This is a genomic window from Streptomyces sp. NPDC025784, assembly GCF_055558435.1.
This window is the reverse complement of sequence record NZ_JBVHMN010000021.1, coordinates 57,302-113,622: the sequence shown is the minus strand read 5'-3', so window position 1 is coordinate 113,622 and position 56,321 is coordinate 57,302. Positions and strand designations below refer to the sequence as shown.

The following is a 56,321-nucleotide window of genomic DNA, read 5'->3' as shown; positions in this document are numbered from 1 at the left end:
TCGGCGGCTCCAGCTGGAGCACGTCGAGCAGCCGGCTGGCGCCCGGAAGCGCCGAGTCCTCGGTCTCGCCGCTGATGTCGCGCAGCGGGGACAGGGCACGCGACAGCCGAGCGCACCAGGCCGCCGAGACGAAGTCCGGCCGTACGTCGCGGACGCGGGCCACGCCCGTCTGCTGGACGCGCAGCCGCAGTTCGAGCGCCTGCTCCGTGCCCGCCGCGGAGTCGTCGGCGTCGGCGGCGTGCCAGGCGTGGAAGGAAGGGAAACCGCCGGGGGCCGCCGGGGCACCCGGTGCGACCCGCTGCTGCGGGACGGCGTACTCCTCGGGCTTCGGCTCCGCGATCACGATGGCCTGGCACTCGCCGGGCAGGAACCGCTCCTCGGCGTCCAGACAGATCGCGTACATCGACATGGCGGGCCCCTCGCGCAGCAGCCGCACCACACCCGGCATGGAACGCAGCCGGCGCGAACCGTCCCACACGACGACGATGTCGGGGTCGTTGAACGACGCCTTGTTGCCGTTCTGCTTCGCCGCCTTCTGCCGGGCGTCGAGCAGCTGCGTCAGCTCGCCGATACGGGCGCCGACGGTCTCCGCGTCCGTACCGATGAGGACGTTGGTGTCCTGTGCGCCCGAGGGCCGGCTGTGCGGCAGCCACCGCACCCAGTCCCAGCCCTCCCGGCCGCTGTTCTCCGTCAGTACGTAGAACTGCACGTCGAGCGGGCTGTGCAGCACGGCCGTCTGCGCGACGGCCCAACGCCCCAGCGCCTGCGCCGAATCACCGGGCCCCGCGATGCCGACGACCCCACGCTCACGCAGCGGGAGCGCGACCGGAGCGTCCTCGATGGTCCAGGTGACCTCACGCTTGTGGTCGTCCTGCTCCGGATCGTCGAGCACGACCTCGGAGGGCAGCCGGCCGGTCCCGACGCGCAGCAGCAAATGGTCCGCGTCGGTGCGCCGGCGCTCCCACAACCGGGTGCGCGGCCCGGTGCCCAGCGACAGGACGGCCGCCGGGTCGGGTATGGCCTGCCGCCGGTCGAGCCGTTCGGCGACCAGCGCCTCCTGGGCGTCCTTCTCGATCCGCTCCTTGTGCTCCTTGTACTCCTTGACCTGTTTCGCATGGGACTTGCGTCCCTGCTTCTTGTCCATGAAGAAGTTGCCGAACATGATCAGGGGGCTGAGCAGCGCCATGATCAGGTAGTACCAGCGCCCGAAGATCATCACCGAGACGACGGCGCCGACCAGCGGGGTCACGGCCATCAGCCAGGGCAGCGGCCGGGCCTCGTAGTCACGAACGGGGCTGGGCAGCCGGAACTTGGTCTCCCGCTCCGGCGGGTGCAGCCGGGGCGGCCGGTTGTAGTCGAGGCCCGCACCGTCGTCCGACCACTTCAGGGCGGCGTTCGGGGGCGTGTAACGGTCCAGTTCGAAAAGGGTGTTGCCGACGGCGATCTGGCTGCCGAGCGGCCACTCGTCACTGTCGCGCTCCTCGACGGCCGACCCGTCGAGGGTGACGCCCTCCTTGTCCTTCGCGTCCCCGTGCACGGCGACCTTGCAGGTCCCGTCCGTCGCCACGGACAGCGTCAGGGCGCGCTGCGGGAGCTCCGGGTCGTCGACGCGGATGTAGGAGGCGGGCCCGCTGCCGATGTCGTACCGGCCGATCCCGAGGCGGTGCACCGCACCGGCCGCAGGACCGCTCGCGACCCTCAGCTCCACCAGCCCGGACGGCTCGCCCGGCAGGCACCCGGCGGGGTCGTGCAGACTGACGACGGCGCCCTCGCGCAGCGGCGAAGTCCCTATCGTCGCGCCGGGATCGACGGGATACCCGTCGACGTACGTGACGGGCGCCCCGCCGCTCGCGGCCTGGTGCTGCCCGATCGGGATGATCTGCGCGCCGCCGCTGTACCCGACGTGCGCCGCCAGCTCCTTGGCGATGTCCCCCACCGAGGACTCGGGATCCGCATCAAGAACCACGTCGGCGGTGGCACCGCCGAGCGGATCGACGACGGTCAGAGTCAGGCGCACTCTCGTCCTCCCCAGCCACCTGAGGCCGCCTCCGGAACGCCGGCCACAGTGCCCACGACGATAGCCGCTCGCACCTTCCCGCAGGCAACGAGCGGTGTGAGGGCTCCTTGAAGACCCGCTGCCGGTCACGGGCCCTGCGGCGCCCGCCCGCACAAGGCCGGAGCGCGCCCGTGACAGAACCGGGGTGTGCTCCTGCAAGCGCCGTAAGTAAGCTGCTTGCTCAATGCGGAAGATCGCATCATCCGCATCAGGAGCCACGGGGGTTGGCCCTGCGGCGAGTTGAAGCATGGAGGACGCCACATGGCCGGCGGCAAAGACGCAGACATCACATACGAGAAGATGCGGCACGCTGCGAAGCGTCTGGGCCACGAGAAGGAGAAGATGGAGGACAAGCTCCACGGGCTCGACAGCTACATCGACGGCCTGGTCGCGGACGGCTACACGACCGCGAAGGGTTCGCAGGCCTTCGACGACTCCTTCAAGGAGTTCACCAAGGGCATGAAGGACACCCTGGAGGGCCTCAAGGGCATGGCCAAGTTCCTCGACGACGCCGCGAAGGCGTACGAGGACCTGGACGACCAGCTGGCCAAGGGCGTGAAGGGGAAGTAGCGTCCCGCGTCCGGCTCGATTCGTGGGCGCGACGGGGCACTTGGGGTGCCCCGGCGCGCCCGGGGTCCCACCGAAGGGCCCAGCCTCGGTGCGGCGGCCGTCGAGGACCTCTGCCCGGCCCGCACCGCGCATGTTGCGGATCGGCTTCAGAGGCGGCCCCCGCCCGGTCCTCACCACCGAAGAGAGAGACCGGTCGGCGACCGGGCCAAGGACGCCTGAGCGGCGGGCACTCGCCGAACAGGTGAGCAGGCGTGGATCGGGAGCGTGATGACGGGGCGGTCGACAGCGAGCAGGTCGCTTCGCGAACCGGCGGGACCGGTGGCGCGCCCACGGGGCATGCGCCCGCACAGCACGTCCATCGTGCGTCGGGCCCGGCTCTACGCAGACGGGAAGACTCTCGTCGTACGCGATCACAGACTGCGGGAGCGACGCTACGCCGTCGGCGCCGAAGGTATCCGGCGCGCTGTCTTCCACCCTCCCGGCGAACTCTGGGAGACCGTCGGGAAGCGTCCCGCCGAGCGTTGGGGTGTTCTCGTCTTCCAGGGCGAGGACGGACGCCACATTCTGCGGGTTCCTCTCGCGGACTGGCTGCCCGAGGCGTCGGTGGTCGGGGCACTGGATCTCCGTCCGTCGAAGTGTCTGAAGCGGACGGGGCTGAGGGAGCTCGTCACCTTCCTCGGGATCCCGCTGGAAGAGAGCACACGGACGGCTGATGTCGTCGGGCAGCCGGGCGACGGCCCTGACCACAGACCGGACCCGGCGTTCCACACCGAACTGCCCCACTGGCACAACTGGGTCAGAGGGATCGGCGCGTTCGGCTGGTTCATTGCTCTCATGATCGGCTTCGCCGCCGACCCCGACTGGGGCTTCCCCCTCGCGGCGGGGGCCCTCTTCCTCGTCCCGGCGGCCGACGGCGCGGTGCGGGTCGGCGCCTGGTGGCGCAACCGGCGGGACGTGTGGCCCGCCGAAACCACTGTGATCACGCCTTCCCCCGGGCCCGACGCGGGGGCGACCCGGCGGTTCTGCCGGACGGCGTGCGTGCGCGTACTGCCCCGGGAAGTGGTCCTGACCAACACGATCGGTGAGGAACGCCGACTCGGACGGTACGGCGCACATGGCGTCGCGAAGCTGGTGCGCCTGGTCGCTCCGGAGACCAGGGTGCCGCTGGGAGTCGAATTTCGGGACGGCCAGGGCGAGGCGCGAGTGCTGCTGCCCTGGAGGTGCTGGTTCGGTGGCCTCCAGGGCGATGAACGCTGGGCCGCGCTGAGATCGGCACTCGGGGTTCCCGTCGTGGACGAGGCGGTGCGGCGGCGCGGCCGAGGAAGCAAGCCGGACCCGGGAGGCGCCCAGCTCTGGTGGAAGAGCCACATTCTCGCGGGCGACGTCCGCCGCATGTCGCCGATGGACGCCAAGGACGCACGCGACCGGACCAGTTGGCACAAGGCGGTCATCGGCGGCGGAGAGTTGCTGATCGTACCGATCTTGAGTCTTCCGCTGTTGCTGGGCATCCTCGGCGATCGAGGTCCGGCGCTCCTGGCAGGCGTGCTTTCCGCGTTGACCATCCTCGGCGAGCTCGTTCCCGCGGCGGCCAGCGCGCTCATCAGCCGGTTGTCCAGCGACAGGCCACCTGCCGGGACAACCGCCCGGTCCGCGTCCCTCGAAGGGAACGAGCATGCCCGCACACGATGACCCTCCCGTTCTGGTCGAACCGTACGAGTGCGGCGTCGAGTTCCGGCCCGGCTGGGTCGACCTGACGCTCCGCGTGGGCACGAAGGCTGAGGCCCGGACATTGGCGACGGAGGTCGTGCGTCAGCTCGACCCGCACGCTCTGGAGATGGAGAGTGCCTCGGTCATCGATGACATGGTCGAACGTGCGATGGCCCTCGACGCGGACGCCCCCACGCTCGCGGCGGCCTACTACTCCGACACAGGGAAGGCCCTGGCCAACCTCACGGTCGACGGATACGGCGATGAGGGTGTGCCGCGTCCCGGTGGCGATGAAGTGATCCCGATGCTTCTGCAGTGGGTGAATGCCGAGGTCACCGGCGAACCTGAGATCAATCGCCTCGAACTGCCCGCCGGCCCCGCCGTGCGCGTGCAGTCCGCGCTCAAGGTGAAGCGCCTCTTCGGCTTCGGCCGGAAAACGACCGAGTTCATCAAGTATGCGATCTATCCGCCCGCCATGCAGACCCTCATCGTCGTCACCGTGGAATGGGAGGAGACCTCCCGCTCCGAGCGGATCGCGGAACTGGCCGACGAGGCGGTACGGACCCTGCACATCACACCCCTCGTAGGAGACGGCGGGTCCACGGCTGCCCCGGGCGCCGAGTGACCTCGGTCCGGTCTTCCGGGGTGCCGAGGGGCGGAGCGTCGGCCTGCCCACACTCCCGGTGTCGGCCGCACGCCGCTCCTGGAGGCTCCGCCTACCGGCCGGTCATGCCACGTCGCTGAGACGGAGGCTTCTGGCGAAATCGTCGACGGCGTCGAAGGAGGCTTCGAGGAGTGCGGGGTCGTCGTAGTGGCCCTTGAGGACCAGATCCACCCGGTGTTCCGGATCGTTCCATGCGTACGCGACCGAGAGCATCAGACCGCCGTCGGGACCCGCCCAACTGCACAGGCTGCGCAGACCCTCGCCGAAGTGAGGGGAGACGAAGGGGACCGTCTCCACGCGACGGTCTGCGGCGGCGGTCGCCGGATCGGGCTCGGCCAGCATGCTCAAGTGCAGGTCGCTGTGCTCCTCGTCGCAGGCGAACTGCTTGGTGAAGAAGACCAATGGTGCGGCCTGGGGTGGCATGGCGCCGAAGATGAACGCCTGGTCGGCCTGCACGCGGTCGCGCAGCATGGTGGCCGAGCCTTCCAGGAACTTCCTTGTCTGCCGCTTCTCACGCCAAGTGAGCTTGCGTCGATGGAGCAGGGCACTGGCATCGAGGTGGAGGTCCAGCCATTGCCCGAACTCGGATCTGCTGCCTCCCAGCGGCATGGGAAACCACAGGGCCGGATCGGCATCGGTCTCGACGATCATCATGCGTAGCTCCAACGGAAAGTCGTCATCACGGCGTCGAAGAGCTCGACCAGGATCTCGGCGAATTCGGTGCCCATGTCGGGGACGATCAGCGTGCTGAAGGAGAAGGTCAGCCACTGAGCGGGAACACTGTGCGGAACCGGCACGGTGTACTGCACCCGCCAGCTCGGAACCTCGACTCCGTTCTCCGGATCGGCGGGAAGCCGCCGCAGGGTCCGTACGGCCGCCGTCCCGTCGACCTCGCGCACGGAGGCGTCCTCGGCGTCACGTGCGAGATCTCTGAGTACGGCTTCGGGCGCGACGTCGCCCGTCGGTGCCGCCAGCGGCTCCGAGGCGACGAACGAAGCCGGGATGATGATTCCGTGCATGCGCTCGACGGGGAGATACAGCGTCAGGCCGTGCGACTTCCGTGCCTGCCGCACGGTCTGCTTCAACTCCTTGGTCAGCCGCAGACGCGCCTTGGGAATGTCGTCCTTCGGAAATCCGGCCGGGAGTTGGGCCACGGATTTCCCTACGATCCGCTGAATGGCCTCGCTCGTGCCGTTCCGCAGTGGAACGGTGTCCCATCCGGGCGGCGGGACGATGTTGAACCCGCTCGGGGCACAGGCGGATTCCACGGGGGGCTCAGGATGTGACACTGCGGTTCCGAATCTTCTCGGCGATCCAGGTGACGCCGACGAGCACGGTGAACAGAGGGGAGGCGACGATTCCCGGCCAGAAGGAGCTGATGAGGCTGGGAAGCAGAAGGGACCATCCCATGGCGAGATCCCGGGTCAGCAGTGGGGGCCTCTTGCTGGGCGTGGGGTTCTTGATCAGGATCCACAGAAGATGGAGCAGACAGCTCGTCAACAGGGCCCAGTAGACCGGGAACAGGACGTCGCGACCGGCATCGGGGATCAGGAGCGAGACCACGATCAGCGGGGCGATGGAGACCAGCGCGCCGATGATGGTCACCCGTACCCGGAAATTCGGGCCGGTGCCCAACTGCTCACGGAGGGACTCAGCCATCCCTCCTCCTTTCTCTGTCGCGTCCGGCGTCGTTCCGTGTGCGCACGCGAGTGTTCACCAGTGGGTGTCCGCGGCGGGCATCCAGCCGCTCTCCTTCCAGGTGTTGTAGCCGTCGTTGTACGGCTTGTCGCCGGGGAGGAGGCCATGCTCGTTCAGCCAGCCGACGGAGTCGCTCTTGCTCAACGACTTGTCCATGACGTCGACGCCCATGCCCACGTACGCGGCGCCCATGGACGCCCCGTACCCCAGATGCCCGAGCACGGAGCCACCGCCCGACACGGACCCGGGGAAGACTCCCTTGTTCGCCCGGAACTGTCCGAACAGCCCTGCTGCCTCGTCATCCCCGAGGTGCAGCCACTTGGAGACCGTGGACACCGGGGTCGGGCCCTTGGCCACCAGGCCTGTGTCCCGGGAGATCTTCTTCAGGGTGAAGGTGCGCAGGTCCGAGAAGAACGTGCGGGAGACGTCGTCCTGGGCGCCCGCCATGGCCCTGCTCAGATCGTTCAGCATCCCTTTGTGGGACCGCAGTCCGGCTTTGAGCCCGGCGGTCCGGCTGCTCTGGGCGGCGGCGGTGGTCACCTTGTTCGCGCCCTTGAGCATGTTGATGCCGCCACGACCGATGCCCATCAGGAGCAGGCCACCGATGTCGAAGGCCAGATCGGTCCAGGAGGCGTCACCGGAGGCGACCAGCACGGATCTGGCCAGGATGGTCAGCAGGGCGATCCCGAGAACCAGGAAGTTCAGGCCGGGAATCCAGATGGCGATGATGCCGGCGATCGTGGCGATCCAGCCGAGGGCGTCGAGGACTGTCTTGATCCAGTCCGCGTTGTCGTGGAACCACCCTTTGATGTTGTCCCAGACCGAGTCCTCGATGACGTCGTCGATCTCGTCCCTGATCTTGCGCGCGTGGTGGTCGGCACGGGTATCGCGTTCGCCGGTGATGGCGTCCAGCTGGTTCCGGTACGTCTGAAGGGGGTCGTCGCCGGGTTCGCGCGCGGACGGCTTCGGGTCGCCCTTGTCGCCGGAGCCGGAATCCCTGGCCCTGTCCGCCTCGATCTCGTCCCGCTTCTCCTTGGCCCGGCGCAGCACGCGGTCGGCGTCGGACTGGAAGTCCTCCAGCTCGTTCGCCCACGTGGTCAGATGGCCGTGGACACGCTCGTAGCGGCCCGCCACCTCCCGCATGTGTTTCTCCAGCGTGGAGGAGTCCTCGCGCAGGCGCTCGACGTACTTTCCCTTGAGCTTGTCCTCCTTGCTGATGGCTTGGAGGTTCTTGGCCTGGTCCCGGAGCTTCTTGGCGACCGACACCATGTGCCGGACCTCGGCACGGATCTCTTCCGGATCGCCGGGTACCGGGTCCGTGTCGCGCAGCGGCTGCCAGTCGGCCGGGCGTCGCTCGGATGTCGCTGTCGTCACTTCTTCGGCTTCTTCTCGTCGCGCTTGCTCAGTTCGTCGTCGAGATCCTCGAAGGCCTTCTTGGTGCCGGCCACGAGCTTGCCGACCGACTCGATGCTCTCGATGAGCTTGGTGCGGTAGTCGTCCCAGTTGTCGACGAAATCGACCATGACGTCGGCCACCGCATCCGAGCCCCAGTGCCGGTGCATGTCGTCACGACGGTTCTCGATGTCCTTGAACGTCCTGTGGAGCTGGCCGAGTTTCCGCTCGGACTCCGCGAGGAAGTCGTAGTCGACCGTCAGGTCCGGCTCTGCCACTGAGACCCCTTCCCTCGCAGGCCTTCGGCTTCGTCGCTGCCCGAGGCGGCCGACTGTCGGGTCGTGGTCGCAACGAGCGCGGCAGCAACGTGCAAAGGGCGGTGCTCCAAGACGGGCCCCTCGGATGACAAAGGTATGGTCAAGAGCCACGACGATATAGGTGTGCCCGATGGTTTCGCCAGGCCGAGCTCTCTCCGAAAAGCCCTTCAGGAGGCGCCGAATGTGCACGAATCGGGCAACCGTCCTGCTCTGATGCGTGCCCGTCGCCGACACGTCGGGCACGGCCGTGCGGCTGACGTCGAGAGCTCGGCAGCGGGGGCGACTCTTCGCGGCCGCTATCGGGTGCGTCCTGCGGTCGTCCCGGACCGACGGCGACAGGTCGCCGTCGGCGTACGTCCTCAGGGGCGACGCGTCGACGGCTTGTGGCCGGACCTCAAAGTCCCCTGGTCACAGCTGAACCGTCCGCTGCGGTGCGGTGGTGTCCGGCGACGGGTGCGGTTCCTGATCCCTGTCGGCGAAGGACACGGTCTGCAGGACGGCCGTGGTCATGTCGCAGAACTCGCCCCAGTACTCCATCGCGGCGGTGTCGACCGTGACGACGGCCGTGTAGGGACCTGTCGGGAACGGGATGTGGATCTGGATCTGCCCGGTGGTCAGCGTGGCCTCCGCGCCGTCGGCCGTCACCTCGGGACTCAGGGTCAACTCGCGTACGGATATGCAGGAGACGGCCGGCCCGCAGGGCAGGTCGAGCCGACGGGCGTCGTTGAGCGGGTCGGAGGCCAGCACCGCCAGGATGCCCTGAGCGGCGATGTCCGGGTCCGTGTGGTCGGAGGCGTAGGCGGCGACGGTGAAGGAGCAGTGGGCCACCCCCTGTTCCTCCAGGCCGAAGAGGCCGAAGGCGGAGTAGGCGAGTCCTGCCGTGGCCATCGCCTCCGTGACGAGCTCGTAGTACGGGGTCGTCGTCTGCCAGAGCTCACTGTTCCCACCGGGATACAGGCCTCGTACGAACTCCGCGGCGGCCTCTGCCCGTTCGCTCGCGGAGGCCTCGACCGGCAGGGCGTGAAAGCCGTCCGGGACGACGAACGACATGGGCGGGATCGTGCGGGCCGAGAGCGTCGGGTCCAGTCGGGAGATCTCGGTCACCGTGCCCGGCCCTCCGGTGACGCGTCCGCCCCGGAAGGGTCCACGTAGCGAGTCAGGGTCTGCTCCATGCCGTTGGAGAGGGGCACACGCAGATGCACCGCGATCGTGCCGTCGTCCAGTCGCTCCAGCTCCGGCGGCTCCTCGACCGGCAGTACGGTGGCCACCGACCGGGACACACGGATCGGTGGGTCGGCGACGAGTTCCGCGACGCGACCGCGCTGTTCAGAGGTGATCTCGTCCATGGTCACCCGGCGGCGCTCGCCCCGCAGACCGGCGATGAGCCGGGCGGCGTCACCGGCTTTCCACCGGGTCCACGATCCGTCCGTGAAGCGGAGCCTGACATCGGAGCCGCTCTCGGAGTACGGCATCCCCTCGGCGGTGGCGATGGTCTCCCGCGGTGTCTCCCACAGTTCCTCGGCGGGAGCCAGTCCCGCCGTCCCGTCCACACCGAGGACGAGGAGCCGCCGATCGGTCAGCACGAATTCGGTCCGGTACGACTTCGGCCGGCGGGCGGGATCCAGCTGCCAGGGAAGGGTCCGGGCGAGGGTCCCCGGCGCCGCCCAGACGACCGGGAAGTCGTCGACCTCGTTCTCCGGCTCCTGCGGTCCGCCGGGGCTGCGTGGTTCACCGAACGGGGCCCCACTGGGCGCCGCCGCGTTCGCGATCATGTTCAGCAGGAGGGGAATGCCGAGCAGGGCGACGTCCAGGACACGGACGCCCGCGCGGCCGCCCTTGCCGCGGGGGGTGAAGCCGGGGCCGGGCGGCCACCCGATCAGTTGCGCCTCGATGTCCTGCCGCTCGGTGTCCCGGAACGAACGCAGCCCGGCGACCCGGGGTGCCAGTCCGGTCGCGAAGGAGGCGTTGGCCCGCAGGATCAGGTCTTCGTCCTGGGATGGGTACCAGTCCATGGCCTCATGTCCTCTCAGTGCGCCGTCGCGGAGTCATGGAAACGGTCCCCCGGGTGCATCATCTCGCCGATGTGCGAGGGGATGGACCACGCCTTGGGTGCGATCTTGATGGCCGCGTCGATGCCTCGTCCCAGGTTGCTCATGGAATCGATCTTGTTCAGACCGGGGATGCCCCGTGTGCCGATCCACTGCCCGTTGCGGATGTTCTGCTCGGCGACGAGGCTGATCCGGTTCATCACGCCGCCCTCGGTCGAGATGAAGCCGCCCGCCTTGATGCCCCACAGACCGACCGTGCGGCCCTTGACGGTGAAGCTGACGGCGCCCGCGACGTTGTCGCCCACACCGATGATGTTCCGGCCGATCGTGGTGACGCCCTTGAAGCCCTCGCCGAGTTCTGCCGCGCGCGCGGCAGCGGTGGCGCCGTCGGCGACCTTGACGCCCTTGCTGAAGGCGCCGATCCCCGGGAGCGAGCCGAGCGCGTCGAAGCCGATGCTCACCCAGCTGACGTCCGCGCCGGCCGCCTTTGCGACGAGGTGTGACACGAGGGCCAGGCCGCTGGTCACCACGGCCGCGGCGGCGAAGATCGCACCGATGGGCTCGAACGGCGCCGTGATGATGGCCAGCATTCCCAGGATGCCGCTCAGATCGCTGAGCAGGTCGCCGCCCATCTTGATCAGATCGGCATGATCCTTGATCCACTCACCCGTGGCGTCCCACGCGTCCGCGATCCCGTGCCCCAGCTTGTCCCAGAACCCGGGCTCGTCCGGTGCGATGTCGGCGGCCTTGTCGAGGTCCTTGCTGATGAGGGCCGCGGCCTTCTTGTAGCGGTCCTCGAGGTCGTGGACGTCACTGATGACCTTGTCCACCGCGCCGGACGCCTTGCCGAGCTCGTCGCTGCCCTTGCCCTCGGCCTTCTTCTCGGCCTTGTCCTCGGCGTCGAGCCTGTCGCCGGCGGTCTTCTCCAGCCGGTCGGCCTCGTCCTGGAAGCCGGAGAGCTGCCCGGCCCAGCGATGCAGGGCGCGCGAGGCCTTGTCGAAGGAGTCGTGGCTCTTCTTGATCAGCGGCGTGACATCGGTGGAGATGTGCTCGCTGAACGCGATCGCGGTCCTGCCCTTCCAGGCGCCGCACTCGATCTGCTGCAACTCCCGCAACGCCGTGCCGAGTTCGCCCGCGAGCCCGCCGAGCTTCTTCGCGAGCTCACGCGTCTGCTCGACGTCACCCGGCGTCGGGTCCCAGCCTATGTGGGGGAAGGGAGGGCGTCCCATGCGTGCCTCAGTGCCCCTTCTTCTTCGGGGACTTGAGCGATTCGGCGAGATCCAGGTCGAGCTTCTCGAAGGACTCGCCGATCTTGTCGATCATCTTGATGGCGCCCTGGGTGTGCTTGCCGAGCTGCTTGATGCCGTAGCCCCAGTCGTCGGCGAAGTCGTGCACGTCGTCCACGAGACCCGCGTCCCCGACGACCGAGCCGTCGGTGCCGCGCAGCGTGCGGCGGGCGGTGTCCATGCGGTCCGTGACGGTGGAGAACGTCTTCCTCAGATCCTCGAAGATCGTGTCCTCGAGCCGTAGATCACTCACGATGTCCGTCCCCGTTGCCTCTGTGAACAGATCGCCCCGACGGGAGCGCGAGCAAACGCCCCTCCGGCCACGGCGACCGTCCGGCCAATCCTAAGGACGGTTCCGGCCTGCGCGCCCGGGAGGGCACCTCTCCGGGTGTTGTTTGGGATGCCCATGGGGCTGCGTTTGCCTGGCCTTGGCGCGGCCGGGGAGTTTTCGCTCTTGCGTATCGCGAAGGGTGGATCGGGGGGATTGGGGTGGCTGGGAAGGGTTTGCGTGGACGGCCGCGTACTCGCTGGAAGGGCATCGCCTCGCGCGCATTCCGACAACACCACGCGAATGGCGTCCACCCGCACGACCGGCTGGAAGTGATGGAGCGGTCCGAGGTCTCTCGCGGAGGCGGCCGGGCGACGGGGACCCATGCACAGGAAGCCGACGAAGGATGGACGACGGATACTCGTGCGGTCGACGGTCGACGGTCGACTCAGGAGAAGCCATGGACCTGCGCGCAGTTGTGACCGGTTTTCCGAACGCCACCCCGCTTCCGGGACTCGACGACGCCTGGCACTGGACGCCGGCGCCGGGCATCGACTTCGCCGGGGCGCTGTCGGCCGATGGCGAGCGTCTGCTTCAGCTGAGCGGCAGGGATTCCTACGACCGGGAACTGGCGGCAGCCACCCTGATGTTCGCGCGAGACCATGAAGCGGACATCTTTGCCCGCAACCGTCATCTCGCGGCGGCCGCGGGCTTCGTGGCACCGCCCGGGCGGACGTTCGACGTCGTCGCCGGAGTGGGCGCCGAAGTGCACCGCTTCTACCGTGTCGAGAATCCGGACCTGACCCCGTTGGTCCGTCTCACGTTCCCGGCGTACGCGGACGAGTTCTCCGGGGACGAGACGCTCGACGAGGCAGTGACCCGGTATCGGATGTTGCGCATGAACAACCTGGACCGGGACCCCGTTCCCTACCTCAAGATGCGCTACGCGAATACGCGGACGAAGAGCCGGAGCACCAACCCGGGACGTGGATTCGCCGAGCCACGCCGCCTGTCGGAGGAGATCCAGCTGCTGGAAGGGGGCCCGGGCAGCTTCGTCGAGTTCGAGAACAGGCATCACCAGGTGTGGCGCGTGGAGTGGCACGACGTCCTCCTCCTGGCGGAGTGGGAGCCGGATGCCGGTGCGCCCAAGGAGATCCGGCTCGATGAGCTGCTTTCCTTCGCGGACCGGTCCTTGTGCGTCTGAGCGAAGTGTCGGGTCGCTGAGTCCGTGACGAGGCCGAGGTGCCCGAATGACGCCGCGCGTCACCTCGTAGGCTGACCCGGCCGAACTGAAGGACGAGCAACGGGGGACGCACCATGGCCCGCTACATGGAGACGCTCACCATCGAGCGCGGTGGCTTTCGCATCAAGGTGCCCGAGTCGTGGTGGGAGTTCGACGTGCGGCCCGAGTCCCGCGACGACTCCGTACGGCGCATGGTCGGCGAGCGGATCGAGCAGCACCCGGAGCTGGCCGCGTACCGCGACACGTACACCGCCTTCCTGCGCAAGTCCGCGGCCGACGCGTGGAAGTCGGGTGCGCTGTACTGCGGCTGCATGGCGGAGAGCTTCGGCGGCGACACCCCGATCACCGCGTCCGTCACGGTCTCGATCGTCGGCGGCCGGACCCAGTCCGGTGAGCCCCTCTCGACGGACCCCGCGACGATCGCGGGCCGGCTCGCCGTGCGCGAGGCGAAGAAGGAGGGCGACGCCTGGCGGAAGGTGACCACCGTCGACATCCCCGGCGTGGGACCGGCGGCCCGCACCTACGGCATCGAGGACATCCCCGTACCGGACGACGCCCTCAACCGCACCGTCCGCGCCGTGCTCATGCAAACGTTCATCCCTGTGCCGGGCCAGGAGGGCAAGGTCGCCCTCGTCGCCGGCAGCAGCCAGGTACTCGACCTCGCGGACTCCTTCTTCGACATCTTCGACGCCATCACCTCGACGTTCCGCTTCGCGAACTAGACCGGGCGAACGGCCTTCCCGTCATCCGCGCATCCCTAGTAACTGCGATCGTTCGTACGGTTGTTGTGGTGTGGGCGTGACGGGGGTTGCGGTATGGCGGGGAATCGGCCGGGGGACTGGCATGTCCTGGATCTGGACAAGGACCCCACGCCCGGTGATCCGGATCGCGTGCGTCATCTGGCGAAGAATCTGCACGACTTCGCGGACGATGTCGGGGAGGCGTTGCGGTCGGTCAAGGGGATGGCGGACGAGGACGCTGTTCTGAAGTGGGCGGGGAAGTCGGCGAAGGCGTTCGGGGACGAGTTCTCGGGTGTGCCGAAGCAGTGACCAGGGGACCGTCTTCGTCACCGAAGACGGACTACTGCTGGCTTACGCCCACCCGGTGGGCCCGGACGAACCAGTACTGCCCGACGTGGGCCCCCGATGGCCACTCGTCCGTCTGGAAAACGGCGAATACCGCGTGGACGACTGGTCGCGAGGCGTGACGCGCTGGTTCGCCAGGCCCGTCGCCGGAGTCGCCTTGCTCCGTCGCATCACGGATCGCAACGGCAACGCGATCGAGTTCGATTACGACGAAGCCGGCACCCCGTCGGCGATCAGGCATTCCGCGGGCTACCACCTGAGGGTCAGCACGTCGGACCATCGCGTGACGGGAATCCATCTGGTGGGCGGTGACGCGGAGGGCGCGGACGTCACCGTCATGGGCTACGGCTACACAGATGGCAGCTTGACCAGGGTGGTCAACTCCAGTGGTGTGCCCTTGCGGTTCGGCTACGACGCACGACTTCGTGTGACCTCATGGACGGACACGAACAACAGTAGCTACACCTATGTCTACGACCAGTGGGACCGTTGCGTCGAGGAAGGCGGCGAAGCTGGGCACCTCGCTGTCTCCATCGACTACGACGGCGTCGATCGGGCTTGGCCGGAGGACCGGATCACCACACTGACGACCTCCGAGGGGGCGGTGACCCGTTTCGTCGTCAACGACGCCTTTCTGGTGGTGGCCGAGGTCGATGCCTGTGGCGGTGTGACGCGCTCCGAGTACGACGCCGACCAGCGATTGCTCTCGGCGACCGACGCCATGGGGCACGTCACGCGATTCACCTACGACTCGTCCGGTCATCTCGTTGTTGTGGAACGCCCCGATGGCGGATCGACCCGTTGCACGTACAACGATCTGGGGCGGGTCACGTCGGTGACGTCGGCGGACGGATCCACCTTCTCGCGGACCTATGACAGCCGAGGCAACTGCACCTCCGTGACGGATCCGGTCGGGGCCACCACGCAGTACGAGTACGACGAAACGGGTCAGATCTGTGCTGTCACCGATGCGTTGGGTGCGACCACATATGTGCGAAACAACCCGGCTGGACAGCCGATCGAGATCACGGACGCCCTGGGGCATCGACTGACCCGTGACTACGATCCCTTCGGCCGCGTACGAGCAGCAACCGACCCGCTGGGGTCCGTGAGCAGGTACTGGTGGACAGCCGAGGGCAAGATTGCTCGGTTTATGGGACCGAACGGAGCTGAACAGCAGTGGAGTTACGACGGGGAAGGCAACTGTCTCCGTCACGTCGATGCCAACGGCGGCGTGACGACGTACGAGTACACCCACTTCGATCTGCTCAGTGCTCGTACGGGTCCCGATGGAAGCCGCTACGAATTCACCTATTCCCCCTCGCTGCGGCTCACCCGAGTACTCGGTCCCGAACGCCGTGCATGGACGTACCGCTACGACGCGGTAGGCCGTGTTGTCGGCGAGGAGGACTTCGACGGACGACAGGTGACGTACGACCGAGACGCGGCGGGGCGCGTGGTCGCGCGAACCAATCCCCTCGGTGAGGTGGTCCGGTACACCCTTGACGAACTGGGCCGCACTGCCAGGAAGGACGCCGCGGGCAAGGTCACCACGTACGTATACGACCGAGCGGGGATGCTGCACAGCGCTGTGAATCCGGACTGTGAGATCACCTGGCGTCGGGACGGCGCGGGGAGAGTGGTCGCCGAGACAGTGAACGGCCGCACGCTTGCGTGCGGATACGACGCCAGAGGGCGGCGTATCGCGAGGACCACTCCCGCGGGAGCGACGGCAGAGTTTGCATACGACGATGCAGGACGTCCTTCCTCGCTGGTCGCCTCAGGACATGTCATCGACTTCCGCCACGATGCCGCAGGCCACGAGGTCTCACGTCGGTGGGGCGACTCGGCCGCGCTGACCCAGGACTGGGACCCTGCTGGGCGCTTGGTGGGGCAGACGCTCTCGGCAGCCGGCGAACCGGTGGAGCAGCGGAGCTATGCGTTCCGGGCGGACGGACACCTCAGTGTGATCGACGATCTGCTCCGTGGCCGGACCGAGTTCGGGCTGGACAGTACTGGGCGTGTCACCGAGGTACGAGCCCGTGACTGGTTCGAGGCGTACACCTATGACGCGACGGGAAATCAGACCCGAGCGGCCTGGCCCGCTCGCCAGTCGGGCAAGGACGTCCAGGGAGAACGGGCATTCGAGGGCACCAAGCTCAACCGCGCAGGCTCTGTGCATTACGAGTACGACGCCGCAGGGCGGATGGTAACGCGGCGCAGGACCCGATTGTCCCGCAAGCCCGATGAATGGCGCTACAAATGGGACGCCGAGAACAGGCTCATATCGGTGACCACGCCGGACGGTATGGTCTGGCGCTATCTGTACGACCCCTTCGGACGCCGTATCGCCAAGCAGAAGCTGACTGCTGACGGGGAGAAAGTAGTCGAGGCGACGCTTTTCACATGGGACGGTTCCGTCGTCACGGAGCAGACGACCACGTCGGAGGATTTTCCCCAACCCGTCACGCTCACCTGGGACCACGACGGAAAACGAGGGGCGAGGGCATCTGCTGGCCGATCGTCTGGGGGGATCCGGAGATCTGGAGGAGAATCTGGTCACTCTCACGCAAGACCCCAGGAATACGCCCATCATGCGTGACCAGATCGAGCAGCAGATCTTTGATGCGGTGGATGGCGGGCAGATGGTGACCTATCACGTCCGGGCCCATTACCCTGAGCCGGGCGATGTCGCACCGCATCAGCTCACCTTTCACGCGCGCGGCGACGGTGGGTTCCGCCTGGACAGGGTCCTCGAGAACCCGGCAGGAATGTTCAGGCTCGGAGAGACGGAGATGCTGTGACCGCACGGGACGATCTTCTGCGGCTGGCGCCACCGCCCGAAGGTGCAGAGGTGGAGGTCGACTGGCCCCAGTTCGAGGAAGCGCTGGGGGTGGTACTTCCGGACGACTACAAGTGGCTGGTCGAACGATACGGGCCGGGTTCGTTCAACAGCTTCCTGTACATCCTGCAGCCCGTCTCGCCTTTCCATCCGACCCGCCTCGTAGAATCCGCTGACCGAGCGGCCGAGATTCTCGACGAGTTGCGAGAGAACGGGGAAAAGATTCCCTACGAGACCGACGAGCTGCTGCCCGTCGGTAAGACCGACAACGGTGACACTGTCTATTGGGTGACACGCCCGGAGGCTCTGCCGAATTCGTGGACTGTCGTAGTGAACGGCGCACGGAATACGGAATGGCCGCACTTCGACGGTGGCATCGTTGAATTCCTGGTGGCCGTGCTGTCCGGCGCGCATCGTGTGGAGATCTTCCCTCGCGACTTCCAGAAGGATCAGCCTGTTTTCGCAGGCTATCCGTCTCCCGGGGCGCGGCGGCGCTGACCGTCCCTGCGCCCGCGAGCGGCGTGCGGTGGGTAGCCCTCCAGGCCTGGGACGCGTACGACGTAGATCCCGTGGCCGCACTCCCCGCACTGTGCCTCCGCATAGCCCGTGGGGTTCTCCGGCCGCCCGATCTCGCGACACGTGACGGCGTGCGCGCCGCAATTGGGGCAGGCTGCGTCGGCTGTTGCCGTCTCGCCACGCATCATCTCTCTGGCCAGTTCCGACCATCTGGCGGCGAGCTCACTGCTGATCGGCCCATCCTGTTCCACCCCGTCATTGTCGCCGGTGGTGTGCTTCACATGAAGAAGCCGAGGCGCCGGTGGCGCGGCCCAGTGCCTGGAAGATCGAGTCGGACGAAACGCAGGTGACATGCCGATCAAAGAGTACGAAGAGCCCCTCTCCGTGTACCGCCTGCTTCCGAGCATGCGAGAGTTCCAGATGCTCCAGTTCGATGACGTGCGGGTGGAGCTGATGCGCTGGCAGTTGGGCGGTTCGACCGGGATGTATCCCACGGAACTCACTGCGGAGTGGGTAGGCGACCCGCGCTGGAAGAAGAACGAGTTTCCGACCGGAACTCCCGGTTCCCCCGTCCTGAGCCGCCGTATCGCGGATCTGCTCCGGGACGACCTGGAGAAGGCGGGCCGGCTGTTGCCGGTGCGGATCGAGAAGGCGGCGGCGGACGAGTACCTGTTGTACCTGGTGGAGCGGGTGGCGGACTGCCTGGACATGGAGAGGTCGTCGCCGCCGGACCAGCTGGGCCGGGTGCAGCGGTCGGTGTTCCGGCCGGAGGCGGTGCCGGTGGATGTGCCGGCCTTCCGCTCGACGGGGTTCCCGACGGCTGTCTGCTGGAACGGCTGGGCGGTCGAGCGTCTGACCGCGCTGCTGGGGGACCAGTTGGAGGTGCGGCTGGTGTGGTCGGAGGATCCGGCTCTGGTTCCGCATCACAACCCGTGGGGGTTCTGACATGAGCGACGAAGCCGGGGCGGTGGCCCTCCGGCAGCATGTGCTGAAGGAGGTCGTGCGTATCGTGCACGGCTTCCCCGAGGCGCTCAAGCCCGAGATCTACGTCGTCTCGTTCCGCATCTGGCGTGTGGGCCAGGACCCCCGCTACCCGTACCTGGCCATCGGCTACAACACCGAGAGCGAGGTCCGCCGGGTCCTGGAGCAGGAGTGCTCGTACGAGGGGACGGCCCGCTGGGAGTACGCGTACTGGCTCCTGGAGGGTTTCGAGACGGTCGGCCACGTGCCCGAGGACCCGGTCGGCAGCGCCCTGCACCTGGCCGAGGCGCGGGCCGAGGGGCTCTGGTACGAGGACGACGGCACGCTCTCCGAGGACGAGCGGGACGCCCGCGACGACGAACTCGTCGCGCACTTCGACGCCGTCTGCATCGACACCGCGCGACGCCTGGGGGCCGACGGGCACCTCGAACGGGCCCTCGGGCGACCGGTGCCGGTCGTGGTGTTCGACATGGACCGACCCGGCTGGGAGGCGGAAGCCACCGAGGCGGCCAACCCTCCCGAGGCGATCGCCGAGTTCGCGGAGCATCAGGCGGGCCTGTGACGGGGCGCAGGCACGCAGAAAGGCCGAGCATCGGAGCGACGGCGAGCCCGGCCCTGGCGACGCCCCAGGACCCGGGCTCGGAGCGACGGCCCGCCCCGCCCTCGCGGCACCGCAGAGGCGGGACCAGCGCACCCCACCGCCCACGCCGCCCCCCACCCCGTCCCCCGTGCGACTGAAAGACCACTGCCGCGCGGTCCGGCCGTGAGCACCTCGTGCAGGCCTCGTGCGCAGTCCGTGACGAATCGCCGGGGCCGGGGCCTTCGTCGATTCGCGCCCGCACACCGGAGCATCCGGTCGGATTCCCTTCCCCAACAGGGAACCAGGCGCCCTCCGTTGCGCGTGAACAACGATGAGTCCGCCGATGTCAGCGGTCCCTGATGCGCCTTGAGGGGCGTATGTGCGGCTGATACGGTGCCATGGCTTGACACTCGCTCCAGCGCTGGCTATCCGGCCAGGTCGGGCGGTACGTCCAACTCGGGCGGACCGGGGGCGAAGTGTCCCAATTGGCATGTGAATTGGCAGAAATCTTCTTGGGTGTACGGGGAGCGGTTGCGTGAAGATCCAAGAGCGTACGGGGGCGGGAAACAACCGTTCCGCCACCTCGGCGCAGCCGACGATGGGTGAGCGTCTGCCCTCGGCGCCTCGCGAGCGCAAACCCGCGCTCGCCGCTCTCGCGGTCCTCCTCATCCTCGTCGGCGCCCTCGGCGCCACCATGCTGGTGCTGCGGGCCGGCGATCGTGTCGAGGTCGTCCGGGTGACGGCCGACATCCAGGCCGGCGAGTCCGTGGGCGAACACATCACCTCGGTGATGGTCGCGGACGACCCCTCCATCCACTACGTCCCCTGGAAGCAGCGGACCGGCCTCAAGGCGCTCAAGGCGAAGTCCACCATCTACAACGGGACCGTCGTCATCGGCGACATGTTCGCGAGCAGGAGCAGCCTCCCCGCCGGCAAGGCCGTCGTCGGTCTCTCCCTCAAGGAGGGCCAGTACCCGGCCGACCTGAAGTCCGGCGACATCGTCGCCGCCTACTTCGTCGGTGACAGCTCCTCTTCCTCCTCGTCGTCCTCCTCGGAGCGGTCCGGCTCGTCGTCGTCGAGCGGCGGAAGCAGCACACCGATCGTCTCCGCGGCCCGCGTCACCAGCGTGCCGGACGACAGCGACAGCACCATCAGCAGCACCAACAAGCAGGTCACGGTGACCGTCGACGAGAGTGACGCGGCGGCACTGACCCGCGCCGCCGCCGCCAACGCGGTCTCCCTCGTCCTGGTCTCCGGCAACTGAGGGCGAGTGGAGTAGAAGCCATGGCGCTCATCGCCCTCGCCGCCGACAAGGGATCCCCAGGCGTCACGACCGCCGCCGTCGCCCTCGCCGCGGTCTGGCCCCGCCGGGTCCTGCTCGCCGAGACGGACCCCGCAGGCGGCGACCTCGTCTATCGCAGCGCGGCGGCCCACGGCGGTCCGCTCAACCCCAACACCGGCATGCTGTCCATCGCGGCGACCGCCCGGCGCGGTCTCGTGCCCGACCAACTCTGGGACCACGTACAGCCGTTGAGCGGTGGCCTGGAGGTGCTGGTCGGGCTCGGCATCGCCGAACAGGCCGCCGGTCTCGCCGGACTGTGGCCCACCCTCGGCCGGGCGTTCGCACAGCTCGCCGATTCCCCGCACGCGCCCGCCGACGTCATCGCCGACTGCGGCCGGATCAGCGGCGAGACCCCCGTCGTCGAGATGTTCTCGCAGGCCGCCCTGGTCCTGCTGGTCTCCCGTACGGAGCCGGAGGCCATCGCCCGCGTACGCGACCGGGCCGCCGCCCTCGCCGCCAAGCTGCACGGCGGTCCCCGCGGCGCCGCGACCCTCGCCACGCCGCTCATCGGCGTCGTCCTCGTCACCGACCCCGGCGACTCCGCGAAGCTCGTCCACCAGGTCAACGACATGCTGGTGGCGGCGCAGACCGGCGCGCGCGTCGTGGGCACCCTCGCTCACGACCCCGCGGGCGCCGACCAGTTGGCGGGACGCAAGCGCGGACGGCTCGACAAGTCGCTGCTCATCCGCTCGGCCCGCAAGGTCACCGCGGACCTGTACCAGCAGTACGGCGCCGCCTGGTCCGTACCGGCCGCCGGGGCCCACGGGGCGCAGGGGCCGCACGGGCAGCCCGCCGCCGGAGCAGGGCGATGACCGCCGTCGACCACCAGCTGGTCAAGCGGTTCCGGCAGGACGCCGGTGACCGTATCGCCGAACAGCGCCGTGAGGACCAGGTCCGCGGCGTCACGCCGATGTCCAACGAGGACGAACGGCACTACGCAAGGGCGGTCATAGCCCAGATACTCGAGGACTACGCCCGTACCGAGATCAACCTCGGACGCACCCCCCTCGACGCCGAGACCGAGGAGCAGTACGCGGCCGCCGTGCACGCCGCGCTGTTCGGCGTGGGCCGCCTCCAGCCGCTCCTCGACAACCCGGAAGTCGAGAACATCGACATCAACGGGTACGACCAGGTCTTCATCGGCTACGCGGACGGCCGCGAGGTCAAGGGCGATCCGGTCGCCGAGAACGACGAGGAACTGATCGAGCTCATCCAGGTGCTGGGCGCCTACTCCGGCCTCTCCTCCCGGCCCTTCGACTCCGCCAACCCGCAGCTCGACCTGCGCCTGCCGGACGGGTCGCGGCTCTCCGCCGTCATGGACGTGACGCGTCGGCCCGCACTGTCCATCCGCCGTGCGCGGATGGGCAAGGTCTTCGTCTCCGACCTGGTCGGGAACGGCACCATCACGCCCGAGGTCGCCCACTTCCTCGCGTGCGCCGTCCGCGCCCGCAAGAACATCATGATCGCCGGCGCCACCAACGCCGGAAAGACGACCCTGCTGCGCGCCCTCGCCAACGAGATCCCGCCGCACGAGCGCCTCATCACCGTCGAACGGGCCCTGGAGCTCGGCCTCGACACCTTCACCGACCTGCACCCGAACGTGGTGGCCTTCGAGGAACGGCTGCCCAACTCCGAGGGCCAGGGCGCCATCACCATGGCCGAACTGGTGCGCCGATCGCTGCGTATGAACCCCTCCCGGGTCATCGTCGGCGAGGTCCTCGGCGACGAGATCGTGACCATGCTGAACGCCATGTCGCAGGGCAACGACGGCTCGCTGTCCACGATCCACGCGAACAGCTCCAGCGAGGTCTTCAACCGCATCTCCACCTACGCGCTCCAGGCGACCGAGCGACTGCCCATCGAGGCCAGCCAGATGCTCGTCGCGGGCGCGGTGAACTTCGTCGTCTTCATCCAGCGGCGCAACAACTACCAGACGGGCGGCCGGCTCCAGCGCATGGTCACCTCCGTGCGCGAGGTCAACGGCGTCGACGGACGGGTGCTGTCCAGCGAGGTGTTCGCCGAGGCCCCCGACGGACGGGTCGTCCCGCACGCGCCCATCGCCTGCCTCGACGACCTGGTCCAGCACGGCTACCGGCTGCCCGGCGGCGGGAATTGGGGCTGATCATCGCATGACGGACACGACTTCCCTCGCCGCGCTCGGCTCCATGGGCGGACTGTTCTCCACCACCGTCCTGTTCGCGCTCGCCTCCGGTGTCGCCGTGGGCGGCGGCATCGCGCTGTTCGCCGTCGCGCTCCGCGGACTGCCGGCCAAGCCCGAGCACGAGAAGCAGAAGGCGAGCGAACGGGCCGGTGAGCTCGTCCGGTTCGCCGGCCGCCGCGGATCCACCGCCGCCATCGTGGGACTCGTCGTCCTGCTGCTGACCCGCTGGGCCGTCGCCGGAATCGCCGCCGGAATCCTCGTCTTCTTCTGGGACAAGCTCTTCGGCGGCGCCTCCGAGGAGCGCGCCGCGATGCGCCGGGTGGAGGCCCTGGCGTCCTGGACCGAGTCGCTGCGCGACACCATCGCCGGAGCGGTCGGCCTGGAACAGGCCATCCCCGCCTCGGCGCGCGCCGCGGCCCCCGTGCTGCGACCCCACCTGGACTCCCTGGTGGACCGGCTGCGTTCCCGTACGCCGCTGCCCGAGGCCCTGCAGCAGCTGGCCGACGAGATCGACGACGCGTCCGCGGACATCATCGTGGCCGCACTGATCCTCAACGCCCGGCTGCGCGGACCCGGCCTGCGCCAAGTCCTCGGCGCGCTCGCCAAGTCGGCCCGCGAGGAGGTCGACATGCGTCAGCGCGTGATGGCCCAGCGCGCCTCGACCCGCCGCTCGGTGCAGATCGTCGTCGCGGTGTCGATCGCCTTCGTCCTCGGCCTGTCGATCTTCAACCGCGACTTCGTCAAGCCGTACGGCACGGCGGTCGGGCAGCTCGTCCTCGCCTGTGTCTGCGGCCTGTTCGCGCTCGGCTTCTGGTGGTTGCGCAAGCTCTCCACCATCGAGACGCCCGAGAGGTTCCTGGTGCGCGACGAGTCGTCGGTGCAGTTCGTGCGCCCCCGTACGCCGGCTTCCACCGACGAGGCGGTACGTCGATGAACCTGACCATGCCGATCCTGATCGGCGCCGTCCTGGGCCTGGGCGCCTACGCACTCGTACGCGCCCTCATGCCGTCGAAGCGCAGCGCGGTCGCGCAGGTCGCCCGTATCGACGCGATGCGGGCGCGGGGCGCCGCCTACGAATCGGCGCACCGCGCCGGGCAGGACGCCGGGAAACTCGGCAGCCTGCGGGCCCAGGTCGGAAACCGCGTCGCCGAGTTCTACCTCCAGCAGGGCTGGGAGCAGCGCTCGCTGCGCGCCGACCTGGCCGTCCTGGACCGGAGCTGGGAGAAGTTCCTCGCGACGAAGGTGCTGCTGGCCGCGGCCGGCGTGTTCTTCGGACCGTTCCTCTTCGCCGTCGTCTGGACGCTCGGCTTCGGCAGCAGCCCGATCATCCCGGTCTGGCTGGCCCTGCTGTTCGCCCTCGTCTTCTTCTTCCTCCCCGACGTGGAGGTGCGGCGAGACGCGGCGGACAAGCGGCGCGACCTGCGGCGCGTGATCGGCGCGTACCTGGACCTCGTGTCGATGAGCCTGGCCGGCGGCCGTGGCCTGCCCGAGGCCCTGATGGCCGCCGCCGAGGTCTCCGACGGGTGGGCCACCCAGCGCATCCGCAACGCGCTCGCCGACGCCCGCATCACCGGCATCAGCCAGTGGCAGGCCCTCGGCTCGCTGGGCGAGGAACTCGGCGTCGAGGAACTGAAGGACCTGTCGGCCTCCCTGGCGCTGGTCGCGGACGACGGCGCGAAGGTCCGCGAGTCGCTCGCCTCCCGCGCCGAGACCATGCGGCACCGCGAGCTCTCCGAGATCGAGGGCAGCGCGGGCGAGAAGTCGCAGTCGATGCTCGTCGCCCAACTGCTGCTGTGCGCGGGCTTCCTGGTCTTCCTGATCTTCCCCGCCGCCATGCGCGTCTTCCAGGTCTGACGCCGACCGACAACTTCATCCACGTCATTTCGAGAGGACAACTCACCATGAACGGACGGAACTTCAGCACCGGGATCCCGGGGGTGGACTTCCTGATCACCTTCCTCCAGGGCCGGGTGCAGCGCGCCCGCTCCGGCGAACTCGACCGGGGTGCGTCCGCGGTGGAGTGGGTCATCATCTCCGCCGTCGTCGTCGCGATCGTCGGCGTGGTCGCCGCCATCATCAACGCCGCCCTCAGCGACGGCGCCAACAAGGTGGGCGACTGCATCAAGGGCGCGGACGCCGGCAAGACCTGCTGAGCCGTTCCGCTACTTCTCACACGGGGACACGGGTGCGCGCACGTCCAGGGGTACGTCGCTGGGTACGCCGCCGGGTGGAGGCCGCCTCCGCCCGCGGCGACTCCGGCATGACCGCGATCGAGTTCGTGCTGCTCACGCCGGTGCTCTTCTTCATGATCTTCGCGACGGTGCAGTTCGCGCTGTACTTCTTCGCCGATCACGTGGCCCAGGCGGCGGCCCAGGCGGGCGCCCGCAAGGCCCGCGCCACGGCCGACGAACAGCCCGGAGCGTGGCGGGGCGAGGCACGTGACGTCGTCGACAGCTACATCCGCCAGCTCGGCCCGCAGCTGGTCCTGTCCCCGGACGTGAAGCTTCTCCAGCCCGAGCAGAACAAGGTCGGGGTGGAGATCACGGCCAAGGTGCCCACCGTGTTCCCGGGCCTGGACCTCACGGTGCACGCCCAGTCGGTGGGCCCGGTGGAGAGATTCGTGAAGGAGGGCGAGAACTGATGACGGCGCTCGTCTCCTTCGTACGGGACCGGGTGACGGCGTGCCGCGAGGGCGACCGGCGCCGGGGACCCCGGGGGCAGCACGTGGACCGGCGTGACCCGGGAGGCCGGCGGGACCGGGCGTACCGGGGAGACCGGGGACTGTCCACCGTGGAGGTGGTGATCCTCGCCCCCGTGATGATCCTCTTCATCCTCGTCCTGGTGGCCTTCGGACAGCTCGTCGACGGCCGGGGCGCGCTCGACGGGGCCGCTCGGGACGCGGCACGCGCCGGATCCCTCCAGCGGGAGGAGGCGACCGCGATGTCCGAGGCGCAGAAGGCGGCCGACGCCGACCTCGCGGACGTGTGCTCCGGCCCGGTGACCGTCACCAAGACCAGCACCGGATTCGCGGACGCCGAGCTCTTCACGGTCGAGGTCAGCTGCCAGGTGCGGGGCCTCGCCATGCTCGGGCTGGACGTCCCGACGACACTGACCAGCTCGTTCACCTCGCCGCTCGACCCCTTCAAGAGGAAGGCGTGATGGGGCACATGAGGCCGCGCGCAGCGGCGGGACAGGCCGGGCCGGGTGCCCGGGCGGGGCGGGGCGGGGCGGGCGACCACGAGGCCCCTTCGGGGCTGCGTACCCGCGCCCGGGAGTGGGCCGGGGCGCGCCGGGCCCGCCTGGACGACCGTGGTTCCGGCGCCGGCGCGGTCATCATCTTCGCGATCGTCTTCCTCTCCCTGTCGGCCTTCGTCATCGACGGCGGCATGTCGATCTCCAAGCGGGAGCGGGCCGCGGACATAGCCGAACAGGCCGCCCGCTACGCCGCCCAGGATGTCGACAAGGAAGCCCTCTACCAGAACCAGGGCAAGGGCGGCGCCCCCATCCGCTACCAGAACTGCGGGGCCCGTGTGAAGGCGTTCGCCCGCGAGATGGGCATGTCCGGCGCGGACATCGCGGCCACGCACTGTGTGGCCGCGGACGAGAACCAGGTCGAGGTCGAGGTCCAGCTCACCTACTCCCCGGTCTTCACCGGCATGTTCTACGGCGGCGACGTCGTCGTGCACGGCAGCGCGGTGGCGGAGAACGAGGTCGGCTGAGCCGGCACCGCCGCAGCGGCGGACGAGCGGAGGTACGTGGCGGTGTTCGGGCGGAAGAAGGACGACCCGGTCGTCGAACCCGTGCCCTGGGAAGGGACCGGCGGCGTCGGAGGCTTCGTCGTCGGCGACGTGCTGCGCCCTGCGGCCTTCCGGCGCAAGGCGCTGACGGGGGAGCGGGCCGTAAGGGAACCGACGATGCGGGGCGGCGTACGGTACTTCGCCCCGGCGGCGGTCGTCACGCGCCTCGGCGAGGCCGACGACAGGACCCCGTCGTACGAGCTGCACGCGGCCGTCGAGCCCGGCGGGGCACCGCTGTGCGTCCTCACGCCCGTGCCCCGCGGCACCGCCTACCGCGTGACCGACGCCGACGGAGCGGAACTGGGGCACGTGCACCGCACCTCCGCCGCCAAGCGGGCCGTCCAGCACGGCTGGTGGCTGCGGCAGCCCGGACACCCGGAGATCGTGGCCCGCTACCACTGGGCCAGAGGCAGTGCGAAGGACGTCGCCGCGCGGGGCAGGGAGAAGGCGGTCCGCGGAGCAGGCGCCCTCGTCTCCGGCGTCGTCGACTCCGTCGCCGGTCTGGGGGCCGAGGGCGGCGACCAGCGCAGTACGCACGTGTGGAAGCCGGTGACGTGGCGTACGGGGGACGAGGAGGAGGACCTGGTCCTCACCTGCGGCCACCTGGACGGCGTACGGGTGTACCACCCGCACGCCCCGTGGCTGGATCGCCGCCTGGCGTTCGCACTGGCGGTACTGCGGGAGGCGTGACGCCGGCCGACGCGGTGCGGTGCGCCAGGACCTGCGCTACTTCCCGCCGTCGCCCTTGCCGCCCTTCTTCTCCGTCTTCACCCCGTCGGAGACGTCCTTGGCCAGCTTGTCGTCGAGCTTCTTGAACTCGCGGACGACGGCGTCGGACATGTCGGCGAGGGCGTCGAGGGCCTGGGAGATGTCCTCACGGCCGTCCTCCCAGCCGGACTCGAAGTCGTCGAGCGCGTCGTAGACGGTGTGGTCGCCGAGGTCGTCCTTGTAGGACTCGAAGAGCTTCTTGGTGTGGTTCAGCCGGGTCTTGATGTCGCGCAGCCGCCCGCCGTAGTCCTCCAGCTCGCTGAGCGGGAGCGCGAGGTCGCTCTTGCCCGTGCCCATGTGCGGGTCCCCCTTGATTCGTCAGACGAAGCGGAACGTGCCGGTCACGGCGTCGAAGACGTCGTGGAACGCCTCCGCCAGATCCAGCACCGGGCTGGCCCCGGAGACGAGCACCACCTGACCGGCGGTTCCCGGGACGGGAATGTACGTCTGGGTCAGCACCATACGAAGGGTACGGGTGTCTCCCTGCGCGACGGGAACGTCCTCGACGCCGAACGTCCGTGCAGCCGTGCCGACTTCGGGGATGTCGACGGTGGTGACCGTGCGCCGGACGTCGCCGTCGCGGCGCGGCGTGATGGTCCGCAGGCTCTCGGCGATGGCCCGCGGATCCGTGGACAGGGCCACGCCCTGGCGGAGAACTTCGAGGGCGTGCCGCTGTCGGCGACGGCACCATGTCCGTGCTCGGCGCCAAGAACAAGCACGCGTGGCGGCGGCAGTCAGTCCGGCATCGGGAGTCCCGCAGCCTCGGCGAGCCGCATTGCTTCGTCCTCCGAAATCTCGGGCGGTACGAAGCCGAGCGACTCCGCGTGCCGGATGAACTCGGCGGGCGGGGCCACGCGATGGTACTGGACGTAGTCGGACCAGGCCAGATTCCAGACCCAGGTCCCGTCCGTCATGACACCGACACGAACCCGCATTCCCTCGGTGTCGGAAAAGGGGTCGGGAAGAGTGCCGGGCGAGAAGAGCAGCGGTTCTGCGGTCTCCATATACCTGGCAAGCTTTACGGCGAGCTCTCCCGGGAGTGCGCCGATGGAGCACTCGATCTCACTTGTCGCCTCGCCGATGGGCCGCGGAGGGGGTACTGACGTCATGTCGTGATCCTTAGGCAGCGGCTTTACCTGAACGGGAGCGTTCCGTGTTAAAGCTCGAACGTCCGGTCGTCGATAAGGTCGCCGCTCTCCGACCATTTTTTGATTGACTTGGGCATTCCGCGCCGACCATATTCCTTCTCTAGGGCGAGCTGGCCGTTCGGGTGCCAGTCACGCCAAATGCCGACCGGAATTCCCCGTGAGCATTGACCTTCCGCGCGATAAGTGCCATCGGAATACCATTCTTGGGTTGGGCCGTCCTCGATTCCGTCCACATACGTGGTCAAGGCGATCACTTGGCCCGTGCGTGGACTGGTCTCAATGGTTTCACCGCTAAAGAGGTGACCTTGGTGGAGCAGTGACTGGTCAAGCCCCATGTCGAGGTCTGGATCGTCTACATTGATACGCATCAGTAAGTAACTCCAGGTACAAGAAATCCATCGCCCGGTGGCCAACCGGTGAATCTTCCAGCGACGCTGTCGACGCCTCCAAGGACATTGCGGCAGTTGGCGCAGTCCGGGTGAGGGTATTCGAAAGTGAGATCCCCACTTCGGTCGGGGTGGGGGCCATTCATTGTTCGTCACGTTGTCGACGCTGTCCCGAATGGTGGCGTGGATGTCGGTGGGGTCTATTTCATTTCCCTTGCGGCCGTTGATTCCTTCGTAGACCCGCCCGGTTCTGCGATCCACGCCCACGGCCAGGCAATCACCGAGGTCCTTCTTCCTGAACGCGTCTGTTCCTTCGGAAATGAGGTCCTTGTAAGACTGGCTTCGCAGTTCGGTGACATGCTTCAGATACTCGGATACTGGCTGTCCGTCAATTTTCGATATGAGCCTGTCGCTTCCGGGTGTCATGCGGCTCTTGGGCAGCCTTGGCCGTGGCGGTACACACCCAGTCGTTGGCGCCGCTCAACGCGGTTTTCGCGGTGGAGAGTTCGGCGTGTGCTGTGCGGCCGTCGCGGAGGGCCTGGTCCGCTTTCTCCTGGGCCTTCTGCGGGAGCCAGTTCCTTACGGCGCCAGGTCCGGTGGTGACGTCGATCCGGTGCCCTGTGTCGAGGGGATGCGGCAGTTGCCCGCGCGTCTATCGCCGGCCCTGGTCTACGTCATGTCGATTCCGAGGTCCCGTTCCAGGATTTCCGTCAGTCGACTCTCCGACACCTCTGGCACCTGATGGTGGGCGACCCTGACGTGTGCGACGAACTCCGCGGGCAGGGACACGTGATACGTGGCGAGGTAGTAGGGGAGATCCTCACGCCACAGCCAGGTTCCGTCCGTGTACAGCGATCCGATACCGGACAGCCCGGGGGCTGCGGGGTCCAGGACGTCGGGGCCCGCGCTCATCTCGCTCCAGATCCCCGCCCCGTTTCTGAGGTAGGAGACGATCTTCGCCTCGTCCGGCTCTCCTGTCGGGTTCACGGCATCACGCAGGAGTCCGTCAAGCGGGAGCCCCCACCCGGGTGCGAGTTCGGAGAAGAAGCCAACGGGGCGGATCATCTGAGCTCCTGGGTTGCGCCGTCCGCCCCGCACGGTGCCTCCGTTGTCGTCCTCACCGTCGCGTCGGTGAGGTCCAACTGGATGGCGCCCTATGGGCTGTGCGCGCTCGTCGGCCGGCCGTACGGATGCCGAGGTCCCGTCCGGACCTAGCGGTTGATCGACTGGATTTCCTGGACATTCATGTCCTGGGTCGTCTCGAAGGTGCCGTCCGGGAGGTCGCCCTTGGCGCCGCCGGTGCCTTCCCAGGAGATCTGCCAGGTGATGGAGGCCTTCAGCTGGTACGGGGCGCCGCTCGTGGCGCGCAGGTACTCGATGCCGCACGGCGGCGTCCTGTCGGAGTCGCCCTTCTTGTACGGGGTGCCGATCGAGCCGTCGTCGTCGATCTTGCACTCGCCGGAGGCCGGGAACGTGTCGGCGTCCTCCGTGCCGGGCTCCAGGTGCAGCGCGACCGGCTTGGCCGTGGTCTCCGCCCACAGGTTGGTGTTCGGGAGCTCGGCGCGGACGGTGACGTCCTGGAAGGTGCCCTTGTCGAGCCAGATCCACGTGGGCAGATTGACCGTGGACTTGCCCTCGGGCTTCAGCTCGATCTTGGTCTCGGGGACCTTGACCTGGTTGTACGCGTATCCCGCCAACGTCTCCGGGGTCGGTGCGTGCGGGATCTTCGGAACCTGCCGGTCGGGCTCCCAGAACATGATCCGACCGCAGTCCCAGGACTCCGGATCGCTGTCGTCGGGAGCCACGCTGCGCCAGAAGTAGCCACCCTTGCCGATGTTGTAGTTCTTGTAGCCTTCGGCGGTGCTGTTCTCGTCGTCGAAGTTGGTCTCAGGGTTGCCTTCGTCGTAGTGCTTGGTCCACAGGTCCTTGCCGAACCAGGATTCGTGGATGCCGACATCGCCGTTGCCGTCCGACGTGTCGACGAACTCCTTCAGACCGGCGGGGGTGAAGACAGGCTCGTACCAGCACGCCGGCGGTTTCCAGTTCGTGTTCGCCGGCGCGACGTTTCCCCGCTTCCCGCTGGTCGGCCCCTTGACCTGGCGGACCTTGATCTGGGAATGAGTGGCCGACGCGTAGGCGGACACGTTTCTCTTGCCGTCGGCATTGCCGCCCGTGTCATTGGTGCCACCGCCGCCCACGGCACTTGCCTGCGGGGCCCAGAGGAGAGCGGAGGCGAGCGACGCGGCTGTCAGTGCGGGCATCAGGTGCCGGGACTTCATGACGCGCAACCGCCCCTCTTGGACTGGGTGGACACGTTCTGCCAGACGTTCTCAGCGTTCTTGCGAAGCGTGACGGTGTAGAAGACCTCGGGGTCCGTACCGGCCGGGTTCCCCTCGACCTTGCTCGTCTTGCGGTCCCTTGTGTAGGCCTTCGACTCGTCGGTGCAGTAAGTGACGGCTGCTCGCGTCTTGTTGCTGCCGAGGACGGTGACCTTCGCGTCGAACGCGGGCAGTTTGCCGAAGACGGTCAGGTTCTTGTCCGTGTAGGTCTTGATCCACCGCTGGTCCTGCGAGAGGCCGGAGTCGGTGTCGTAGAAGGCCAGGGCGTCGCCGCCGTCGGGCTTGTTCGCGGTGATCGCCGCGTAGCCGGCCCGGAGCTGTTCTCTGGTGTCGTTGAGGACCGCCTGCTCGACGGGGTCACTGCTGGTCCAGTCCTGGAAGGTGAGCTGGAAGTTGCCAGGAAGGGTGACCTGCGGCCGCTTCGCGTCCGAACCCCCCGTCGCCGAAGCCGACGGTGACGTCGAGCCCGTGTCCGCGCCCTTGATGTCGTCCGAGGACTTGTCGTCGCCTCCGCCGCAGGCGGTGAGGAGGAGGGCCGTGGTCGCGGTGAGCGCGGCGGCGGCTGTGGTCAGGGCGCGACGGGACACGGGCTTTCTCCCCCAGTGTTCGGCATGTGTGCAGCAGAGAACGAAGCTATCAGGGGCGCGTAGAGGGCATAGGGGTGGCAACGGGGGATTGTGTGGGGACCGTGAGAACTGTGACATGACGGTTGCGAATGATGGTGAGCTGAGGCGGGACACGGATTCCGGGGCAACGGGCAAGTCGGACTTAGGGGGTGAGGGCCGGTAAAGCGGGCCGTCGCTCAAGTCCCGTCCCCTGCCTGACCTTCGACGACCTCCGTACGATCTCGATAGGCTCAGCACACCCCCCGGACCACCTCAGCAGCTCCAAGCTCCCGCCTCCCTCCCCACTCGACCCCAGGACACCCGCCATGGCCCGACGCACCACTTCAAGCTCGACGGGAAGCACGCCGGGTCCGAGGAATCGGACGCCGCAGCCGCTGCCCCGGCGTCGACGGACGTTCGGGGACTTCGCGAAGGCGACCGCCGCGTTCGTCGCGCTGCTGGTGCTGCTCGTCGGCGTTCCGGGCGCGCTCGTGGTCAGCGTGGGGTGGCCGCTGCCGCACGGGGCGCCCTCGCTGGACTGGCTGCAGCAGGAGATCACGGTCGGCACGTTCATCAATGTGCTGACGGTGATCGTGTGGTTCGCCTGGGCCCAGTTCACCGCCTGCGTGCTCGTCGAGGTGAAGGCCGCGCTGTCGGGCGTGGGCCTGCCGAACCGTGTCCCCGGCGCCGGTCCCAGCCAGCTGCTCGCCCGCCAGCTCGTCGCCGCGCTGCTGCTCGTCGGCGCCACCGCGGCCAGCTTCGCACCGGGTCTCTCGCAGCTCGGCCAGAGCCTGGAGGGCAACCAGCACGGCACGGTCGCCGCCGCGCAGCAGACCCCGGGCGGGCTGTTCGCACAGCAGCAGGAGCAGGCCGCGTCCAGCGCGGCCGCCGCGCTCGCCGAGCAGGCCGCCGACGCGGCGTCGCACGCCGACGCCGGGAGCGGTCACGCCGCCCAGGAGGGCGACACCAAGTACTACCGGATCCATCCGCCCGAGGGGCGCCACCACGACTCGCTGTGGGAGATCGCCGAGCGGCACCTCGGCGACGGGCGCCGCTACAAGGAGATCTACCAGCTCAACAAGGACCGTGCGCAGCCCGACGGTTCCAAGCTCTCCGAGGCGAGTCTGATCCGCCCCGGCTGGATCCTGGAGATGCCCGGCGACGCCCACGGCGGCGACCTCGTCGAGCTGCCCGACGAGGCGCCGAAGGTCTCCGAGCAGGTCCAGCAGCAGATCCACGACTACGCGAAGACCGGCGACCACCAGCAGGGCGGCGGTCAGCAGGGCGGCGGCACCGGCGACCGGGACACCGCCCACATCCACCTGCCCCATCAGCGGCCGGGCGGCGACCAGGGCGTCGGCCGTGGCGGGGACCAGCGGCACGAGCAGGGCGCCTCGCACGCCTCGGACTCCTCGGCCGCCGAGGAGAGCGGATTCTCCTTCGGGCTGCCCGAGACGCTCGTCGGCGCCCCCCTCCTCGCCGCGGGCCTGCTCGGCGCGCTCGGCCGCCGTCGCCGCCAGGCCCTGTGGCAGTCGGCGCTCGGCGCGATCGGCGGGCGGCGCGGCATGGAACCGCCGGTCCCGACCGGTTCGGCCGCGGACGCGCAGGACGCGCTGCTGGTGGGCGCCGACCCCGAGGGCGTACGGCTGCTCGACCTGTCGCTGCGCGGGCTCGCCGCGGCGCTCGCCGCCGAGTCGCGCCCGCTGCCGACCGTCTACGCGGCCTGGCTCAGCGGCAACGGCGACCTGCACCTCCAGCTCGCCCAGCCGGCCGGGAAGCCGCCCGCGCCCTGGCAGCTCGGGCAGGACCAGACGTTCTGGATGCTGGCGCGGGCCGACGCGGAACGGTACGAGGACGTCGACACCGCCGCTCCCTACCCCGGCCTCGTCAGCCTCGGGACGATGGACGACTCCCGGCTGCTCCTCAACCTGGAGTCCGTCCCCGGCATCGTGTCGCTGAGCGGCAGCGCGAGCGACCGTGCGGGCGTCTTCGCCTCCGTCGCGGCCGAGTTGGCGACCAACGGCTGGTCCGACCGCATGACGATCACGCTCGTCGGCTTCGGCGAGGACCTCACGCCGCTGGCGCCCAACCGGCTGCGCCACCTCGACGACGTCGAGGCGCTCGTGGAGACCATGGAGGCGGAGACGCGGCAGCGGCGCGGTGCGCTGGGCGCCGCCGGTCACGACTCCGTGCTCACCGGCCGTACCGGGCCCGCCCAGCACACCCGCTGGGCCCCGCATCTGGTGCTGCTGGCCGCCGAGCCGTCCGCCGAGGACGCCGTCAAGCTCGCCGAACTCGCCGCCGACGCGAGCCGGCTCGGCATCGGCTACCTCGTCGGCACGGAGAGCGGCGATCTGCCGGGCGCCGCCTGGGAGATGGAGATCACCGGCGAGGGCAGACTTCTCGCACCGCTGCTCGGCCTGGAACTCGACGCGCAGGTGCTGCCGGTGGCGCAGCAGCGGGCGGTCGTGGAGCTTTTCGTCGAGGCGGACCCCGAGCGCGAGAGCACCAACTCCGCGGCGCCGCCGTTCCTCGTCGACATCAGCGAGCAGGGCCGGCCGGCGGTGTACGCGCGGCTCGTCGGCCCGTACGAGATCATCGGTCTGGACACGCCGGACGGCGAGCGCAGTCCGTTGATGCACGAGGCGCTCGCGCTGCTGCTCCTGCACCGCGAGGGCGTGCACCCGCGGGTGCTGTCGTCCGCGCTGTGGCCGCGCGGGGTCACCGACGACGTGCGGGACGCGCTCGTCGAGCGGCTGCGCGGCTGGCTCGGCACCGACCCGGACGGCATCGCCCGCCTCGGCACCGACACCACCGGGCGGCTCACGCTCGCCAAGTCGGTCGTCTCCGACCTGGACGTGCTGCGGTCGCTGTACCACGAGGCGACGCAGGGCAAGGGTGTCAACAGCCGTGCGGTACGCGGGCGGTTGCTCACGGACGCGCTCGTCCTGGTGCGCGGTCCGCTGCTCGCCGAGCGCCCCGCGGGCCGGTACGGCTGGCTCACGCACGAGATCATCGACGCGCAACTCCCGCTGCTCGTCGCGGACATCGGGCTCGCGCTGTCCGCCTTCCACCTGGAGAAGGACCGCGCGGAGAAGGCCATCGAGGCCCTGAACGCCGCCCTGAACTCCGCCCCCGCCGACGAGCGCCTGTGGAACGAACTGCTGCGCGCGACGCACACGACCGGTGACGGCGACCGTATGAAGCGGCTCGCGGCGGACCTGGTCGCCCGCAGCGGTGCGCGCGGGCTGCCGCCGCGCACCGAGGCGCTGCTCGACGAGCTGCTGCCGACGTGGCGGAGCGGTGTCGCCGCCGTCGGATGAACCGGGCGGCGCGCGGTGCCGTGGGCGCGGCGGCGACCGGCCGCGCCCACCTGGGGCCCGCCGCGCCCACCTGGGGCCCGCCGGGGCCCGCCTGGGCGACAAGGCCCTCGCCCCGCGCGACGACGCCCCCGCCCCCGTGGCGGGACGCGCCGAGACCGTCAGCCCTCCGTGGGAAGACGCGCCGGGGCGGTCAGCTCTCCGTGCGAGGACGCGCCGGGGCGGCCAGCTCCCTGCGGGAGGACGCGCCGGGGCGGTCAGCTCTCCGTGCGAGGACGCGCCGGGGCGGTCAGCTCTCCGTGCGAGGACGCGCCGGGGCGGCCAGCTCCCTGCGGGAGGACGCGCCGGGGCGGCCAGCTCCCTGCGGGAGGACGCGCCGGGGCGGCCAGCTCCCTGCGGGAGGACGCGCCGGGGCGGCCAGCTCTCCGTGCGAGGCCGCGCCGAGGCGATCCGTCCTCTGCGGAAGGGCGACCGGTCCGGTCCGGTCCGGCCCGCGGGCGACGACCGGACCCGGAGTGCACCGCGACCCGAGCCCCGGCCCGAGCTCCGACCGGAGCCTCGGCCCAAGCTCCGGTCCGCGTGTCGGTCCGCGCGTCGGTGCGGTCCGCGCCGGGCCGCACGTCACCGACGGCAGGCGGGCCCGCTGACCGGCTCGCGGACGAGGACCGTGCCGATCCGCCCCGCGGGCGACGACCGTGCCGATCCGCCCCGCGGACGACGACCGTGCCGATCCGCCCCGCAGGCGATGGCCCACCCGGCGTGCCCTGCGCGACGATGACCCGCGGCAGCAAACGAACTCATGGGGTGAATGCGTGGACCTCGAACTCTGGGTGGCCGTCGGCGCCGCTCTCTGGGGCGCGGCGGCCGGGCTGTTGGTGCCCCGGCCCGCGTACCGCCTGTCCGTGCGGCCGGACGAACCGTGGCGCGACCGCTGCCCCGAGGGGCACGCCCTCACCGGCCCGGCGCACGGCTGGCTCGGGCTCGCCCGCTGCCCGGAGTGCCGCGGCGACCGGGGGCGTGCGCCCGGTGTCCCGCGTACGGCGTCGGAGGTGTCCGGCGACGCGGGCCGGGTCGCCCTGGACGGCGTCCCGTCCGCGTACGGCCCCGGCGTGCCTCTCGTCTCCCTCACCACCGCCCTGGTCTGTGCCGGTCTCGCCCTCGCCACCGGTACCCGGCCGGAGCTCGCCGTCTGGTTGCTGCTCGCGCCCCTCGGCGTGCTGCTCGCCGTGGTGGACTTCCGGGTGCAGCGGCTGCCGGACGTGCTGACCCTGCCGCTCGCCGGGGCCGCGCTCGTACTGCTCGGGGCGGCGGCGTTCGTGCCCGAGCACGCCGGGGACTGGCTGACCGCGCTGTACGGGTCGCTCGCACTCGGGGGCGCATACTTCCTCCTCTTCCTCATCAACCCGAACGGCATGGGGTTCGGGGACGTGAAACTCGCGCTGGGCCTCGGGGCCGTACTCGGCTGGTACGGGTGGAGCGTGGTGCTGCTGGGCACCTTCGCCGGGTTCCTGTTCGGCGGGCTGTACGGGATGGGCCTGGTCGTGGTGCGGCGCGCCGGACGCAAGACGTCGATCCCCTTCGGACCCTTCCTCGTCGCGGGCGCCTACGTGGGGCTGCTGATCGGCGCGTACGCGGCCTGAACGGGGTCGTGGCCACGGCGTACGCGGGCTGGCGTCGAGTGCCCGAGGTGGCTGGCGTAGGCTGGATCGGTCCGCCCACACCCCTCCGAAAGGGACGCCCCGGTGACCGAGAAGGCCGACCTCCAGTCCGTCCTCGACCGTGCCGCCGCAGGCGGGCGGATCACCCCCGAGGAGGCGCTCGACCTCTACCGGGACGCCCCGCTGCACGCCCTGGGTGCCGCCGCCGACGCCGTACGCCGCCGCCGGTACGCCGGTACGGAGCACATCGCGACGTACATCATCGAGCGCAACATCAACTACACGAACGTGTGCGTCACGGCGTGCAAGTTCTGCGCCTTCTACGCGGCCCCCAAGGACACCGCCAAGGGCTGGACGCGCGACCTCGACGACATCCTGCGGCGCTGCGCCGAGACCGTCGAGCTCGGCGGCACGCAGATCATGTTCCAGGGCGGCCACCACCCGGACTACGGCGTCGAGTACTACGAGAAGCACTTCTCCGCGATCAAGGCCGCGTACCCGCAGCTCGTCATCCACTCGCTCGGCGCCTCCGAGGTCGAGCACATGGCCCGCATCTCCAAGGTGAGTGTCGAGGAGGCGATCCAGCGCATCCACTCCGCCGGACTCGACTCCTTCGCCGGCGCCGGCGCCGAGCTGCTGCCGGAGCGGCCCCGCAAGGCGATCGCCCCGCTGAAGGAGAGCGGCGAGCGCTGGCTGGAGATCATGGAGACGGCGCACCGGCTCGGTGTGGAGTCGACGTCCACGATGCTCATGGGCACGGGCGAGACCAACGCCGAGCGCATCGAGCACCTGCGGATGATCCGTGACGTACAGGACCGGACGGGCGGCTTCCGCGCCTTCATCCCGTACACCTACCAGCCCGAGAACAACCACCTCAAGGGCCGTACGCAGGCCACGCTCTTCGAGTATCTGCGGATGATCGCGATCGCCCGCCTCTTCCTCGACAACGTGGCGCACATCCAGGGCTCCTGGCTGACCACCGGCAAGGAGGCCGGCCAGCTCTCCCTGCACTACGGCGCGGACGACCTGGGCTCGATCATGCTGGAGGAGAACGTGGTGTCCTCCGCGGGCGCCAAGCACCGCTCCAATCGCATGGAGATCATCGACCTGATCCGCAAGGCCGACCGCGTGCCCGCCCAGCGGGCGACGACGTACGAGCACATCGTGGTCCACGACGACCCGGCGAACGACCCCGTCGACGAGCGCGTCATGTCCCACATCTCGTCGACCGCGATCGAGGGCGGTACGGCACACCCCGAGCTGAAGCTGCTCGCCTCCAACTAGCCGCGCCGTGCTGACGATCCACACCGCCGACGAGCTCCGGCGCAGCTGGGGCGACACGGCGCCGATCGACGGCGGTGCCGTGGCCGTCGAGGGGGACCGTGTCGCGGGCGTGGGGCCGCTGGACGAGCTGCTGGAGCGGTTCCCCGGGGCGCGCGTACGCCGCTGGCCCGGCTCCCTCGGGCCCGCCCGTGTCCATGAAGGGGTCCTGCCCGCGGCACCGAGCCCCCGCGAACGCGTTCACGCCGTACTGAAGTCGGGCGCCACCGCGGTGCTGGAGGCGTACGCGGACGACGCGGGCCTGCGGGCCGCCGCCGCGCGCAACGACGTCGCCGTGCTCGCGCACCCCCGGATGCCGGTGATCACCGACTCCGGGCGGGCCGACCTCGCGGTCTTCGACGCGGACGGGACGTGCCTCGCGACCGTGTGCGCGGGACGCCTGGTGCACCGGCGCCGATAGAAACGACCGCACGGCCGCGCGACCTGGGTTCCGCCCGCCGACATCCCGGGCTCGCCTGCCGGCACCTCGGACCCGTCCGCCAACACCCTGGTCCTGCGTGTGAGAACCCTGGGCGTGCCCGCCAACACCCCGGGATCGCAGACGCGTTGCCCCGTCCCCGCGCGCACGCACCCGCGCACGGCGGCCGGCTCAGCCGGCGAGGGCTTTCGCGAACGCCCCCGAACTCTGCTTCACCCCACTGCAGTCGGTGGCCGCGTCATCGGAATCGGCGTCGCCGTCCACGCACTGCCGGTCGCGGAACGTCGACCACATGGAGACCCACGCGACCCCCTTCTCCTCGGCGAACGCGCGGACCTGGGCGGCGTCGGAGAGCGTGAACGTCTCGTTGTCGACGTCGTTGACACCGATCATCGAGGTGAGCGCGAGGCCCTGCCAGGCGCCCGCGCTCGACAGCCCGAAGACGTCCTCCAGCTGATCGTGGACCGCCTCGGCGGACGTGATCGCGTAGTCGCCCATGTCGCCCGCGTACGAACTGCCGTAGTTCATCGTCATGATGTCGACCGTGGCGACCTTCACGGAGTGGTCGTTGGCGGACTCCAGGAGAGCGAGGCTGTCGTCGTCGAGTCCGGACGGCATCACGGGCAGGGTGAAGGAGACCTCCAGATCGGTGCGCTCCTTCTGGAGCAGCGCGATCGCCTCGGAGCGCAGCGCCACCGAGTCGGAGTCGGCCAGCTCGTCGCCCTCGATGTCGAAGTCCGCCTGCGACGAGCCGGCGGCGTCGAGCGCTGCACCGTAGGCCGCGGCGAGCGCGCTCGCGCTGTCGCAGGTGGAGGCGAGTTCCTTTCCGGAGGCCCCGCCGAAGGACACGCGCACGCTCGCACCCGACTTCTTCAGCGCCGAGATCCGCGACGCCACGGCCGAGTCGCCGAGGGCGTACGTCCCGTTCCACTTCGGCGTGCAGGAGCTGCCGTCGGAGATCACGAAGGCCAGGTTGTACGTCGTCGGCGACCCGCTGGAGTCCGTGGCGGAGGCGGTGGTGGCACTCACGTACGGGGAGTACGAGGTGGGCGACGACGGGCTGTCGCTGTCGCTGTCGCTGTCGCTGTCGCTGGGCGCGGGTGCCGTGTGCGTCCCGCCCGACCGCGGGGAGGCCGCGTCCGACGCCCCGCCACCGCCCGAGGAGCACCCCGCACAGGCCAGCGCCACCAGGCAGACGAGCCCGGCGGCGGGCTTCAGGAAACTCCTCATTGTGTAAGCACCCGCTCTCGTGATTTCTGTCTCAGGACGGAAACAAACCGCTGAATCCGTAGGGGAAATGTGGCACACGGGGTCGGGAATCCCGAATGAGGATCGTGCGGGACGACGTCGGGAGGAGAAGCGGGCGAAGAGGGATGAAAGGGTGCCGTAAAACGGGGCGTATCACCCATCGACGTGTCGGTCGTAAGAGACGTTCGTCCGGGAAATCTCATAGAGAAAGGACAGATTGAGGCGTCTCTCATGGGTTCCTCACATGAGAGACCGAGTTTCTCGCACATAAAGGCGCCTTAATCTCCGGGGAATGCAATCCGAGTCCGCCGTCGAAAGCCGCGCAACTGCCCGCGGCCGTCGCCGCAAACGCGGCCACGGGGCCGCCGAGGGTCCCGTCTTCGTTGACAACTCCGGGCGCAGAGCGCGCCTGCTGCGCCGTTTCGGCACGCTCGTCGGTGTCGTCTGCCTCGGGTACGCCTGCGTGCTCGGCATGGCCTTCATGGGCTGGGGCACCTCGCTGACACCGTCCGCGCTGTTCCCCTTCGACGGCGGCATGCAGCCGCAGGGCGGCACGGTCCCCACCGGCGCCCCCACCGGGACCCCGCCGTCGGGCCTGCCCACCGGCACCGCCCCTTCCTCCGCTCCCTCCGTGTCCGCCTCCACCGGCGCCAACTGACCGGGACGCAGCCACTCTCATGACTACGACGACGCCCCCGCGCGGCCGCCGCCGCGCCCCCTCCAGGATGGAGCGGGCCGCCGGCAGGGCCGCGGCGCTGCAGAAGCCGCGCGTCATCCTCGCCCTCCTGCTCCTGCTGGCCCTCGTCAGCGTGATGCTCCTCGACGGCTACCTGCGCTCCGAGATCGGCAACGACTCGCGCGTGCGCGACGGCGCGGCCTACGACAAGGTCCCCGAGAAGATCCTCGACGGCGGGCCCATCCTGACCTTCGACAACGGCACGGCGAAGACCCAGTCGGTGCCGGCGAAGACCATCGTGCTCACCTTCGACGACGGGCCGACGGCCACCTGGACGCCCCAGGTCCTCAAGGTCCTGGAGGACAACGACGTCGAGGGCACCTTCTTCATGGTCGGCTCGATGGTCTCGCGCTACCCGGGCATCGTGAAGAAGCTGGTCGAGCAGGGCAACGAGGTGGGGATCCACACCTTCACCCACGTCGACCTCTCCTACCAGGGCGCGGCCCGGCTCAAGCGCGAGCTGAACCAGACCCAGCTCGCCCTCGCGGGCGCCGCGGGTGTCACCACCACGCTGTTCCGCGCCCCGTACTCGTCGGAGATCGACGCCGTCGACAACTACAGCTGGCCCGTCTACAAGGAGATCGGCGGACTCGGCTACACCAGCGTCTTCGTCGACACCGACAGCGACGACTGGAAGAAGCCGGGCGTCTCGAAGATCGTCCAGTGGGCGACGCCGAAGAAGAACAAGGGCGCCATCGTGCTCATGCACGACGCGGGCGGCGACCGCACGCAGACGGTCGAGGCGCTCGACACGTACATCAAGAAGATGAAGGCGAAGGGCTACACCTTCACCACGGTCAGCGGCGCGCAGGCCCGGCTGAACCGCACCGGCGCCGCCGGCACGGGGCAGGCCGCCGCCGGGGGAGCGGCCACGGCGGGCGAGCGGTCCGGCGGGCAGCGGACGAACGGGCAGGAGGCGTCCGGGCAGCAGGCCGCAGAGCAACAGACGGGCGGCCGGCAGGAGAGCGGGGTGGACGGCCAGGGGGCGCGCCCGGGCTCGGCCGGTGCCGCCACGGTCGACACCGAGCAGGCAGCCCACCGCACCGCCACCGGCGCGACGCTCTACGAGGGCAGGGCCCTCATCTGGGCCGTCGCCGTGGCCGAGTGGGTCGTACCGGCCCTGTCCTGGTTCCTCGTCGTCGTCGGAGTCGCCGTCATGGGCCGCTTCGCGATGATGCTGGTCCTCGCCCGCCGCCACCACCGGCAGCGCAACCGCAGGCGCGGCCGGGGCGGGAGGTTCAGCTGGGGGCCGCCGGTCACCGAACCCGTGTCCGTGATCGTGCCCGCCTACAACGAGAAGGAGTGCATCGCCAACACCCTCAAGTCGCTGGCGAGGAGCACCCATCCGATCGAGATCATCGTCGTCGACGACGGGTCGACGGACAACACGTCCGAGATCGCCGAGTCGCTCGGCATGCCCAACGTCCGGGTCGTCCGGCAGGAGAACGCGGGCAAGCCGGCCGCGCTCAACAACGGCGTACGCAACGCCAGATACGACATCGTCGTGATGATGGACGGCGACACCGTCTTCGAGCCGGACGCCGTTCACCAGCTCGTGCAGCCCTTCGCCGACCCGGAGATCGGCGCGGTCGCGGGCAACGCCAAGGTCGGCAACCGCACCACCGTGATCGGCGCCTGGCAGCACATCGAGTACGTGATGGGCTTCAACCTCGACCGCCGCATGTACGACCTGCTGCGCTGCATGCCCACCATCCCGGGCGCCATCGGGGCCTTCCGCAGGGACGCGGTCCTGGAGGTGGGCGGCATGAGCGAGGACACGCTCGCCGAGGACACCGACATCACCATCGCCATGCACCGGGCGGGCCGGCGCGTCGTCTATCAGGAGCACGCCAGGGCCTGGACGGAGGCGCCGGGTTCGCTCAAGCAGCTGTGGTCGCAGCGCTACCGATGGTCGTACGGCACCATGCAGGCGCTGTGGAAGCACCGCAAGTCCCTGACGGACAGGGGCCCTTCGGGCCGCTTCGGCCGGGTGGGCATGCCCCTCGTCGTGCTCTTCCAGATCGTCACGCCGGTCTTCGCGCCGCTCATCGACGTGTTCACCGTCTACTCGATGGTCTTCGTGGACCTCCGTGCCGCGCTGCTCGCCTGGCTGGCCGTCCTCGCCGTCCAACTCGTCTGCGCGGCCTACGCCTTCCGGCTCGACCGGGAGAAGTACCGCTACCTCGCGATGCTGCCGCTCCAGCAACTCGCGTACCGGCAGATGATGTACCTGGTCCTGATCCACTCCTGCGTCACGGCCCTCACCGGCGGACGTCTGCGCTGGCAGAAGCTCAAGCGCACGGGTGAGGTCGGCACCCCGGCGGGGGTGAGCTAGATGAGCTGGGACCAGGGCCGGCAGGGGCAGCACCACCAAGGGCACGACCGGCAAGGGCAGTACGGGCAGTACGACCAGTACCCGCAGCAGGGATACGGCTACGGATACGCGTCCGGATACGTGCAGCAGCCCGATCCGTACGGCCACGGCGAGGAGCCCGATCCGTACGGCCGCGCCCGGCAGCCACAGGCGTACGGCGAGGTGTCTCCCGAGTACGCCGCCGCGGGCGGTGCTCCCGCGGCGCCGCACGGCTGGGACCCGGCCGAACCGCCGTCCCGCGCGGAACCGGCCCCCGGCGGCGACGCGGCGGAGCAACCGCTCCCCGCGCCGGAGGAGTCCGCGCCGCGTACGGGAGCGGGAGCACAGGGCCGCGACCGCTACTTCGACGCCCTCCGCGCCGTCGCCCTGGTGCGTGTCGTGACCTACCACACCTTCGGCTGGGCCTGGGCCGGCCTGGTCTTCCCCTCGATGGGCGTGATGTTCGCGCTCGCCGGCACCCTGATGGCGAAGTCCCTGGAACGGCCCGCCCTCAAGGTGCTCAGAAGCCGGATGCGGCGGCTGCTGCCGCCCTTCTGGTTCTGGGGGTTCTTCGTCGTGGTCGCCATGCTGATCCACGACTGGATGCCCGGCTGGCAGATCGTGTTCTGGATCGTGCCGGTCGGCGACCCGCCGGGCAACCAGTGGGGCGCACAGGCCTGGGAGATCCTCTGGTACCTGCGGACGTACCTCTGGTTCGTGCTGCTCTCCCCGCTCCTCCTGCGGATCTTCCGCAGGGCCCCGATCCCCGTCCTGCTGCTGTCCCTCGTCCCGATCGTGGTCTTCCAGTACGTCCGGCAGCCGCCGTACGACCGCTTCGGCAGCGCCCTCACGGACCTGGCGACGTACGGGTTCTGCTGGCTCCTCGGATTCGCGCACCGCGAGGGCGTGCTCCAGCGGCTGAGGCCGGGACCGGTCGTCCTGGCGTCACTGGCCGCGCTCGCCCTGGGAGGCTGGTACGCGTTCGCCCAGCGGGCGGCGGCCGGCACCTACGACCTGGACGAGATCCCGCTCGCGCAGGCCTTCTGGTCGGCCGGCTTCGTGACGCTCCTGATGTACTTCAAGGCGTACTACGACGTGGACTTCGCGTGGCTCACCCGCTTCCGGCGCCTCGACCGGATCGTGACGATCTTCAACGGCCGGGCGGTGACGATCTACCTCTGGCACGAGATCGCCCTGGTGCTCGCGGTCCCGCTCATCGATCAGTTCTGGAAGGTGCCGGCCTTCGAGAAGTGGCTCCCGCTGGAGAGCCAGTGGTTCATGTTCGGCATCGGCTGGCTGCTGATCTGGGTCGCGGTCCCGCTCTTCGGCTGGGTCGAGGACGTGGCGGCCAGGAAGAAGCCGAGACTCCTTCCCTGAGCGGAACCCGCCGGCGGTCTCCAGGGGGGACCTGAGGCCGGCGTACGGGCCGGGTGCCGGAGAGTCGCCCGGCCCGTACTGCCACAATGGGCCCGTGACCCGCGCATCCCTGGACAAGCAGCCGCACGAAGTCGCCTCGATGTTCGACGACGTGGCGGAACGGTACGACCTGACGAACGACCTGCTGTCGCTGGGCCAGGACCGGGTCTGGCGCAGAGAGGTCGCCAAGGCGGTCGACGCGAGGCCCGCGCAGAAGATCCTCGACCTCGCGGCCGGTACGGCGACCTCGTCCCTGCCCTTCGCGCGCACCGGCGCCTACGTCGTCCCCTGCGACTTCTCCCTCGGGATGCTGCGGGTCGGCAAGAGGAACCATCCGTGGCTTCCGCTCACCGCGGGTGACGCGACGAAGCTGCCCTTCAAGGACGACACCTTCGACGCGGTCACCATCTCCTTCGGTCTGCGCAACGTGCAGGAGACCGACACCGCGCTGAGCGAGCTGTACCGGGTGACGAAGCCCGGCGGGCGGGTCGTGATCTGCGAGTTCTCGCACCCCACCTGGGCGCCGTTCCGCACGGTGTACACCGAGTACCTGATGCGCGCGCTGCCGCCGGTCGCCCGCGCCGTCTCCTCCAACCCGGACGCGTACGTCTATCTCGCCGAGTCCATCCGTGCCTGGCCGACCCAGCCCGAGCTGGCCGAGCGGCTCCGCAAGGCGGGCTGGTCGAAGGTGGCCTGGCGGAATCTGACGGGCGGGGTCGTGGCCCTGCACCGGGGCTTCAAGCCCTGACCGCGGTGCGCCGGCCACGGAGCGGTCGGCGCGCGGGCCGGGCGGCGTACCGGCGCGGTCGCTCAGTGCGGCACCACGAAAGGATCACCGGGTTCGTCGAGTTCGCGGCGCATCCCGCCCGACGGCGGGCGTGGCAGGCGCGGCTCGCGCACTCCCGCGCCGCCCTCGGCGTCACCGAGGTCGAACCACACGGTGACCAGGGCACCGCGTGGGACCTCCACGCCGGGTGGCGGGTACTGCCGTACGACATAGTCGACGACCGTGCGCAGGAAGTCGGGCCGGTCCGGTGCGACCAGCAGCACCCCTTGCGCCTCGGCCGTCTCGCGCGCGTCCACGGCCATCAGGCCGACGAGCCGCGGTACGCGCACTTCGGGAGTCTTGGGTGTTATCTGCACAAGCTTCACCCCCAGCGGTACCGGAAGGGTAAGCCTCCGCCGGTGCCATCCGGAAGTCGTCAGCGGCGCCGCCGGTCCCGCGCGGGCCGGTGCGGGGGAGTGCTCGGGCCGGCGGCAGCTGTGCCGCCGGCCCCGCGTGAGCCGGTGCCGGGCGCGGCAGGGTCGTGCGGGCCGTGAGGGGGCGCTCAGGCCAGCGTCAGGCGGTAGCGGTGGCCCTCCTGGCCCGTCACGGGAGTCGTGAACCGCTCGGCGAGCTCCATGCCGAGCCGCTTCGTGACGGCGATGGAGCGTTCGTTGCGGGCGTTGACCATGGCCACGACGTCATGGACCCCGGCCGCGCGGACCCGCTCCAGGGTGGTGCGGGCCGCCGCCGTGACGTACCCCTTGCCCCAGTGTGCCCGTCCCAGCCGCCAGCCGATCTCGATCTCGCCGGTCGGCCCCCACCCGTGCGGCCACGGCTGTGCCCCCGTGAAGCCCAGCACTTCGCCCTCCGGGCCGACCATCGTCCACAGGCAGAAGCCGTGTTCCGCGTCGTGCCGCCGCTGCCGGGCGGTGAGCTCCTCGTACACGGACAGCTCGGCCGCCCTGCCCCCGTGGAACTCCATGACCTCCGGGTCGGCGAAGATCCGGTGCCAGGCGAACGCGTCCTCGTCGGTGGGGACACGGAGCCGTACGTCGGGGAGAGCTCGGTTCACGGGGGCAGCCCTTCAGCCGGGTGATCAGTACCGCTGCATAGACTGCCCATGTCCAGTGCCCGTCGGCACGTTGATTTCGAGTCTTGGGGAGACCCCGCCGTGACCGAGCCCCAGCCCCTCTCCGAAAACACCGCCGATGTCATCGTCGTCGGGGCCGGGCCAGCCGGTTCCACCACCGCGTACTACCTCGCGAAGGCGGGACTCGACGTCCTGCTCCTGGAGAAGACCGCGTTCCCGCGGGAGAAGGTGTGCGGTGACGGCCTGACCCCGCGTGCCACCAAGCAGCTCGTCTCGATGGGCATCGACATCTCGGAGGAAGCGGGCTGGCTCCGGAACAAGGGCCTGCGGATCATCGGCGGCGGTGTGCGTCTCCAGCTGGACTGGCCGGATCTCGCCTCCTTCCCCGACTACGGACTCGTGCGCAAGCGGGACGACTTCGACGAGCAGCTGGCGCGGCAGGCGCAGAAGGCGGGCGCGCGGCTGTACGAGCGCTGCAACGTCGGCGCCCCGATCGTCGACGACCGCACCGGCCGCATCACCGGCGTCCACGCCAAGCTCGGTGAGGAGAAGCGCGAGGTCACCTTCCACGCCCCGCTCGTCGTCGCCGCCGACGGCAACTCCACGCGCCTCTCCCTGGCGATGGGGCTGCACCGCCGCGAGGACCGTCCGATGGGCGTCGCGGTCCGCACGTACTTCACCTCGCCGCGTCACGAGGACGACTACCTGGAGTCCTGGCTGGAGCTGTGGGACCGGCGCGGCGCCGAGGACCGTCTCCTGCCCGGCTACGGCTGGATCTTCGGCATGGGCGACGGCACGTCGAACGTCGGCCTCGGCGTCCTCAACACCTCCGACTCCTTCAAGGAACTGGACTGGCGCGAGGTCCTCAAGGCCTGGTGCGCGTCCATGCCGGAGGACTGGGGCTACACCCCGGAGAACATGACGGGCCCGATCCGCGGCGCCGCCCTCCCGATGGCCTTCAACCGCCAGCCGCACTACACCAAGGGCCTGTTGCTGGTCGGCGACGCCGGCGGTCTGGTGAACCCCTTCAACGGCGAGGGCATCGCCTACGCCATGGAGTCCGGCCAGATCGCCGCCGACGTGATCGTCCAGGCGCACTCGCGTGCCACGCCGGCCCAGCGCGAACTCGCCCTCCAGCGCTACCCGCGCGTCCTCAAGGACACCTACGGCGGGTACTACACGCTCGGCCGCGCGTTCGTGAAGCTCATCGGCAACCCGAAGGTCATGAAGATCGCCACGCAGCGCGGACTGACCCACCCGATGCTGATGAAGTTCACGCTGAAGATGCTCGCGAACCTGACGGACCCGACCGGCGGCGACGCGATGGACCGGATCATCAACGGCCTGAGCAAGGTCGCGCCGAAGGCCTGACCCCGGTGTCGCCCCCACTGTCGGAGGGGGCGGCACCGGTGCCGCCCCGACCGAGGGCACGCCCCGAGGCCGCCCCGCGTGAGGGGCGGCCTCGGGCCGCTCACCGGGCCGCCCGCCCGTGGCCGTGGGAGGCGGCCGGCAAGGCCCTGTCAGGAACCGAGCGGGGCCCGCAAGGCCCCTCTCAGGAGCCGAGCGCCTCCAGATTGGCGGCCCGGCGCGCGAAGACCTCCTCGCGCCGTTCCGCCACCTGCCGCAGGGCCTCCTTGCGCTCCCGTCCGGAGAGCCGGTCCAGATAGAGCTGCCCGCCGAGGTGGTCGGTCTCGTGGGCGAGGCAGCGGGCGAAGTACCCGGTGCCCTCGACGCGGACCGGGCGGCCGTCCCTGTCCTGCCCGCGCACGACGGCCCGGTCCGGGCGCGGTACGTCCATCACGGCGCCCGGCACCGACAGGCAGCCCTCGCCCTCGTCGAGCAGCCGGCGCCCGGCCGGGTCGAGCGGCTCCAGCACCGGATTGACGATGTGCCCGACGTGCCGGACCCCCTCGTCGTCCAGGCAGTCGTAGACGAACAGGCGCAGTGCGATCCCGACCTGGTTCGCCGCGAGACCTGCGCCTTCCGCGACGTACATCGTCAGGAACATGTCGTCGATGAGCGCGGCGAGATCGGGCCCGAACTCGGTCACGTCCCGGCACGGCTTGTGCAGCACCTCCTCGCCGACCTCGGTGATCCGCCGTACCGCACCCCGCCGGGCCTCCGGCGCGAGTCGCGGATACGTGTCGACGGGGCTGCCCTGGACGAACACACGTGGCATGACGGTCTCTCCCGGTGATTGTGAGGATGCTGTGGGTGGCGGGCCGACGGGGTTCCGGCTTCCGGAGCCCCTCCCTACCCTCCGTTGCTCATGACAACAGAACACGCGCAGCAGTCCCAGGAGCACATCGGACAGACCCGCAGACGCTTCCTGGCCGCGGCCGGAGGAGCGGTCGGAGCCACGGCCGCCGCCGTCTCCTTAGGGCCGGCCGGGAGTGCCGCGGCCGCTCCGGCCGCGGGCAGGCGGGTCGCCGTCCTCGGCGGCGGGGTCTCGGGCCTCAGCGCCGCCCACGAACTCGCCGAGCGCGGCTACGCCGTGACCGTCTACGAGTACTACGACCGACTCGGCGGCAAGGCCCGCTCGATGGACGTCCCCGGGACCGGCGCCGGCGGACGCGCACCGCTGCCCGGCGAGCACGGCTTCCGCTTCTTTCCCGGTTTCTACCGGAACCTCCCGGACACGATGCGCCGCATCCCCTTCCCCGGCAACGCGGGCGGAGTCCACGACAACCTCCGCGGCGGCACCGAGGCGCTGTTCGCGCGGAACTCGGGCCGGCCCGACCTCCACTTCCCGCTGCGCCGGGCCACCACTCCGCCCGCCCCCGGCGACATCACGCCGTCCTGGCTCCGCGACCAGATCCTGTCGGTCCTCGACCTCGGCACCCGCCTGCCGGCCCACGAGGCCGCCTACTTCGCCGACCGGCTGCTCGTCCACCTCACCAGCTGTGACGCCCGCCGTGAGGACCAGTGGGAGAAGGTGTCCTGGTGGGACTTCATCCGCGCCGGCGAGATGAGCACGGAGTACCAGACCCTGCTGGGCATCGGGCAGACCCGCAACCTCGTCGCCACCCGTGCCGAGATCGCCTCCACCCGCACGGTCGGCCGCGTCATCATCGAGGCCCTCCTGCTGTGGGGGCTGCTGGGCCGCGGCATGGACGGCGACGCCGACGTCGACCGCGTCCTGAACGCGCCGACGAGCGAAGCGTGGATCGACCCCTGGGAGACGCATCTGCGCTCCCTCGGTGTCGAGTTCGTCCTCGGCACCCAGGTCCGGGAGGTGCTGTACGCGCAGGGCCGGGTGACGGGGGTGCGTGTGTCGGACCGTGACGGGGGCCGGGAACGGACGGTCACCGCCGACCACTACCTCTCCGCGATGCCCGTGGAGCACGCCCGCGCGACCTGGGGCCCCGCCCTGCGCGCGGCGGACCGGCAGCTCGGCCGGTGCGACGCGCTGAGGACGGACTGGATGACCGGCGTGATGTTCTACCTGCGCACGCCCACCCCGGTCGTGCACGGCCACATCAACTGCCTCGACTCACCGTGGTCGGTGACGGGTATCGGACAGGCCCAGTTCTGGGACGTACGGGACTTTTCGCGCGACTACGGCGACGGCGAGGCCCACGACTGCCTGTCCGTGATCGTCTCCGAGTGGGACAAGCCCGGGATCCTGTACGGCAGGACGGCCCGTGAGTGCACCAAGGACGAGATCGTCGCCGAACTGTGGGCGCAGCTGAAGGACGGGCTGAACGACTCGGGGAAGACGACGCTCAGGGACGAGGACCGGATCGGCTGGTTCATGGACCCGGCCGTGACGGGTCTGGGCGGCCCGGACCCGCAGAACCGCGAGCAGCTCCTCATCCACCCCACGGGCACGCTCTACAACCGGCCCACCGCCGGCACCGCGGTCCCGAACTTCTTCCTCGCCGGTGACTACGTCCGCACGGACGTCGACCTGGCGACGATGGAGGGCGCCAACGAATCGGCGCGGCGGGCCGTCAACGCACTGCTGGAAGCGGACGATTCGGACATCGAGCGGTGTCGCGTCTGGGAGCTGTACCGCCCCCCGGAGATGGAGCCGCTGAAGCGGGTGGACGAACTCCGCCACAAGCTCGGCCTGCCGAACACCTTCGACCTCGGATAGGCGACCCGGACAGGGGCGCGGAGCCGGAGGGAGGCGGGAAGGCGGCGGCACGGAGCCGGCGGCGGGCAGCACGAAAGGGCCGCCGCCTCAGAGGCGGCGGCCCTCACGGCGAGGGCTCAGAGGACGCGGACCGCGCCCGTGGCCGGATAGCCCGAAAGGTCCTGAATCACCACACCCTTGGAGGGGTTGGCGGCGTCCAGGTACTGGCCGTTCCCGATGTACACACCCACGTGGTACGCCGAACCGGCGGAACCCCAGTACAGGATGTCGCCGACCTGAAGGTTGGACAGCGAGACCGGCGTGCCGGACGTCGACTGGTCCTGCGAGACGCGCGGCAGGTCGACACCGACCTGCTTGAACGCGGCCTGCACGAGGCCCGAGCAGTCCCACGCGTTCGGGCCCGTGCCGCCCATGACGTAGGCGTCGCCGACCTGCGCCTTGAGGAAGGCGACGACGGTCGCGACGCTTCCGCTGGCCGGGGCGGAGACGTTCGTGGAGGCGGAGGCGGACAGGGTGGTCCGCTCCGAGGAGCGCGAGGCGGCCTCGTCGGCGGCAGCCCTGCGCGCGGCTTCGGCGGCGGCCTTCTTCTTGGCCTCGGCCTTCTGCTTGGCCTCGGCGAGGTCCGCCTTGGCCTGCTTTGCGGCCTTTGCGGCGGCCGCGTCACGCTCCGCCTGCAGCTCGTAGTTGGCCGCGGCCTGCTGGGTGGCGTCCGCGGACTGCGCGACCTGGGTGGCCAGGTCGGCCGTCAGGGTGGGCAGTTCGAGGGTCTGCGTCACGGGCTCGGCGGCGTTCGCCGAACCGGACGCACCGGCCACGGCCAGGGTGCTGAGAACGCCACCGGCAACTCCGGCGCGCATCGCGAGCGCCGACGCGTTGCGACGGGGTTTCCGGTGGCTTCGTATGTGAGCGGTGTGGGACATGGGTACAAGCGGTACCAGGGGCTCCTCCATACCTTCAAGAAACGTGTGGTGCGCCACAGTTGTTCAATCGGCCGCCGAAATCGACGCGGGTAACTCTTTATTGACGCCGTAACGGGCATTGCGGACAGCCCTCACCAAGCCCGTGATCATGGGCTTTCTGCATTACGTCCGAATTGCCCGCCACCTACCACCGGTTGAAGCCGATGGCCAAGCCCGGCTTATCTGACCCATAGGCAGATGTGGCGCAGGTCACGGAACGGTCACCGGGGCGACGGCGTCCCGCGCGTGAGTTCCACCCGCCCCCCGCTCGTGAACGCGTGCACGCGTCCACATCGGCCGCGAAGCTCCCTCCGAAGTGTGAACGCGGTCCTCTATCAAGGGTCCGCGTCCAACTCGAATTTGCATGCAGAGGAAGTCTCTTGATATGGAGACGCCGCCTCGGACCTGCGGTGACGAGCGGAAATGTCACCTCTGGTGATCGACCGGACGCTTCGCGTATGAAGATCACTGCTCATACGACTTCATGATCGTTCGTCAGGTGGTGGAGATCACAAAGCTTGTGTAATACCCCGTGTCGCAGATCACAGACCGGCGGGCATAAGATGCGAGGCAGTTGGGCTTGTGACCTGCTTCACATGTTCGCGATCTTCGCCGGGACGGGTGGAGCTCGTGGGGCCTGTGGGGCGGGAGTGCTTGCCCGCCGAACCGCCACCAGTCAGTGCCGACTGAGAGGAGCGAGGAGCGTGAACGCGTATGCGCCGATCCTCGTACTGGGAGCCCTCGGGGCAGGCTTTGCGATCTTCTCCGTGGTCATGGCCACGCTGATCGGTCCGAAGCGGTACAACCGCGCCAAGCTCGAAGCCTACGAGTGCGGCATCGAGCCGACCCCCACGCCGGCCGGCGGCGGGCGCTTCCCCATCAAGTACTACCTGACGGCGATGCTCTTCATCGTCTTCGACATCGAGATCGTCTTCCTCTACCCCTGGGCCGTCACCTTCGACGCCCTGGGTGTTTTCGGGCTCGTGGAGATGCTGCTCTTCGTGCTCACCGTCTTCGTCGCGTACGCGTACGTATGGCGGCGCGGCGGCCTGGAATGGGACTGAGGGGCCTTAAGACATGGGACTCGAAGAAAAGCTGCCGAGCGGATTCCTGCTGACCACCGTCGAGCAGGCCGCGGGCTGGGTGCGCAAGGCGTCCGTCTTCCCCGCGACGTTCGGACTCGCCTGTTGTGCCATCGAGATGATGACCACCGGCGCCGGGCGCTACGACCTGGCGCGCTTCGGCATGGAGGTCTTCCGCGGGTCGCCGCGACAGGCGGACCTGATGATCGTCGCCGGCCGGGTCAGCCAGAAGATGGCGCCGGTGCTGCGGCAGGTCTACGACCAGATGCCCAACCCCAAGTGGGTCATCTCCATGGGGGTTTGTGCCTCATCAGGTGGAATGTTCAACAACTACGCCATTGTGCAGGGAGTCGACCACATCGTCCCGGTCGACATCTATTTGCCGGGCTGTCCGCCACGGCCCGAGATGCTGATGGACGCGATCCTCAAGCTCCACCAGAAGATCCAGACCTCCAAGCTCGGCGTGAACGCCGAGGAGGCGGCCCGCGAGGCGGAGGAAGCGGCGCTCAAGGCGCTTCCCACCATCGAGATGAAGGGCCTGCTGCGGTGAGCGACGCGAACGGCAACGGAGTCAACCCCGAGAAGGACCTCGGAGCCTCGAACCTCCCCGGCCAGCGCGGCGAGGGCGGCGAGGAGATCCGCGTCCAGCGGGGCATGTTCGGCGCCAACAACGGCGGCGACACCACGGGCTACGGCGGCCTGGTCCGCTCCGTCCGGCTCCCGGGCCCGGCCACCCGCCCCTACGGCGGCTGGTTCGACGAGGTCGCCGACGAGCTGGAGGGTGCCCTGGAGGAACAGGGACTCGTCGCCGACAACGCCGTCGAGAAGACGGTCGTCGACCGCGGCGAGATCACCTTCCACATCGAGCGCGAGCACCTGGTCCGCGTCGCCCAGACCCTGCGCGACGACCCGGCCCTCCGCTTCGAGCTGTGCACCGGTGTCTCCGGGGTCCACTACCCGCACGACAAGGGCCGCGAGCTGCACGCCGTCTACCACCTGCGCTCGATCACCCACAACCGGTTGATCCGGCTGGAGGTCAGCGCCCCCGACGCCGACCCGCACGTCCCCTCGCTCGTCTCCGTCTATCCGACCAACGACTGGCACGAGCGCGAGACGTACGACTTCTTCGGACTGATCTTCGACGGCCACCCGGCACTGACGCGGATCATGATGCCGGACGACTGGCAAGGCTTTCCGCAGCGCAAGGACTACCCCCTCGGCGGCATCCCCGTCGAGTACAAGGGCGCCCAGATCCCGGCTCCGGACCAGCGGAGGTCGTACTCATGAGCACGCAGACCCCTTCTTCTGCATCAGCCGCATCGGCCCGCGAGACGACCGAGGGCACCGTCTACACGGTCACCGGCGGTGACTGGGACGAGATCGCCCAGACCGCGGCCGCCTCCGACGACGAGCGCATCATCGTCAACATGGGTCCGCAGCACCCGTCCACGCACGGCGTGCTCCGGCTCATCCTGGAGATCGACGGCGAGACGGTCACCGAGGCCCGCTGCGGCATCGGGTACCTCCACACCGGCATCGAGAAGAACCTCGAGTTCCGCACGTGGACGCAGGGCACCACGTTCGTGACGCGCATGGACTACCTGACGCCGTTCTTCAACGAGACGGCGTACTGCCTCGCGGTCGAGAAGCTCCTCGGCATCGAGGACCAGGTCCCCGACCGCGCCTCGATCATCCGCGTCCTCATGATGGAGCTGAACCGGCTCTCGTCCCACCTGGTGTGCATCGCCACCGGCGGCATGGAGCTCGGCGCCACCACGATCATGATCTACGGATTCCGTGATCGTGAACTCATTCTCGACATCTACGAGCTGATCACCGGCCTGCGGATGAACCACGCGTACATCCGCCCCGGCGGCCTGGCCCAGGACCTGCCCCCGGGCGCCGTGGACCAGATCCGCGAGTTCGTGAAGAAGATGAAGAAGAACCTTCCCGAGTACGACAAGCTCGCCACCGGGAACCCCATCTTCAAGGCCCGCATGCAGGACGTCGGCTACCTCGACCTGGCCGGCTGCATGGCCCTCGGTGCCACCGGCCCGATCCTCCGCTCCGCCGGCCTGCCGCACGACCTGCGCAAGTCCCAGCCGTACTGCGGCTACGAGACGTACGACTTCGAGGTGCCGACCGCCGACACCTGCGACTCCTACGGCCGCTTCCTGATCCGTCTGGAGGAGATGCGGCAGTCGCTGCGCATCGTCGAGCAGTGCCTGGACCGGCTCCAGCCGGGCCCGGTCATGGTCGCCGACAAGAAGATCGCCTGGCCCGCCCAGCTCGCGCTCGGCCCCGACGGTCTCGGCAACTCCCTCGACCACATCAAGAACATCATGGGCACCTCCATGGAGGCCCTGATCCACCACTTCAAGCTGGTGACCGAAGGCTTCCGCGTCCCGCCGGGCCAGGCGTACGTGGCGGTCGAATCGCCCAAGGGCGAGCTCGGGGTGCACGTCGCGTCCGACGGAGGCACCCGTCCCTACCGGGTCCACTTCCGGGACCCGTCCTTCACCAATCTCCAGGCCATGGCGGCGATGTGCGAGGGCGGCCAGGTCGCCGACGTCATCGTCGCCGTGGCGTCCATCGACCCCGTGATGGGAGGCGTCGACCGGTGACCACCACCCCCTCCGAGGGCGTCAGCCTGGGCATGCCCCACCTGCCCGCGCCCGACTACCCGGACGACGTCCGGGCCAGGCTCGAAGCCGACGCGCGGGAGGTCGTCGCCCGCTATCCGGACTCCCGCTCGGCGCTCCTGCCGTTGCTGCACCTCGTGCAGTCGGAGGAGGGCCACGTCACGCGGACGGGAATGCGGTTCTGCGCGGAGGTGCTCGGCCTGACCACGGCCGAGGTCACCGCGGTCGCGACCTTCTACTCGATGTACCGGCGCAAGCCCTCCGGCGACTACCAGGTGGGCGTCTGCACCAACACCCTGTGCGCGGTCATGGGCGGCGACGCGATCTTCGAGGCACTCCAGGACCACCTGGGCGTCGGCAACGGCGAGACCACCGAGGACGGCAAGGTCACCCTGGAGCACATCGAGTGCAACGCGGCCTGCGACTTCGCGCCGGTCGTGATGGTCAACTGGGAGTTCTTCGACAACCAGACCGTGGACTCCGCGAAGCGCCTCGTCGACGACCTGGTCGCGGGAGCACAGGTCGAGCCCACCCGCGGTGCCCCGCTGTGCACCTTCAAGGACACCGCCCGGATTCTCGCGGGCTTCCCCGACGAGCGCGCCGGAGCCGTCGAGGCGAGCGGCGGCGCCGGTCACGCGTCGCTGATCGGGCTCCGGCTGGCCAAGGGAGAGGCCGCCCCCGCGCGCGTGGTGCACCCGCGCGGCGGCGGGGCGCCTCAGGACCAGCCGCACGCCGAGCACCTGAGCTCGCACGACGCGCCGCAGGACACATCGGCCTCCGACCCGGCCCACCCGGCGGGTCCCGTCGCCGAGGAGGGGGAGTGATGACCTTGTCCACCCAATACGGGAGCACGTCGCAGCCGGAGGCCGGGGGAGAGTCCAGCCCCGAGAAGCTGCTGGCGCCCGTGCTCTCGGCCTTCTGGGACGAGGAGAAGTCCTGGACGCTGGACGTCTACCGCAGGCACGACGGATACGAGGGTCTGCGCAAGGCGCTCGCGATGTCGCCCGACGACCTCATCGCCTATGTCAAGGAATCGGGACTGCGCGGTCGGGGCGGTGCCGGATTCCCCACCGGAATGAAGTGGCAGTTCATTCCGCAGGGCGACGGAAAGCCGCACTATCTGGTTGTCAACGCCGACGAGTCGGAGCCGGGAACCTGCAAGGACATCCCGCTCCTCTTCGCGAACCCGCACAGCCTCATCGAGGGCATCGTGATCGCGTGCTACGCCATCCGGTCCTCGCACGCCTTCATTTACCTGCGCGGTGAAGTGGTCCCCGTCCTGCGACGGTTGCACGAGGCCGTACGTGAGGCCTACGCGGCGGGCTATCTCGGCGAGAACATCCTGGGCAGCGGACTCGACCTCCAGCTCACCGTGCACGCGGGCGCGGGCGCGT

Annotated in this window: 57 protein-coding genes and 1 pseudogene (2 of these 58 running past the window's edge); 37 read left to right on the top strand and 21 right to left on the bottom strand. The window is 69.5% G+C overall.

The genetic code is table 11. The annotated features are described in order from the left end of the window. Window positions 1-2,017: the start of an FtsK/SpoIIIE domain-containing protein gene (locus ACZ4IF_RS36075; RefSeq protein WP_467570782.1), read on the bottom strand. 2,558 nt of this gene lie to the left of the window's left edge; the window shows 2,017 of its 4,575 coding nt (coding positions 1-2,017); it begins with the start codon at window positions 2,015-2,017; its stop codon lies beyond the left edge, outside the window. 300 nt (window positions 2,018-2,317) lie between these two features. Here ACZ4IF_RS36075 and ACZ4IF_RS36070 point away from each other — a divergent pair, with 300 nt between their 5' ends. From ACZ4IF_RS36070 to ACZ4IF_RS36060, 3 genes are all read left to right on the top strand, one after another. Further along, entirely contained in the window at window positions 2,318-2,626 is a 309-nt protein-coding gene (locus tag ACZ4IF_RS36070; RefSeq protein ID WP_078629450.1) for a WXG100 family type VII secretion target, read from the top strand. A gap of 336 nt (window positions 2,627-2,962) precedes the next feature. After that, window positions 2,963-4,315 (top strand): hypothetical protein, encoded by a 1,353-nt coding sequence (locus ACZ4IF_RS36065; protein ID WP_467570779.1) that lies wholly within the window; start codon window positions 2,963-2,965, stop codon window positions 4,313-4,315. Continuing rightward, window positions 4,299-4,958 carry a hypothetical protein gene (locus tag ACZ4IF_RS36060; RefSeq protein ID WP_467570777.1) on the top strand — a complete coding sequence of 220 codons (660 nt, stop codon included), beginning with the start codon at window positions 4,299-4,301 and terminating at the stop codon, window positions 4,956-4,958. Before ACZ4IF_RS36065 ends, ACZ4IF_RS36060 begins: the two co-directional genes overlap by 17 nt. Window positions 4,959-5,060: 102 nt before the next feature. On the opposite strand, the gene ACZ4IF_RS36055 is transcribed toward ACZ4IF_RS36060, so the two are convergent. The 9 genes from ACZ4IF_RS36055 to ACZ4IF_RS36015 all read right to left on the bottom strand — a co-directional run bounded on the left by ACZ4IF_RS36055 (window position 5,061) and on the right by ACZ4IF_RS36015 (window position 11,991). Next, complete coding sequence (locus ACZ4IF_RS36055) at window positions 5,061-5,651, bottom strand: hypothetical protein (protein ID WP_467570774.1); 591 nt, start codon at window positions 5,649-5,651, stop codon at window positions 5,061-5,063. Next, complete coding sequence (locus tag ACZ4IF_RS36050) at window positions 5,648-6,151, bottom strand: hypothetical protein (RefSeq protein ID WP_467570771.1); 504 nt, start codon at window positions 6,149-6,151, stop codon at window positions 5,648-5,650. Before ACZ4IF_RS36050 ends, ACZ4IF_RS36055 begins: the two co-directional genes overlap by 4 nt. A gap of 121 nt (window positions 6,152-6,272) precedes the next feature. Then, window positions 6,273-6,656 carry a hypothetical protein gene (locus tag ACZ4IF_RS36045; protein WP_095935895.1) on the bottom strand — a complete coding sequence of 128 codons (384 nt, stop codon included), beginning with the start codon at window positions 6,654-6,656 and terminating at the stop codon, window positions 6,273-6,275. A gap of 54 nt (window positions 6,657-6,710) precedes the next feature. Next, complete coding sequence (locus tag ACZ4IF_RS36040) at window positions 6,711-8,069, bottom strand: hypothetical protein (protein WP_467570768.1); 1,359 nt, start codon at window positions 8,067-8,069, stop codon at window positions 6,711-6,713. Then, on the bottom strand, window positions 8,066-8,365 hold the full coding sequence (locus ACZ4IF_RS36035) for a hypothetical protein (RefSeq protein ID WP_345644497.1): 300 nt from the start codon (window positions 8,363-8,365) through the stop codon (window positions 8,066-8,068). Before ACZ4IF_RS36035 ends, ACZ4IF_RS36040 begins: the two co-directional genes overlap by 4 nt. A 447-nt stretch (window positions 8,366-8,812) precedes the next feature. Beyond that, complete coding sequence (locus ACZ4IF_RS36030; protein ID WP_467570765.1) at window positions 8,813-9,508, bottom strand: hypothetical protein; 696 nt, start codon at window positions 9,506-9,508, stop codon at window positions 8,813-8,815. After that, entirely contained in the window at window positions 9,505-10,416 is a 912-nt protein-coding gene (locus tag ACZ4IF_RS36025; RefSeq protein ID WP_467570762.1) for a hypothetical protein, read from the bottom strand. Before ACZ4IF_RS36025 ends, ACZ4IF_RS36030 begins: the two co-directional genes overlap by 4 nt. 14 nt (window positions 10,417-10,430) lie before the next feature. Further along, window positions 10,431-11,681, bottom strand: a complete 1,251-nt coding sequence (locus tag ACZ4IF_RS36020; protein WP_467570760.1) for an enoyl-CoA hydratase/isomerase family protein — start codon at window positions 11,679-11,681, stop codon at window positions 10,431-10,433. A 7-nt stretch (window positions 11,682-11,688) separates the two neighbouring features. Further along, window positions 11,689-11,991 (bottom strand): hypothetical protein, encoded by a 303-nt coding sequence (locus ACZ4IF_RS36015; protein WP_359503096.1) that lies wholly within the window; start codon window positions 11,989-11,991, stop codon window positions 11,689-11,691. A gap of 475 nt (window positions 11,992-12,466) precedes the next feature. Here ACZ4IF_RS36015 and ACZ4IF_RS36010 point away from each other — a divergent pair, with 475 nt between their 5' ends. The 18 genes and pseudogenes from ACZ4IF_RS36010 to ACZ4IF_RS35925 all read left to right on the top strand — a co-directional run bounded on the left by ACZ4IF_RS36010 (window position 12,467) and on the right by ACZ4IF_RS35925 (window position 27,243). Then, complete coding sequence (locus tag ACZ4IF_RS36010; RefSeq protein ID WP_467570757.1) at window positions 12,467-13,210, top strand: hypothetical protein; 744 nt, start codon at window positions 12,467-12,469, stop codon at window positions 13,208-13,210. 113 nt (window positions 13,211-13,323) lie between these two features. Beyond that, window positions 13,324-13,971, top strand: a complete 648-nt coding sequence (locus ACZ4IF_RS36005) for a hypothetical protein (protein ID WP_467570754.1) — start codon at window positions 13,324-13,326, stop codon at window positions 13,969-13,971. Between the two features lie 93 nt (window positions 13,972-14,064). Next, window positions 14,065-14,292: pseudogene (locus ACZ4IF_RS36000) on the top strand (WXG100 family type VII secretion target); the annotation flags it as partial. A 139-nt stretch (window positions 14,293-14,431) separates the two neighbouring features. After that, on the top strand, window positions 14,432-16,936 hold the full coding sequence (locus tag ACZ4IF_RS35995) for a hypothetical protein (protein WP_467570751.1): 2,505 nt from the start codon (window positions 14,432-14,434) through the stop codon (window positions 16,934-16,936). After that, complete coding sequence (locus ACZ4IF_RS35990; protein WP_467570947.1) at window positions 16,845-17,138, top strand: hypothetical protein; 294 nt, start codon at window positions 16,845-16,847, stop codon at window positions 17,136-17,138. The genes ACZ4IF_RS35995 and ACZ4IF_RS35990 overlap by 92 nt, the downstream gene beginning before the upstream one ends. Then, window positions 17,135-17,674 (top strand): SMI1/KNR4 family protein, encoded by a 540-nt coding sequence (locus ACZ4IF_RS35985; RefSeq protein ID WP_467570748.1) that lies wholly within the window; start codon window positions 17,135-17,137, stop codon window positions 17,672-17,674. The genes ACZ4IF_RS35990 and ACZ4IF_RS35985 overlap by 4 nt, the downstream gene beginning before the upstream one ends. Window positions 17,675-18,043: 369 nt before the next feature. Beyond that, entirely contained in the window at window positions 18,044-18,637 is a 594-nt protein-coding gene (locus ACZ4IF_RS35980; protein WP_467570745.1) for a hypothetical protein, read from the top strand. Between the two features lies 1 nt (window position 18,638). Beyond that, on the top strand, window positions 18,639-19,235 hold the full coding sequence (locus ACZ4IF_RS35975) for a hypothetical protein (RefSeq protein ID WP_467570742.1): 597 nt from the start codon (window positions 18,639-18,641) through the stop codon (window positions 19,233-19,235). Between the two features lie 553 nt (window positions 19,236-19,788). Continuing rightward, window positions 19,789-20,517 carry a hypothetical protein gene (locus tag ACZ4IF_RS35970; RefSeq protein ID WP_467570739.1) on the top strand — a complete coding sequence of 243 codons (729 nt, stop codon included), beginning with the start codon at window positions 19,789-19,791 and terminating at the stop codon, window positions 20,515-20,517. Between the two features lie 20 nt (window positions 20,518-20,537). Beyond that, on the top strand, window positions 20,538-21,407 hold the full coding sequence (locus tag ACZ4IF_RS35965) for a hypothetical protein (protein ID WP_467570736.1): 870 nt from the start codon (window positions 20,538-20,540) through the stop codon (window positions 21,405-21,407). Continuing rightward, entirely contained in the window at window positions 21,404-22,717 is a 1,314-nt protein-coding gene (locus ACZ4IF_RS35960) for a CpaF family protein (protein WP_467570733.1), read from the top strand. Before ACZ4IF_RS35965 ends, ACZ4IF_RS35960 begins: the two co-directional genes overlap by 4 nt. Window positions 22,718-22,724: 7 nt before the next feature. Continuing rightward, window positions 22,725-23,690: a type II secretion system F family protein gene (locus ACZ4IF_RS35955; RefSeq protein ID WP_467570730.1), complete on the top strand. Its 966-nt coding sequence runs from the start codon at window positions 22,725-22,727 to the stop codon at window positions 23,688-23,690. Then, entirely contained in the window at window positions 23,687-24,610 is a 924-nt protein-coding gene (locus tag ACZ4IF_RS35950) for a type II secretion system F family protein (RefSeq protein ID WP_467570727.1), read from the top strand. The genes ACZ4IF_RS35955 and ACZ4IF_RS35950 overlap by 4 nt, the downstream gene beginning before the upstream one ends. A 47-nt stretch (window positions 24,611-24,657) precedes the next feature. After that, window positions 24,658-24,909 carry a hypothetical protein gene (locus ACZ4IF_RS35945; RefSeq protein WP_028805786.1) on the top strand — a complete coding sequence of 84 codons (252 nt, stop codon included), beginning with the start codon at window positions 24,658-24,660 and terminating at the stop codon, window positions 24,907-24,909. Between the two features lie 107 nt (window positions 24,910-25,016). Continuing rightward, on the top strand, window positions 25,017-25,397 hold the full coding sequence (locus ACZ4IF_RS35940; RefSeq protein WP_257004899.1) for a TadE family protein: 381 nt from the start codon (window positions 25,017-25,019) through the stop codon (window positions 25,395-25,397). Next, window positions 25,397-25,915, top strand: a complete 519-nt coding sequence (locus ACZ4IF_RS35935) for a TadE/TadG family type IV pilus assembly protein (RefSeq protein ID WP_467570724.1) — start codon at window positions 25,397-25,399, stop codon at window positions 25,913-25,915. Before ACZ4IF_RS35940 ends, ACZ4IF_RS35935 begins: the two co-directional genes overlap by 1 nt. An 8-nt stretch (window positions 25,916-25,923) precedes the next feature. Beyond that, window positions 25,924-26,475, top strand: a complete 552-nt coding sequence (locus ACZ4IF_RS35930; protein ID WP_467570722.1) for a TadE/TadG family type IV pilus assembly protein — start codon at window positions 25,924-25,926, stop codon at window positions 26,473-26,475. Window positions 26,476-26,517: 42 nt separating this feature from the next. After that, window positions 26,518-27,243: a hypothetical protein gene (locus ACZ4IF_RS35925; RefSeq protein WP_467570719.1), complete on the top strand. Its 726-nt coding sequence runs from the start codon at window positions 26,518-26,520 to the stop codon at window positions 27,241-27,243. 36 nt (window positions 27,244-27,279) lie between these two features. Here ACZ4IF_RS35925 and ACZ4IF_RS35920 read toward each other — a convergent pair whose 3' ends face one another. From ACZ4IF_RS35920 to ACZ4IF_RS35895, 6 genes are all read right to left on the bottom strand, one after another. Further along, window positions 27,280-27,618: a hypothetical protein gene (locus ACZ4IF_RS35920; protein ID WP_028805782.1), complete on the bottom strand. Its 339-nt coding sequence runs from the start codon at window positions 27,616-27,618 to the stop codon at window positions 27,280-27,282. 21 nt (window positions 27,619-27,639) lie between these two features. Further along, complete coding sequence (locus tag ACZ4IF_RS35915; protein ID WP_467570944.1) at window positions 27,640-28,221, bottom strand: hypothetical protein; 582 nt, start codon at window positions 28,219-28,221, stop codon at window positions 27,640-27,642. A gap of 256 nt (window positions 28,222-28,477) precedes the next feature. Next, on the bottom strand, window positions 28,478-29,281 hold the full coding sequence (locus ACZ4IF_RS35910) for a toxin-antitoxin system YwqK family antitoxin (RefSeq protein WP_467570716.1): 804 nt from the start codon (window positions 29,279-29,281) through the stop codon (window positions 28,478-28,480). A 243-nt stretch (window positions 29,282-29,524) separates the two neighbouring features. Next, a complete protein-coding gene (locus ACZ4IF_RS35905) occupies window positions 29,525-29,920 on the bottom strand; it encodes a hypothetical protein (protein ID WP_467570713.1) in 396 nt (131 codons plus the stop codon). A 146-nt stretch (window positions 29,921-30,066) separates the two neighbouring features. Beyond that, window positions 30,067-31,134 carry a hypothetical protein gene (locus ACZ4IF_RS35900; RefSeq protein ID WP_467570711.1) on the bottom strand — a complete coding sequence of 356 codons (1,068 nt, stop codon included), beginning with the start codon at window positions 31,132-31,134 and terminating at the stop codon, window positions 30,067-30,069. Continuing rightward, window positions 31,131-31,781 (bottom strand): hypothetical protein, encoded by a 651-nt coding sequence (locus tag ACZ4IF_RS35895; RefSeq protein ID WP_467570708.1) that lies wholly within the window; start codon window positions 31,779-31,781, stop codon window positions 31,131-31,133. Before ACZ4IF_RS35895 ends, ACZ4IF_RS35900 begins: the two co-directional genes overlap by 4 nt. A gap of 344 nt (window positions 31,782-32,125) precedes the next feature. Between ACZ4IF_RS35895 and ACZ4IF_RS35890 the strand changes: the two genes are divergently transcribed. The 4 genes from ACZ4IF_RS35890 to ACZ4IF_RS35875 all read left to right on the top strand — a co-directional run bounded on the left by ACZ4IF_RS35890 (window position 32,126) and on the right by ACZ4IF_RS35875 (window position 38,518). Next, window positions 32,126-35,122: a BTAD domain-containing putative transcriptional regulator gene (locus tag ACZ4IF_RS35890; RefSeq protein ID WP_467570705.1), complete on the top strand. Its 2,997-nt coding sequence runs from the start codon at window positions 32,126-32,128 to the stop codon at window positions 35,120-35,122. Window positions 35,123-35,931: 809 nt separating this feature from the next. Continuing rightward, a complete protein-coding gene (locus ACZ4IF_RS35885; protein WP_467570703.1) occupies window positions 35,932-36,759 on the top strand; it encodes a prepilin peptidase in 828 nt (275 codons plus the stop codon). 102 nt (window positions 36,760-36,861) lie between these two features. Further along, on the top strand, window positions 36,862-38,061 hold the full coding sequence (mqnC, locus tag ACZ4IF_RS35880; RefSeq protein ID WP_432174459.1) for a cyclic dehypoxanthinyl futalosine synthase: 1,200 nt from the start codon (window positions 36,862-36,864) through the stop codon (window positions 38,059-38,061). 7 nt (window positions 38,062-38,068) lie between these two features. After that, window positions 38,069-38,518 (top strand): imidazolonepropionase-like domain-containing protein, encoded by a 450-nt coding sequence (locus tag ACZ4IF_RS35875; protein WP_467570700.1) that lies wholly within the window; start codon window positions 38,069-38,071, stop codon window positions 38,516-38,518. A gap of 189 nt (window positions 38,519-38,707) precedes the next feature. On the opposite strand, the gene ACZ4IF_RS35870 is transcribed toward ACZ4IF_RS35875, so the two are convergent. Further along, window positions 38,708-39,766, bottom strand: a complete 1,059-nt coding sequence (locus ACZ4IF_RS35870) for a chitinase (RefSeq protein ID WP_467570698.1) — start codon at window positions 39,764-39,766, stop codon at window positions 38,708-38,710. Between the two features lie 310 nt (window positions 39,767-40,076). On the opposite strand from ACZ4IF_RS35870, the gene ACZ4IF_RS35865 reads away from it, so the two are divergent. From ACZ4IF_RS35865 to ACZ4IF_RS35850, 4 genes are all read left to right on the top strand, one after another. Continuing rightward, window positions 40,077-40,442: a hypothetical protein gene (locus ACZ4IF_RS35865; RefSeq protein ID WP_467570695.1), complete on the top strand. Its 366-nt coding sequence runs from the start codon at window positions 40,077-40,079 to the stop codon at window positions 40,440-40,442. A 19-nt stretch (window positions 40,443-40,461) separates the two neighbouring features. Further along, window positions 40,462-42,855: a bifunctional polysaccharide deacetylase/glycosyltransferase family 2 protein gene (locus tag ACZ4IF_RS35860; protein ID WP_467570692.1), complete on the top strand. Its 2,394-nt coding sequence runs from the start codon at window positions 40,462-40,464 to the stop codon at window positions 42,853-42,855. Further along, window positions 42,856-44,250: an acyltransferase family protein gene (locus ACZ4IF_RS35855; RefSeq protein ID WP_467570689.1), complete on the top strand. Its 1,395-nt coding sequence runs from the start codon at window positions 42,856-42,858 to the stop codon at window positions 44,248-44,250. A 94-nt stretch (window positions 44,251-44,344) separates the two neighbouring features. Then, entirely contained in the window at window positions 44,345-45,037 is a 693-nt protein-coding gene (locus ACZ4IF_RS35850; protein WP_467570686.1) for a demethylmenaquinone methyltransferase, read from the top strand. A 62-nt stretch (window positions 45,038-45,099) separates the two neighbouring features. On the opposite strand, the gene ACZ4IF_RS35845 is transcribed toward ACZ4IF_RS35850, so the two are convergent. Together ACZ4IF_RS35845 and ACZ4IF_RS35840 are read right to left on the bottom strand one after the other, a co-directional pair. After that, complete coding sequence (locus ACZ4IF_RS35845) at window positions 45,100-45,405, bottom strand: PASTA domain-containing protein (protein ID WP_467570684.1); 306 nt, start codon at window positions 45,403-45,405, stop codon at window positions 45,100-45,102. A 212-nt stretch (window positions 45,406-45,617) separates the two neighbouring features. Continuing rightward, a complete protein-coding gene (locus ACZ4IF_RS35840; RefSeq protein WP_426680648.1) occupies window positions 45,618-46,127 on the bottom strand; it encodes a GNAT family N-acetyltransferase in 510 nt (169 codons plus the stop codon). 99 nt (window positions 46,128-46,226) lie between these two features. Here ACZ4IF_RS35840 and ACZ4IF_RS35835 point away from each other — a divergent pair, with 99 nt between their 5' ends. Beyond that, window positions 46,227-47,516, top strand: coding sequence for a geranylgeranyl reductase family protein (locus tag ACZ4IF_RS35835; RefSeq protein ID WP_095935930.1), 1,290 nt, complete (start codon window positions 46,227-46,229; stop codon window positions 47,514-47,516). A gap of 181 nt (window positions 47,517-47,697) precedes the next feature. On the opposite strand, the gene def is transcribed toward ACZ4IF_RS35835, so the two are convergent. Beyond that, the gene (gene def / locus ACZ4IF_RS35830) at window positions 47,698-48,324 is read right to left on the bottom strand and encodes a peptide deformylase (protein ID WP_467570679.1); all 627 of its coding nucleotides are present in this window, start codon (window positions 48,322-48,324) and stop codon (window positions 47,698-47,700) included. 90 nt (window positions 48,325-48,414) lie between these two features. Between def and ACZ4IF_RS35825 the strand changes: the two genes are divergently transcribed. Then, entirely contained in the window at window positions 48,415-50,244 is a 1,830-nt protein-coding gene (locus ACZ4IF_RS35825; protein ID WP_467570677.1) for a hydroxysqualene dehydroxylase, read from the top strand. A 116-nt stretch (window positions 50,245-50,360) separates the two neighbouring features. Here ACZ4IF_RS35825 and ACZ4IF_RS35820 read toward each other — a convergent pair whose 3' ends face one another. Continuing rightward, window positions 50,361-51,194 (bottom strand): C40 family peptidase, encoded by an 834-nt coding sequence (locus ACZ4IF_RS35820; protein WP_467570674.1) that lies wholly within the window; start codon window positions 51,192-51,194, stop codon window positions 50,361-50,363. A gap of 713 nt (window positions 51,195-51,907) precedes the next feature. On the opposite strand from ACZ4IF_RS35820, the gene ACZ4IF_RS35815 reads away from it, so the two are divergent. The 6 genes in view from ACZ4IF_RS35815 to nuoF are tightly spaced (at most 13 nt apart) and all read left to right on the top strand, a layout consistent with a single transcriptional unit that may run on beyond the window. Next, complete coding sequence (locus tag ACZ4IF_RS35815) at window positions 51,908-52,267, top strand: NADH-quinone oxidoreductase subunit A (protein WP_007383963.1); 360 nt, start codon at window positions 51,908-51,910, stop codon at window positions 52,265-52,267. A 13-nt stretch (window positions 52,268-52,280) separates the two neighbouring features. Continuing rightward, window positions 52,281-52,835, top strand: coding sequence for a NuoB/complex I 20 kDa subunit family protein (locus tag ACZ4IF_RS35810; RefSeq protein ID WP_003998928.1), 555 nt, complete (start codon window positions 52,281-52,283; stop codon window positions 52,833-52,835). Then, on the top strand, window positions 52,832-53,572 hold the full coding sequence (locus ACZ4IF_RS35805) for an NADH-quinone oxidoreductase subunit C (RefSeq protein WP_467570672.1): 741 nt from the start codon (window positions 52,832-52,834) through the stop codon (window positions 53,570-53,572). Before ACZ4IF_RS35810 ends, ACZ4IF_RS35805 begins: the two co-directional genes overlap by 4 nt. Then, window positions 53,569-54,909, top strand: coding sequence for an NADH-quinone oxidoreductase subunit D (locus tag ACZ4IF_RS35800; RefSeq protein WP_467570669.1), 1,341 nt, complete (start codon window positions 53,569-53,571; stop codon window positions 54,907-54,909). The genes ACZ4IF_RS35805 and ACZ4IF_RS35800 overlap by 4 nt, the downstream gene beginning before the upstream one ends. Beyond that, window positions 54,906-55,751, top strand: a complete 846-nt coding sequence (nuoE, locus tag ACZ4IF_RS35795) for an NADH-quinone oxidoreductase subunit NuoE (protein WP_467570667.1) — start codon at window positions 54,906-54,908, stop codon at window positions 55,749-55,751. The genes ACZ4IF_RS35800 and nuoE overlap by 4 nt, the downstream gene beginning before the upstream one ends. After that, window positions 55,751-56,321 carry the 5' end (the start) of an NADH-quinone oxidoreductase subunit NuoF gene (nuoF, locus tag ACZ4IF_RS35790; protein ID WP_467570664.1) on the top strand. It continues 803 nt past the right edge of the window, so only the first 571 of its 1,374 coding nucleotides appear in the window; its start codon is at window positions 55,751-55,753; its stop codon lies off the right edge, out of view. The genes nuoE and nuoF overlap by 1 nt, the downstream gene beginning before the upstream one ends.

Bases quoted from the DNA above. Each gene is read 5' to 3' on its own strand.
- ACZ4IF_RS35820 (WP_467570674.1), bottom strand. From the start codon at position 51,194: ATGGAGGAGCCCCTGGTACCGCTTGTACCCATGTCCCACACCGCTCAC.
- ACZ4IF_RS36005 (WP_467570754.1), top strand. From the start codon at position 13,324: ATGGCCCGCTACATGGAGACGCTCACCATCGAGCGCGGTGGCTTTCGC.
- ACZ4IF_RS35865 (WP_467570695.1), top strand. From the start codon at position 40,077: ATGCAATCCGAGTCCGCCGTCGAAAGCCGCGCAACTGCCCGCGGCCGT.
- ACZ4IF_RS36025 (WP_467570762.1), bottom strand. From the start codon at position 10,416: ATGGACTGGTACCCATCCCAGGACGAAGACCTGATCCTGCGGGCCAAC.
- ACZ4IF_RS35975 (WP_467570742.1), top strand. From the start codon at position 18,639: ATGAGCGACGAAGCCGGGGCGGTGGCCCTCCGGCAGCATGTGCTGAAG.
- ACZ4IF_RS35955 (WP_467570730.1), top strand. From the start codon at position 22,725: ATGACGGACACGACTTCCCTCGCCGCGCTCGGCTCCATGGGCGGACTG.
- ACZ4IF_RS36065 (WP_467570779.1), top strand. From the start codon at position 2,963: ATGCGCCCGCACAGCACGTCCATCGTGCGTCGGGCCCGGCTCTACGCA.
- ACZ4IF_RS35965 (WP_467570736.1), top strand. From the start codon at position 20,538: ATGGCGCTCATCGCCCTCGCCGCCGACAAGGGATCCCCAGGCGTCACG.
- ACZ4IF_RS36055 (WP_467570774.1), bottom strand. From the start codon at position 5,651: ATGATGATCGTCGAGACCGATGCCGATCCGGCCCTGTGGTTTCCCATG.
- ACZ4IF_RS35940 (WP_257004899.1), top strand. From the start codon at position 25,017: ATGACCGCGATCGAGTTCGTGCTGCTCACGCCGGTGCTCTTCTTCATG.
- ACZ4IF_RS35920 (WP_028805782.1), bottom strand. From the start codon at position 27,618: ATGGGCACGGGCAAGAGCGACCTCGCGCTCCCGCTCAGCGAGCTGGAG.
- ACZ4IF_RS35800 (WP_467570669.1), top strand. From the start codon at position 53,569: ATGAGCACGCAGACCCCTTCTTCTGCATCAGCCGCATCGGCCCGCGAG.
- ACZ4IF_RS35890 (WP_467570705.1), top strand. From the start codon at position 32,126: ATGGCCCGACGCACCACTTCAAGCTCGACGGGAAGCACGCCGGGTCCG.
- ACZ4IF_RS36070 (WP_078629450.1), top strand. From the start codon at position 2,318: ATGGCCGGCGGCAAAGACGCAGACATCACATACGAGAAGATGCGGCAC.
- ACZ4IF_RS35945 (WP_028805786.1), top strand. From the start codon at position 24,658: ATGAACGGACGGAACTTCAGCACCGGGATCCCGGGGGTGGACTTCCTG.
- ACZ4IF_RS35810 (WP_003998928.1), top strand. From the start codon at position 52,281: ATGGGACTCGAAGAAAAGCTGCCGAGCGGATTCCTGCTGACCACCGTC.
- def (WP_467570679.1), bottom strand. From the start codon at position 48,324: ATGCCACGTGTGTTCGTCCAGGGCAGCCCCGTCGACACGTATCCGCGA.
- ACZ4IF_RS35900 (WP_467570711.1), bottom strand. From the start codon at position 31,134: ATGAAGTCCCGGCACCTGATGCCCGCACTGACAGCCGCGTCGCTCGCC.
- ACZ4IF_RS36060 (WP_467570777.1), top strand. From the start codon at position 4,299: ATGCCCGCACACGATGACCCTCCCGTTCTGGTCGAACCGTACGAGTGC.
- ACZ4IF_RS35980 (WP_467570745.1), top strand. From the start codon at position 18,044: ATGCCGATCAAAGAGTACGAAGAGCCCCTCTCCGTGTACCGCCTGCTT.
- ACZ4IF_RS35825 (WP_467570677.1), top strand. From the start codon at position 48,415: ATGACAACAGAACACGCGCAGCAGTCCCAGGAGCACATCGGACAGACC.
- ACZ4IF_RS35855 (WP_467570689.1), top strand. From the start codon at position 42,856: ATGAGCTGGGACCAGGGCCGGCAGGGGCAGCACCACCAAGGGCACGAC.
- ACZ4IF_RS35910 (WP_467570716.1), bottom strand. From the start codon at position 29,281: ATGACACCCGGAAGCGACAGGCTCATATCGAAAATTGACGGACAGCCA.
- ACZ4IF_RS36020 (WP_467570760.1), bottom strand. From the start codon at position 11,681: ATGGGACGCCCTCCCTTCCCCCACATAGGCTGGGACCCGACGCCGGGT.
- ACZ4IF_RS36045 (WP_095935895.1), bottom strand. From the start codon at position 6,656: ATGGCTGAGTCCCTCCGTGAGCAGTTGGGCACCGGCCCGAATTTCCGG.
- ACZ4IF_RS35960 (WP_467570733.1), top strand. From the start codon at position 21,404: ATGACCGCCGTCGACCACCAGCTGGTCAAGCGGTTCCGGCAGGACGCC.
- ACZ4IF_RS35950 (WP_467570727.1), top strand. From the start codon at position 23,687: ATGAACCTGACCATGCCGATCCTGATCGGCGCCGTCCTGGGCCTGGGC.
- ACZ4IF_RS35860 (WP_467570692.1), top strand. From the start codon at position 40,462: ATGACTACGACGACGCCCCCGCGCGGCCGCCGCCGCGCCCCCTCCAGG.
- ACZ4IF_RS35905 (WP_467570713.1), bottom strand. From the start codon at position 29,920: ATGATCCGCCCCGTTGGCTTCTTCTCCGAACTCGCACCCGGGTGGGGG.
- ACZ4IF_RS35870 (WP_467570698.1), bottom strand. From the start codon at position 39,766: ATGAGGAGTTTCCTGAAGCCCGCCGCCGGGCTCGTCTGCCTGGTGGCG.
- ACZ4IF_RS35930 (WP_467570722.1), top strand. From the start codon at position 25,924: ATGAGGCCGCGCGCAGCGGCGGGACAGGCCGGGCCGGGTGCCCGGGCG.
- ACZ4IF_RS36010 (WP_467570757.1), top strand. From the start codon at position 12,467: ATGGACCTGCGCGCAGTTGTGACCGGTTTTCCGAACGCCACCCCGCTT.
- ACZ4IF_RS35935 (WP_467570724.1), top strand. From the start codon at position 25,397: ATGACGGCGCTCGTCTCCTTCGTACGGGACCGGGTGACGGCGTGCCGC.